This is a genomic window from Streptococcus moroccensis, from assembly GCF_030812835.1.
GTDB classification, from domain to species: domain Bacteria; phylum Bacillota; class Bacilli; order Lactobacillales; family Streptococcaceae; genus Streptococcus; species Streptococcus moroccensis.
The window spans coordinates 1-57671 of sequence record NZ_JAUSTM010000008.1 but is presented as its reverse complement, the minus strand read 5'-3'; the positions used below and the strand labels follow the sequence as shown (position 1 = coordinate 57671).

The 57671-nt window shown below is 44.3% G+C and carries 51 protein-coding genes and 1 pseudogene (1 of these 52 running past the window's edge); 48 read left to right on the top strand and 4 right to left on the bottom strand.

Annotated features, from left to right (window positions below; translation table 11 throughout):
* On the bottom strand, nt 1-295 hold the start of the coding sequence (locus J2S23_RS05255; RefSeq protein WP_307121701.1) for an Rqc2 family fibronectin-binding protein. 1355 nt of this gene lie to the left of the window's left edge; the window shows 295 of its 1650 coding nt (coding positions 1-295); its start codon is at nt 293-295; its stop codon lies off the left edge, out of view.
* Nucleotides 296-555: 260 nt separating this feature from the next.
* Between J2S23_RS05255 and J2S23_RS05250 the strand changes: the two genes are divergently transcribed.
* The 13 genes from J2S23_RS05250 to J2S23_RS05190 all read left to right on the top strand — a co-directional run bounded on the left by J2S23_RS05250 (nt 556) and on the right by J2S23_RS05190 (nt 20566).
* Nucleotides 556-792 carry a DUF1146 family protein gene (locus J2S23_RS05250; protein ID WP_307121700.1) on the top strand — a complete coding sequence of 79 codons (237 nt, stop codon included), beginning with the start codon at nt 556-558 and terminating at the stop codon, nt 790-792.
* 150 nt (nt 793-942) lie between these two features.
* On the top strand, nt 943-2223 hold the full coding sequence (gene murA / locus J2S23_RS05245) for a UDP-N-acetylglucosamine 1-carboxyvinyltransferase (RefSeq protein ID WP_307121699.1): 1281 nt from the start codon (nt 943-945) through the stop codon (nt 2221-2223).
* Nucleotides 2213-2434: a DNA-directed RNA polymerase subunit beta gene (locus J2S23_RS05240; RefSeq protein ID WP_307121698.1), complete on the top strand. Its 222-nt coding sequence runs from the start codon at nt 2213-2215 to the stop codon at nt 2432-2434. The genes murA and J2S23_RS05240 overlap by 11 nt, the downstream gene beginning before the upstream one ends.
* Nucleotides 2435-2457: 23 nt before the next feature.
* A complete protein-coding gene (locus J2S23_RS05235) occupies nt 2458-3333 on the top strand; it encodes a DNA/RNA non-specific endonuclease (RefSeq protein WP_370868694.1) in 876 nt (291 codons plus the stop codon).
* Nucleotides 3334-3684: 351 nt separating this feature from the next.
* Nucleotides 3685-4731 (top strand): phenylalanine--tRNA ligase subunit alpha, encoded by a 1047-nt coding sequence (pheS, locus tag J2S23_RS05230; protein ID WP_307121697.1) that lies wholly within the window; start codon nt 3685-3687, stop codon nt 4729-4731.
* Between the two features lie 70 nt (nt 4732-4801).
* Nucleotides 4802-5326, top strand: coding sequence for a GNAT family N-acetyltransferase (locus J2S23_RS05225; protein ID WP_307121696.1), 525 nt, complete (start codon nt 4802-4804; stop codon nt 5324-5326).
* Nucleotides 5327-5338: 12 nt separating this feature from the next.
* Nucleotides 5339-7726, top strand: a complete 2388-nt coding sequence (gene pheT / locus J2S23_RS05220) for a phenylalanine--tRNA ligase subunit beta (RefSeq protein WP_307121695.1) — start codon at nt 5339-5341, stop codon at nt 7724-7726.
* Between the two features lie 182 nt (nt 7727-7908).
* Complete coding sequence (locus tag J2S23_RS05215; protein ID WP_307121694.1) at nt 7909-9849, top strand: AAA family ATPase; 1941 nt, start codon at nt 7909-7911, stop codon at nt 9847-9849.
* A complete protein-coding gene (locus J2S23_RS05210) occupies nt 9839-11176 on the top strand; it encodes a 5-methylcytosine restriction system specificity protein McrC (RefSeq protein ID WP_307121693.1) in 1338 nt (445 codons plus the stop codon). The genes J2S23_RS05215 and J2S23_RS05210 overlap by 11 nt, the downstream gene beginning before the upstream one ends.
* A gap of 133 nt (nt 11177-11309) precedes the next feature.
* The gene (gene rexB, locus J2S23_RS05205; protein WP_307121692.1) at nt 11310-14546 is read left to right on the top strand and encodes an ATP-dependent nuclease subunit B; all 3237 of its coding nucleotides are present in this window, start codon (nt 11310-11312) and stop codon (nt 14544-14546) included.
* 1 nt (nt 14547) lies between these two features.
* Nucleotides 14548-18210: a helicase-exonuclease AddAB subunit AddA gene (addA, locus tag J2S23_RS05200; RefSeq protein WP_307121691.1), complete on the top strand. Its 3663-nt coding sequence runs from the start codon at nt 14548-14550 to the stop codon at nt 18208-18210.
* 39 nt (nt 18211-18249) lie between these two features.
* Nucleotides 18250-18948 carry an ATP-binding cassette domain-containing protein gene (locus tag J2S23_RS05195; protein WP_307121690.1) on the top strand — a complete coding sequence of 233 codons (699 nt, stop codon included), beginning with the start codon at nt 18250-18252 and terminating at the stop codon, nt 18946-18948.
* Nucleotides 18941-20566 (top strand): hypothetical protein, encoded by a 1626-nt coding sequence (locus J2S23_RS05190; RefSeq protein ID WP_307121689.1) that lies wholly within the window; start codon nt 18941-18943, stop codon nt 20564-20566. The genes J2S23_RS05195 and J2S23_RS05190 overlap by 8 nt, the downstream gene beginning before the upstream one ends.
* An 80-nt stretch (nt 20567-20646) precedes the next feature.
* Here J2S23_RS05190 and J2S23_RS05185 read toward each other — a convergent pair whose 3' ends face one another.
* On the bottom strand, nt 20647-20820 hold the full coding sequence (locus tag J2S23_RS05185; RefSeq protein WP_307121688.1) for a DUF3042 family protein: 174 nt from the start codon (nt 20818-20820) through the stop codon (nt 20647-20649).
* 128 nt (nt 20821-20948) lie between these two features.
* Here J2S23_RS05185 and miaA point away from each other — a divergent pair, with 128 nt between their 5' ends.
* From miaA to add, 10 genes are all read left to right on the top strand, one after another.
* Nucleotides 20949-21833: a tRNA (adenosine(37)-N6)-dimethylallyltransferase MiaA gene (miaA, locus tag J2S23_RS05180; RefSeq protein WP_307121687.1), complete on the top strand. Its 885-nt coding sequence runs from the start codon at nt 20949-20951 to the stop codon at nt 21831-21833.
* An 11-nt stretch (nt 21834-21844) separates the two neighbouring features.
* The gene (hflX, locus tag J2S23_RS05175) at nt 21845-23083 is read left to right on the top strand and encodes a GTPase HflX (protein WP_307121686.1); all 1239 of its coding nucleotides are present in this window, start codon (nt 21845-21847) and stop codon (nt 23081-23083) included.
* Nucleotides 23076-23711, top strand: coding sequence for a cystathionine beta-lyase (locus J2S23_RS05170; RefSeq protein ID WP_307121685.1), 636 nt, complete (start codon nt 23076-23078; stop codon nt 23709-23711). Before hflX ends, J2S23_RS05170 begins: the two co-directional genes overlap by 8 nt.
* 10 nt (nt 23712-23721) lie before the next feature.
* A complete protein-coding gene (gene rnz / locus J2S23_RS05165; RefSeq protein ID WP_307121684.1) occupies nt 23722-24651 on the top strand; it encodes a ribonuclease Z in 930 nt (309 codons plus the stop codon).
* Nucleotides 24648-25403, top strand: coding sequence for an SDR family NAD(P)-dependent oxidoreductase (locus tag J2S23_RS05160; protein WP_307121683.1), 756 nt, complete (start codon nt 24648-24650; stop codon nt 25401-25403). The genes rnz and J2S23_RS05160 overlap by 4 nt, the downstream gene beginning before the upstream one ends.
* Before the next feature lie 8 nt (nt 25404-25411).
* Nucleotides 25412-26728, top strand: coding sequence for an HdeD family acid-resistance protein (locus J2S23_RS05155; RefSeq protein WP_307121682.1), 1317 nt, complete (start codon nt 25412-25414; stop codon nt 26726-26728).
* 154 nt (nt 26729-26882) lie between these two features.
* The gene (locus tag J2S23_RS05150) at nt 26883-28625 is read left to right on the top strand and encodes an ABC transporter ATP-binding protein (RefSeq protein WP_307121681.1); all 1743 of its coding nucleotides are present in this window, start codon (nt 26883-26885) and stop codon (nt 28623-28625) included.
* A gap of 1 nt (nt 28626) precedes the next feature.
* Nucleotides 28627-30390, top strand: coding sequence for an ABC transporter ATP-binding protein (locus J2S23_RS05145; RefSeq protein ID WP_307121680.1), 1764 nt, complete (start codon nt 28627-28629; stop codon nt 30388-30390).
* Nucleotides 30391-30741: 351 nt separating this feature from the next.
* Nucleotides 30742-32286, top strand: a complete 1545-nt coding sequence (locus J2S23_RS05140) for a peptide chain release factor 3 (RefSeq protein ID WP_307121679.1) — start codon at nt 30742-30744, stop codon at nt 32284-32286.
* 159 nt (nt 32287-32445) lie between these two features.
* Nucleotides 32446-33444: an adenosine deaminase gene (gene add, locus J2S23_RS05135; RefSeq protein ID WP_307121678.1), complete on the top strand. Its 999-nt coding sequence runs from the start codon at nt 32446-32448 to the stop codon at nt 33442-33444.
* Between the two features lie 118 nt (nt 33445-33562).
* Here add and J2S23_RS05130 read toward each other — a convergent pair whose 3' ends face one another.
* Nucleotides 33563-34033, bottom strand: a complete 471-nt coding sequence (locus tag J2S23_RS05130; protein WP_307121677.1) for an LURP-one-related family protein — start codon at nt 34031-34033, stop codon at nt 33563-33565.
* A gap of 171 nt (nt 34034-34204) precedes the next feature.
* Complete coding sequence (locus tag J2S23_RS05125; RefSeq protein ID WP_307121676.1) at nt 34205-34798, bottom strand: TetR/AcrR family transcriptional regulator; 594 nt, start codon at nt 34796-34798, stop codon at nt 34205-34207.
* A gap of 126 nt (nt 34799-34924) precedes the next feature.
* Between J2S23_RS05125 and J2S23_RS05120 the strand changes: the two genes are divergently transcribed.
* The 25 genes and pseudogenes from J2S23_RS05120 (at nt 34925) to phoU (ending at nt 57526) form a co-directional block, all read left to right on the top strand.
* Nucleotides 34925-35767, top strand: coding sequence for a DegV family protein (locus tag J2S23_RS05120; protein ID WP_307121675.1), 843 nt, complete (start codon nt 34925-34927; stop codon nt 35765-35767).
* A 115-nt stretch (nt 35768-35882) separates the two neighbouring features.
* The gene (locus tag J2S23_RS05115; protein WP_307121674.1) at nt 35883-36587 is read left to right on the top strand and encodes an XRE family transcriptional regulator; all 705 of its coding nucleotides are present in this window, start codon (nt 35883-35885) and stop codon (nt 36585-36587) included.
* 16 nt (nt 36588-36603) lie between these two features.
* The gene (locus J2S23_RS05110) at nt 36604-38028 is read left to right on the top strand and encodes a Y-family DNA polymerase (RefSeq protein WP_307121673.1); all 1425 of its coding nucleotides are present in this window, start codon (nt 36604-36606) and stop codon (nt 38026-38028) included.
* Nucleotides 38025-38393 (top strand): hypothetical protein, encoded by a 369-nt coding sequence (locus J2S23_RS05105; protein WP_307121672.1) that lies wholly within the window; start codon nt 38025-38027, stop codon nt 38391-38393. Before J2S23_RS05110 ends, J2S23_RS05105 begins: the two co-directional genes overlap by 4 nt.
* A complete protein-coding gene (locus J2S23_RS05100; protein WP_307121671.1) occupies nt 38386-38697 on the top strand; it encodes a DUF5960 family protein in 312 nt (103 codons plus the stop codon). Before J2S23_RS05105 ends, J2S23_RS05100 begins: the two co-directional genes overlap by 8 nt.
* A gap of 61 nt (nt 38698-38758) precedes the next feature.
* Complete coding sequence (gene trkA, locus J2S23_RS05095; protein ID WP_307121670.1) at nt 38759-40114, top strand: Trk system potassium transporter TrkA; 1356 nt, start codon at nt 38759-38761, stop codon at nt 40112-40114.
* Nucleotides 40115-40116: 2 nt separating this feature from the next.
* A complete protein-coding gene (locus J2S23_RS05090; protein WP_307121669.1) occupies nt 40117-41583 on the top strand; it encodes a TrkH family potassium uptake protein in 1467 nt (488 codons plus the stop codon).
* 95 nt (nt 41584-41678) lie between these two features.
* Complete coding sequence (locus J2S23_RS05085; RefSeq protein WP_307121668.1) at nt 41679-42596, top strand: aldo/keto reductase; 918 nt, start codon at nt 41679-41681, stop codon at nt 42594-42596.
* 135 nt (nt 42597-42731) lie between these two features.
* Complete coding sequence (locus tag J2S23_RS05080; protein WP_307121667.1) at nt 42732-43133, top strand: hypothetical protein; 402 nt, start codon at nt 42732-42734, stop codon at nt 43131-43133.
* Nucleotides 43130-44164: pseudogene (locus tag J2S23_RS05075) on the top strand (M42 family metallopeptidase). The gene J2S23_RS05080 and the pseudogene J2S23_RS05075 overlap by 4 nt, the downstream one beginning before the upstream one ends.
* 154 nt (nt 44165-44318) lie before the next feature.
* The gene (nox, locus tag J2S23_RS05070) at nt 44319-45686 is read left to right on the top strand and encodes a H2O-forming NADH oxidase (protein ID WP_307121666.1); all 1368 of its coding nucleotides are present in this window, start codon (nt 44319-44321) and stop codon (nt 45684-45686) included.
* Between the two features lie 85 nt (nt 45687-45771).
* Nucleotides 45772-47049, top strand: a complete 1278-nt coding sequence (locus J2S23_RS05065) for a DUF2130 domain-containing protein (protein ID WP_307121665.1) — start codon at nt 45772-45774, stop codon at nt 47047-47049.
* A 183-nt stretch (nt 47050-47232) separates the two neighbouring features.
* Nucleotides 47233-47496 carry a GNAT family N-acetyltransferase gene (locus tag J2S23_RS05060; protein ID WP_307121740.1) on the top strand — a complete coding sequence of 88 codons (264 nt, stop codon included), beginning with the start codon at nt 47233-47235 and terminating at the stop codon, nt 47494-47496.
* Between the two features lie 93 nt (nt 47497-47589).
* Nucleotides 47590-48474: a tRNA pseudouridine(55) synthase TruB gene (truB, locus tag J2S23_RS05055; RefSeq protein WP_307121664.1), complete on the top strand. Its 885-nt coding sequence runs from the start codon at nt 47590-47592 to the stop codon at nt 48472-48474.
* Nucleotides 48475-48494: 20 nt separating this feature from the next.
* Nucleotides 48495-49412, top strand: a complete 918-nt coding sequence (locus tag J2S23_RS05050; RefSeq protein ID WP_307121663.1) for a bifunctional riboflavin kinase/FAD synthetase — start codon at nt 48495-48497, stop codon at nt 49410-49412.
* Nucleotides 49413-49483: 71 nt separating this feature from the next.
* Entirely contained in the window at nt 49484-49885 is a 402-nt protein-coding gene (locus J2S23_RS05045) for a Spx/MgsR family RNA polymerase-binding regulatory protein (RefSeq protein ID WP_307121662.1), read from the top strand.
* A 51-nt stretch (nt 49886-49936) separates the two neighbouring features.
* Nucleotides 49937-50215 carry a UPF0223 family protein gene (locus J2S23_RS05040; RefSeq protein ID WP_307121661.1) on the top strand — a complete coding sequence of 93 codons (279 nt, stop codon included), beginning with the start codon at nt 49937-49939 and terminating at the stop codon, nt 50213-50215.
* Nucleotides 50205-50966, top strand: a complete 762-nt coding sequence (locus J2S23_RS05035; protein WP_307121660.1) for an inositol monophosphatase family protein — start codon at nt 50205-50207, stop codon at nt 50964-50966. The genes J2S23_RS05040 and J2S23_RS05035 overlap by 11 nt, the downstream gene beginning before the upstream one ends.
* Entirely contained in the window at nt 50966-52279 is a 1314-nt protein-coding gene (locus tag J2S23_RS05030; RefSeq protein WP_307121659.1) for an RsmB/NOP family class I SAM-dependent RNA methyltransferase, read from the top strand. Before J2S23_RS05035 ends, J2S23_RS05030 begins: the two co-directional genes overlap by 1 nt.
* Before the next feature lie 136 nt (nt 52280-52415).
* Entirely contained in the window at nt 52416-53255 is an 840-nt protein-coding gene (locus tag J2S23_RS05025; RefSeq protein ID WP_307121739.1) for a phosphate ABC transporter substrate-binding protein PstS family protein, read from the top strand.
* Nucleotides 53256-53264: 9 nt separating this feature from the next.
* Nucleotides 53265-54200, top strand: a complete 936-nt coding sequence (gene pstC / locus J2S23_RS05020; protein ID WP_307121658.1) for a phosphate ABC transporter permease subunit PstC — start codon at nt 53265-53267, stop codon at nt 54198-54200.
* Nucleotides 54190-55077 carry a phosphate ABC transporter permease PstA gene (gene pstA, locus J2S23_RS05015; protein ID WP_307121657.1) on the top strand — a complete coding sequence of 296 codons (888 nt, stop codon included), beginning with the start codon at nt 54190-54192 and terminating at the stop codon, nt 55075-55077. Before pstC ends, pstA begins: the two co-directional genes overlap by 11 nt.
* Before the next feature lie 61 nt (nt 55078-55138).
* Nucleotides 55139-55942 (top strand): phosphate ABC transporter ATP-binding protein PstB, encoded by an 804-nt coding sequence (gene pstB / locus J2S23_RS05010; RefSeq protein WP_307121656.1) that lies wholly within the window; start codon nt 55139-55141, stop codon nt 55940-55942.
* A gap of 11 nt (nt 55943-55953) precedes the next feature.
* A complete protein-coding gene (pstB, locus tag J2S23_RS05005) occupies nt 55954-56712 on the top strand; it encodes a phosphate ABC transporter ATP-binding protein PstB (protein WP_307121738.1) in 759 nt (252 codons plus the stop codon).
* A gap of 160 nt (nt 56713-56872) precedes the next feature.
* Entirely contained in the window at nt 56873-57526 is a 654-nt protein-coding gene (gene phoU / locus J2S23_RS05000; RefSeq protein ID WP_307121655.1) for a phosphate signaling complex protein PhoU, read from the top strand.
* Nucleotides 57527-57671 lie beyond the last annotated feature (145 nt).

Sequence of the window (57671 nt, the reverse complement as noted above, 5' to 3'; positions counted from 1 at the left end):
TACGATCGTTTTCAATCTGTTCAATCCGCTCAATAGTTGCTCCCTGCAAGTATTTACGCATAATCATGGTAATGGTATTAGGAACCTGTGGATTGGTGAATTCTGTTGTTGTTAACTGCACTCTTGCAAAAACAGGATGGGCAGAGAGGAGCAGTTTGTGATTCTTTCGATTGCTCCGGACAGCTAAAACCAGTTCGTTGTCAAAAGGTTGATTAATTTTTTGGATACGTCCACCAAGAAGTTCCTGAGAAAGCTCCTCAGTTAAGTGGTGGAGTAAGAAACCGTCAAAGGACATAATATTCTCCTGCGTTTAGTCTTGTGTTCTATTATAGCATATCTGGCAAAAAGTAAGGAAAATCCTCTCTGTTAAAGAAAGTAGACCAGCAAAACATTAAATTTTGAGGGTGATATTAGATTTAGTCTAGTCATTTGTCTTAGTCAGCGGAGGTTATTATTAGAGTGATTTATCAAATGGTATTAGCAGTAATGGGCATATACCTTGTTGCGCTTCATCCTAATTCAGCAAATCTTCATCTTTTTTGTTATAATCAACTTATGACAACCTATACCTTACAACTTTGCAGTCATATGCTGTTTATTGGACTGTCTTATCACCTTTTGACAACAGTGGTTGACTGGCAAAAATTTACAAAAACACATCTTGATAATCTGAGCCGTTTGCGTCTGTTGGTTCTCTTGTTTAGTATCATTTTGGGCTTTTTATCGAGCCGATTTTTCCTAGAACTATTAGCGATTGGACGAGGAATGGCCTACGCCTTGTTTTTTGAATAAATACTTCTTGGTTGAGTACACTAGTAGTCTTCTGCTGAAAAAATAATAAACGATAACTTTGGGATCAGAAACGATAACATTCTCAAATAAAAGCATTATTTAGTGTCTTATGGTAAAATAAGAACACAGTAAGTAAGAAAAGGAACTTGTATGGAACAGATTATCATTAACGGTGGAAATACCCGCTTGACAGGTGAGGTAACGATTGAGGGAGCTAAAAATGCGGTTCTGCCAATTCTTGCAGCGACGATTTTAGCTAGTGATGGTCAAACAAAATTGACAAATGTCCCTATTTTATCAGATGTTTATACTATGAATAATGTGGTGCGAGGCCTTAATGCTGAGGTTTCTTTTGCTGAAGAAAACAATGAGATTATAGTGGATGCAACTCAGCCTCTTCATTTTGAAGCTCCTTACCGTTATGTTAGTAAGATGCGAGCTTCAATCGTTGTTTTAGGCCCTCTTTTAGCTCGAAACGGTTACGCTAAGGTTTCAATGCCTGGTGGCTGTACGATTGGTTCGCGTCCTATAGACCTTCATCTCAAAGGATTGGAAGCCATGGGAGCAGAGATTCATCAGACTCACGGATACATTGAGGCCAAGGCAGAACGTCTAAAAGGTGCTTATATCTATATGGACTTTCCAAGTGTTGGGGCAACTCAAAACCTGATGATGGCAGCGACTTTGGCTGATGGTCAAACGACGATTGAAAACGCAGCACGTGAACCGGAAATCGTCGATTTAGCGAATCTGCTTAATAAGATGGGCGCTAAGGTCCGTGGTGCTGGGACAGATACTATGACCATCACAGGTGTCGAGCGTCTCCATGGAACAGATCATGCGGTGGTGCAAGACCGGATCGAAGCAGGGACCTTTATGGTCGCAGCCGCTATGACTGGAGGCAACGTCCTTATCAAAGATGCGGTTTGGGAGCATAATCGTCCACTTCTGGCTAAGATGATTGAGATGGGTGTGACCATCACAGAAGAAGAGGATGGCATTCGTGTCCAATCCGATGTTGCTCGATTAAAACCGGTCACTGTCAAAACGCAGCCACATCCAGGATTTCCGACAGATATGCAGGCTCAGATGACTGCCTTAATGACGGTTGTTAAAGGGGAATCTACCATGATTGAAACAGTTTTTGAAAACCGTTTCCAACATCTGGAGGAACTTCGCCGGATGGGCCTACACTCTGAAATCTTACGGGATACGGCTTTGATTTTTGGTGGCGAGAAACTTCAAGGAGCCCCAGTACTTTCGACAGATTTAAGGGCATCAGCGGCCCTTATTTTAACAGGCTTGGTCGCAGAAGGAACAACTTGTGTGGGTCAATTGGATCATTTAGACCGAGGTTATTATCAATTCCATGAAAAGTTAGCAGCGCTAGGAGCTGACATCAAGCGGGTTAAGGAGGACGATGATGCGTAACGCCAGTAATAATTTGTCAAGAAAAAGAGATGGCGTCCAGTATGTGTGGCAGCAGTTATTGATTATTGGTCTTGTTGTATTAGTTGCTCTTTTGCTCTTTGTTCTTGGACTAATGCTTGGCTATGGGGTTATCGGTGATGGGGAGTCCATGTGGACGATTTTGTCACCTGATAAATGGCAGGAACTTATTGGAAAAATGACTGGGAAGTAGGCCTAGCCTACTTTTTCCATGTTATGAAAAGAGATATGATGCAATTAACGAAGAAACAAAAAAATTCTATTTTAACAGGGATTCTGGCTCTCATACTAGCGGTTACTGGTTATACGGTTACGGATAATCAAACAACTGAAATACAGGACGTTACGACTGGGCCAGCGCCCTATGATGTGGCTATTCCGCAATATGCCAGCAGCACTGTAGACATCACCCCAGACGAAGAGCTTGCCAGTTCAGTGCTGGTGGACGAAGTCAGGGCGCAGTTGCCAAAAAACATTGAATGGAATGGGGCGGGAGCCTTCATCCTTAATGGCAATAAGACCAGTCTAGATGCAGAGGTGGCCTCCCAGCCTTACATTGATTTAAAGACCAAGAAGATGGGCTCTTATAAGGTGCCGACAGTTGCCAATGCTCTTTTGGCTAAGTCAACCCGTCAATACAAAAACCGGGACCAGACGGGTCAAGGACAGACCTATTGGACACCAGCTGGCTGGGGGCAAGAACACGGTCTTTCTGGGGAGTATGACCATGCGGTGGACCGAGGGCATCTCATTGGTTATGCCATTGGTGGTGGGCTCAAAAGTTTTGATGCCTCGACCAGCAATTCGGATAACATAGCAACGCAGACAGCCTGGTCTAACCAAGCCTATGAGGAACATTCAACAGGTCAAAACTATTATGAAATCAAGATTCGCAATGCCCTTGATAAGAACAAGCGGGTGCGTTACCGGGTGAGGTTGATTTATGCGGATAACAATGATCTTGTAGCCGTTGGTCGCCAGCTTGAAGCCAAGTCAGATGATGGTAGTCTAGAGTTCAATGTTTTTGTCCCTAATGTTCAGACGGGACTTAGCCTAGATTATGAGACAGGTGAGGTCACGATTTTTGAGTAGACGATCCGCCTAATCCCTTGTCAAATGGGGGTAATTCTGCTAAACTAGTAGGTATATTACGGATTAGTAATAGGAATTAATTGAATAGTTGTCTATGAGACTAGTAGCAAGGTGGCAATTGAACAGGGAGTGTGGACCGTGACTGGAAGTCCACTCAAGGAAAGCGTTGTGAATTCACTCATGGCTAAAAGGTATCGAACTGTGTAACCTTTGGCAGGACAAGAAATTGAGGTTTACCACTTGGTAAATGAAAACGGATGGTACCGCGTGTCAACGCTCCGCTAAGGAGTATTGGCACGCTTTTTTTAGTTTTGAAAGGCTTGAAGAAGCTATTTTACAAATGGAGGAATTATGACAATTCAAGAGAAATTGGCGGAGCTTCGCCAAAGTACGCTAGAAAAGTTAAAGGACGTGAACCTCGAAGCGTCTAAAGAAGTTCAGGACCTGCGTGTCTCAGTCTTGGGGAAAAAAGGATCACTCACAGAAATTCTGAAAGGGTTAAAAGATCTGTCGCCGGAAGAGCGTCCTCAGGTAGGGAAATACGTCAATGAAGTGCGTGATGTCTTGACAGCTGCCTTTGATGAGGCCAATGCCTTGTTGGAGCAAGAAAAAATTGCGGCGCAACTGGCTAGCGAGTCAATCGATGTGACCTTGCCTGGCAAACCAGTTACCGTTGGGCAACGCCATGTTTTGACTCAGACCAGCCAAGAAATCGAAGATATCTTCCTTGGCATGGGCTTCCAAGTCGTAGATGGTTACGAGGTCGAGAAGGATTACTACAACTTTGAGCGCATGAATTTGCCAAAAGACCACCCAGCGCGTGATATGCAGGATACCTTCTACATTACAGAAGAGATCTTGCTCCGTACCCATACCAGTCCTGTTCAGGCCAGAACCATGGACCAGCACGATTTTGCTAAAGGTCCTCTCAAGATGATCTCGCCAGGACGCGTCTTCCGTCGGGATACGGATGATGCGACGCACTCGCACCAATTCCATCAGATAGAGGGCTTGGTTGTCGGTGAAAACATCTCTATGGGCGACCTCAAGGGAACCCTTCAGATGATCAGCCAGAAGATGTTTGGTGAGGACCGTAAGATTCGCCTGCGTCCGTCTTACTTCCCGTTCACGGAGCCTTCAGTTGAGGTTGACGTGTCGTGCTTCAAGTGTGGCGGTGACGGCTGTAATGTCTGCAAACAAACCGGCTGGATTGAGATTTTAGGGGCTGGGATGGTTCATCCAAGTGTCCTTGAGATGTCAGGTATTGATAGTGACAAGTATTCAGGATTTGCCTTTGGACTTGGTCAAGAACGGATTGCCATGCTTCGTTATGGCATCAATGACATCCGTGGGTTCTACCAAGGGGATGCCCGTTTTTCAGAACAATTCAAGGGTTAAGAAGCATTAAAAGTTTGCTGAGCTGTCCGTATAGAAGCTCTGCTATGGACCTAAGAAAAGAGGAAATAAGATGGTGACAACAAGAAGCATTAAGCCTGTAGCTGCTGAAGAGCTACCAATCTTGAGAGATCTGGCGATCCAAACCTTTCGTGAGACCTTTGGGCATGACAATAGCGAGGCTCAACTTCAGGAGTTTTTTGACAGGGATTACAGCTTGGAACAGCTCCAAAAGGAATTGGATGACCCTGAGACCAAAGTCGATTTCTTAATGGTTGATAACCAACCAGTGGGCTTCATTAAGCTCAATTGGGGTCAAGCTCAGACCGAGCAGGAGCTGGAAGATGGCTTTGAAATCCAGCGAATCTACGTTCTCAATGCCTATCAGGGACTAGGTCTGGGCAAGTTTCTCTTTGATTATGCCATGGAAGCTGCTGCCAACTCAGGAAAAACCTGGGCTTGGTTAGGGGTCTGGGAATACAATGTGAAGGCTCAGCGATTCTATGAAAAATATGGTTTTGAAAAATTTGGTGAGCATCATTTTGAAGTCGGTGATAAGGTAGATACGGACTGGCTCATGAAAAAAGCGCTCAAATAGGGAAGGATAAACATGTTAGTAAGTTATAAATGGTTAAAACAACTGGTTGATGTGACGGCGACAAGTCAGGACTTGTCAGAAACCATGTCAACCACGGGGATTGAGGTTGAAGGGGTGGAAACACCTGCAGAAGGCCTGTCTAAACTCGTCGTGGGTGAAGTGGTATCGGTTGAAGATATCCCAGAAACTCACTTGCACATCTGTGAAGTTAACATTGGTGAGGAAACCACTCAGATCGTTTGCGGGGCACCAAATGTTAAGCCTGGTATCAAGGTCATTGTGGCCCTTCCAGGTGCACGTATCGCAGGCAACCACAAGATTAAAAAAGGGAAAATCCGTGGTGTGGAATCGCTAGGGATGATCTGCTCATTGGCAGAGATCGGCTATCCTGATGCGGTCGTGCCAAAAGCCTATGCAGACGGCATTTACTACCTGCCTGAGGACGCGGTGGTTGGCGACAGCATCTTCCCGTATCTGGATATGGACGATGAGATTGTCGAGCTTTCGATCACGCCAAACCGCGCAGATGCTTTGTCTATGCGTGGGGTTGCCCATGAAGTGGCAGCAATCTATGACACGCCAGTTCACTTTGAAGATCCTGTCTTGACAGAGTCAAATCTAGCTGCTAGTGATGTCTTATCTGTCGAGATTTCTTCTGATAAGGTGGCTAGCTATCAGGCGCGTGTGGTGGAAAATGTGACCATCGCCCCAAGTCCCCAGTGGCTCCAAAATTTGCTTATGAATGCTGGTATTCGCCCACTCAACAACGTGGTCGACATTACTAACTACATCTTGCTTTACTTTGGGCAACCGATGCATGCCTTTGACCTAGATACCTTCAAGGACAACAAGATTGTCGCGCGTCAAGCTAAGGCCGGTGAAACCTTGGTGACACTGGATGAAGAAGAACGTGAATTGACAGTGGACGATATCGTTATCGCGGTTGGGGATGAGGCTGTGGCTCTTGGTGGGGTCATGGGTGGCTCAGCGACTGAAATCACAGATAAGACTAGCCGTATTGTCCTTGAAGCAGCCAGCTTTGATGGCAAGACCATTCGCAAAACCAGCGGTCGCCTTAACCTCCGCTCAGAATCATCTGCCCGCTTTGAAAAAGGAACAAATGTGGCAGAACTTGGCCTTGCCCTCGATGTGGCAGCTGCACTGGTGGCTGAATTAGCTGGAGGTGAGGTGCGTTCTGGTGTGGTCAAGGCTGGAGATTTGGATGTGTCTGATATTCCAGTCTCAGCTCGCCTTGATTATGTCAACAAGCGTCTCGGGACAACCCTTGACTACGCGACCATTGCAGATGTTTTCCGTCGTCTCGGTATGGCGGTGTCAGGAGACGAGGAAAGCTTTACGGTTCAGGTCCCTCGTCGCCGTTGGGACATCCGTATCCCGGCCGACATTGTAGAAGAAATCGCCCGTATCTATGGTTATGACAAGTTGCCAACTACACTGCCAAACGAAGCAGGAACAGCCGGCGAATTGACCCCTATGCAAAGCCTGCGCCGCAAAGTCCGTACCTTGGCTGAAGGAGCAGGGCTGACTGAGGTCATCTCTTATGCCCTCACAACCCCTGAAAAAGCAGTCGCCTTTACGGCTCAGCCAACCCAGGTGACAGAGCTTATGTGGCCGATGACCATCGATCGCTCTGTCCTTCGTCAGAATGTGACGGCTGGCTTACTTGAAATCGTCGCCTACAACGTGGCGCGTAAAAATCAAGACTTGGGCCTCTATGAAATTGGCAAGGTCTTTGAACAGTCTGGAGATGCCAAGACGGACCTCCCGCAGGAAATCGAAACCTTTGCCTTTGCCTTAACGGGTCTTGTTGCTGGTACTAAGGACAAGGTGGATTTCTTCAATGCCAAGGGTATCGTTGAAGCTATCTTTGACCAGTTGCGCTTAGCACCACGCTTTGTCGCTCAAGCTGACCTGCCAAATCTCCATCCTGGACGCGCAGCCAGCATTGAACTGGATGGGCAGACAGTCGGCTTTATCGGTCAAGTGCACCCTGGAACAGCTAAGGCTTACGGTGTGCCTGAGACCTACGTGGTAGAGCTCAACCTGACAGCGATTGAGGCAGCCCTCACGCCAGCTCAGCCATTTACCGACATCTCGAAATTCCCTGCAGTCAGCCGTGACATTTCCCTCCTCTTGAAGAATACTGTGAGTCATCAAGAGGTCTTGGATGCGATCGCAGCAGCAGGTGTGAAGCGCTTGACCAAGGTTGCCCTCTTTGACCTTTATGCAGGGCCTGGTATCGAGCCTGGCAAGAAGTCCATGGCCTACAACCTGACCTTCCAAAACCCGATCGATAGTTTGACCGATGAGGAAGTAGCGGGCTACATGGCCAAAATCACTAAGTCACTGACCGAAACCCTTGGTGCCGAAGTGCGCTAAGCCAATGTTTGATAAAAGGAAAACAACCATCAGAGCAGAACTCTGGTGGTTTTTAAGGTCTAAAAAGAAATCGCTTTATAGTGAGTACTCCGTTTTCTGAGTAAAATGGTATAATAAAAGATATAGTAACTTTTATTTAGAGATGATTAATAAAAAAGACAATCAAAAAAGAGGTTGAATTTATGGCAAATATCACACTGGATACATTTTACGAATGGTATGAAAATAATCAAGATAACATTATCCAAATGTCGTCAAGCTATATTAAAGAGAATGAGATATTGCGGTCTCAATTTTTAAAGGAGTGGCCTTTAGATAGACTTAAGACTATGACGATTGACGATTATGTTATTGGGAAAGGTGCTCAAAATGCCTCGTTATGCTATTTGATTGAACAAGGGAAATACAAGCATTTGTTTATGGGTATTGGAGGAGGTGGTGCATCTAAGTTTGGCATATACTGGAATAAAGGAAAGGGATCTTATGTGGATCAAGCCAATCAAATTATCAATGATGATGAGCTGGATGAACGATTCTCAAAACTAAAAAACGATTTATTTGATATCATTGTGTCCGGGGTCAAACTTGATTTTGAAAATCCAATATTTAATACGAAACATTCTCAAAATGAGTTTATAAATCGTTCCGCAGTAGTTACTAAACTACTCTGTATATATTCTGAAGGCAACCCGTATTTTGGAATTAATAATAATAGTCAAAAAATGTTTTGGAATCAGCTTGTTCCACAAATGATTCAAGGTGGACCGTATCGTCAGAATTATGAGATTGCTCAAAAGGTTAGAGAAAAATATCCTCATTTAGAGAATCAGAGTATAGGCGGTATTTTGCATGAATTCTTTCAGACGTATAAAGAAGAGAATGGAGATTCACCAAATCAAAATGTGTCTTTCCAAGATGCTATGGTATTTCAATATAGCAAACAGGTGAAAAATTCTAAAAATATCATTCTTCGCGGCGCTCCTGGTACTGGTAAGACTTTTCTAGCTAGACAGATTGCTGCTGAACTTGTTTCGAAAGGTAATAAGCATGATTATTCTGATTTGACAGATGCTGAGAAAGAGCGCATCGGTTTTGTTCAATTTCACCCTTCGTATGATTATACGGATTTTGTTGAAGGACTCAGGCCAATCTCAAATGATGATGGTCAAGTGAGTTTTGAATTAAAGGATGGCATTTTTAAGAGCTTTTGTGAAAGAGCGGCAAAAAAGAGTAAGGTTGGAGGTCATGACAATTTTGATGAGGCTTGGGATAGCTATCTAGAGTTTATAAACCAATCAGATCAAAAAGAATACGTGACAAAAACATCTTACCTTACTGTTAACAGCAGACAAAATTTATCTGTCAATTATGATAGTGGGACTTCTGGCTGGACTTTGCCTAGACCTTATGTTTATGAACTCTATAAAGATGAGACATACGACAAGCAAACCTATTACCGTTCTAGCGGACGCACGGTTTTAAAAACCTTAAAACAAAAATTTGGCTTATTAGACTATCAAATCCCTACGGATACAAATGCTAAAGATGCTCCACTATTTGTCTTCATCATCGATGAAATCAATCGTGGGGAAATTTCTAAAATTTTTGGAGAATTGTTTTACGCGATCGACCCTGGATACAGAGGGCCAGCGGGTGCGGTTTCTACCCAGTATGCCAATATGCACGAATCGGATGAAAAGTTCTACATTCCAGAGAATGTTTATATTATTGGTACCATGAATGATATTGATCGCTCTGTCGATACCTTTGATTTTGCTATGCGACGTCGTTTTCGATTTATCGAAATTAAGGCAGAAGATACCATAGATATGTGGGAAAAGACTGAGGGATTTGATGACAGTCAGATTGAAGAAGCTAAGCGTCGCTTGCTGTCTCTCAATCGAGCTATCGAAGAGATTCCGGAATTAAATACAAATTACCATGTGGGCCCTTCTTATTTCCTTAAACTACCAGAGCTTGATTATCAGTATGATACATTATGGACTGATTATCTGGAACCCCTTCTACAAGAGTACTTGCGAGGCACCTATCAGGAGATAGAACATCTTGAAACCTTAAAAAAAGCATATGATTATCTTGAGGAAGAAGCACATGTGGATTAAGGATAATCAACAGGATATTTCTAAGTCTGAATTTTTAGAGGCGTATCCAAATTTAGGAAATTACTTGCTCGATAAGAGCCTCAAGTATTTAAGTGAGCATGATAAGGTATTTGTGTTTCCGACGGATTTGTCAAAGATACCAGATTTAGATGAATCGGCTAAAATTTTCGAGTCAGTTGATGATAAAGTGAAATCCCAGAATGTGGCTGGTTTTATTGGTTATCGAGATGAACAATTAACCATCCATTCTCGTTTTGCTCAGGCGGATGACAAAGACTACTTTTTGCACTATATGTTACAAAAAGTTCTTCATATCAATCTGACCAATCTGGACACTGCACTCTCACAAGATCAGCAGTTTTATCAGCTTTTGGTTTATCTCTTTCCCAAATATCTGCAGGCAGCCTTACGAAAAGGTTTATACAAAGAATACCGCCGTTTTGATTATCATGATGCCAATATTAAAGGGAGTCTTGATGTTGCGAAGCATATCAAAGCGAGCACTCCTTTTACTGGGAAAATAGCTTATCGAACACGTGAATTTTCCTATGATAATCCTCTGTTACAGTTAGTTCGTCACACCATTGAATACATTAAAGTCAGTCAAAAAAATAGTTATTCTATTTTGGCTTCTAATCCAGAAACAAGGGAAAATGTTAAAGCTGTCGCTGAAGTGACAGCAAGCTACCAACTATCGGATAGGCAAACAGTTATCATGTCTAACCAGAAAGAGCGGCTCCGCCATGCTTATTTTAAGGAGTATACTGCTTTGCAACAACTGTGTTTGTTGCTTTTGACTGGTCAAAAGCAGGCAGTAGGTGGCAACAGAGACAACATACATGGTATCCTCTTTGATGTGGCATGGCTATGGGAGGAATATATAGCGACGCTTTTGGGAAAAGAGTTTGTGCATCCCAGAAATAAAGCGAGTCAAGATGGGATATCTGTTTTTTCCGACCGACAGCGGACGGTTTACCCCGATTTTTATAGTATAGAAAAGGGCGTTGTTTTAGATGCTAAATACAAACGCTTGGAATTAACAGAAAAAGGCATTGACAGATCGGATTTGTATCAATTAATATCCTATACTTATATTTTAAAGGCCAATCTGGCGGGGGTAGTCTTTCCCAGTCAGGATAATGTAGGTGATAACGAGATTGGAGAATTAGCTGGTTACGGCGCTATGCTAAAAAAATGGTCCATTAAAATCCCACAAGGTTGCACTAGCTATGACGCATTTGTAACAGAAATGGCTAAAAATGAAAAGAAGTTTCTTGAGACATTAAAACAATCATACGCCATCGCTGCTCAATCGCAAAATGGTTGAGGGTGGTTCACAGTTATCCACCGCCTTCTGGCGGTGTTTTTTCATGCTTGAATTTGGTATAATAGGAGCTAATGAATCGCGTGAAAAGTGGATAATCATAGGGACTGGCGAGTAATGTAGGAGGATATCAGAGATGCGACTGGTTTATACGGAAATTGGGCAGGACTTAACAAGCCTTCTGATCAAGGAGGCGCTAGCGATGACAGCAGAGGGGCGTCGGGTCTTTTACATTGCGCCCAACTCCCTGTCTTTTGAAAAGGAACGAGCGGTCTTGGAGTTGCTGCCAGAGGGCGCGTCTTTTGACGTACTGGTGACGCGGTTTGGTCAGATGGTGCGCTATGTGACCCTCAACCAGGTAGAAGTTAAGGAAAGCATAGACGAGACGGGGCTGGCCATGCTCTTTTACAGGGCCCTATCGAGCCTGTCTGAGGATGCCTTGACGGTTTATGGCCGGCTCAAGCAGAACATGGATTTTATCCAGCAGTTGGTAGCCCTTTACAAGGAGTTGCAAGGGTCTGGGTTGACCATAGCAGAGCTGACAAGGCTTGATTCGGCGGAAAAGCAGGCTGACTTGCAGGTCATCTTTCAGGCTTTTTACAGCCTGCTGGATCGGGAAAACTATGAATCACAGAGCAAGGTCCAAACCCTGACCAAGGAAGTGGAGGCAGGTCTTCTAAAGGCTGACTTTGACCAGATGGCCTTGGTCATCGATGGCTTTACCCGTTTTTCGGCAGAGGAAGAAAACTTGGTCAAGGTACTTGAGGCGCAGGGAGTACCGATTGTGATTGGGACCTATGCCAGCCAGGCAGCCTATCAGGCCAATTATATCTCTGGCAATCTTTATCAGGCTGGGGTGGATTTTCTCCGTCATTTGGCCCAAACCTTTGCCGTTAAGCCTGACTATATCTCAGGTGACGAGGAGATCGACAGCTCTCTGCACCGCATTTCCCAAAAGTTCGCCAGTCACTATGATTATAGCGAGGACGAATTAACCTTGACCGAAGCGGACAAGGAGCGGGTGACCCTTTGGGAGGTGGTCAGTCAGAAGGAGGAGGTTGTCCATGTGGCCAAGGCCATCCGGAGGCACCTGCATGAGGGCTATCGCTATAAGGATATTTTGGTCCTGCTGGGAGATGTGGACAGTTATCGCCTGCAGATTGGCAAGATTTTTGACCAGTACGAGATTCCCTATTACCTGGCCAAGACTGAGTCCATGAGCCAGCACCCGCTGGTGACGTTGGTGGATAGCCTGCTTAGGCTCAAGCGCTACCGCTGCCAAGGCGAGGATTTGCTTAATCTCCTTAAGACCGGGCTCTATGGGGATATGACGCAAGACGAGCTGGACCACTTTGAGCAGTATGTCCAGTTTGCCCAAGTTAAGGGCTGGACACGCTTTTCTCGGGCCTTTCAGGCCAATAGCGGTGCTAAGTTTGATCTGACTCAGCTCAACCGATTGCGTGAGGAGATCCTGCCGCCGCTCGTGGGGCTCTTGCAGGCCAAGCCTCAGACGGGACGGCAGTTCTTGGAGAGCTTGTCACAATTTCTGACGGCGGTGCAGTTGCCGAAGAATTTAGCCCGTCTGGTGCAGACAGGGTCGGAGCAAGACCGCGAGCAGGCGCAGCAGGTCTGGGAGACCTTCAGTCGGATTTTAGGTCAGTTTGAGGCCATCTTTGGCACCGAGACCATCTCGGTGGAAGAAGGGTTGAGTTTGGTATTGTCTGGCATGCTGTCGGCCAACTATCGGACGGTGCCTGCCACCGTCGATGTGGTCAATATCAAGTCCTATGACCTCATTACCCCTAGGGCTAACAAGCTGGTCTTTGCGATCGGGCTCAGCCAGAGTAACTTTCCAAAGCTGGGCAAGAATACCAGCCTGATTTCAGATGAGGAGCGTCAAGCCAACAATGAGGTGGCTGGAGAAACAGTCTTAGAAGTTCTTGCTCGAGAACAGGGCAAACGCAATCACTTCACCGCCTTGTCGCTCCTCAATGCGGCGACTGAGCACCTGGTGCTCTCGACGCCTCAGCTCTTCAAGGAGACAGAGGAGCAGGTGTCGCCCTACCTGAGTCAATTGGAGGCCATGGGACTTCCCAAGGTTGAAAAAGGGCGAGCTAGCCTTGAAGCCAGTCCAGCAGATGTCGGCAACTACAAGGGCCTCCTGTCTCAGGTAGTCGAGCTGAATCGGGCGGACTGGGCAGAGGAGATGAGTGCAGACGACCAGACCTTCTGGTCAGTGGCAGTGCGTTACCTGAGAAAGAAATTGGCCGATTCAGGGTTGGCCCTGCCGGAGGCAGGGGCGACACCAAGCTTAGCGACTCAGCCGCTGGCCAAGGACACGCTCAGCCGCCTCTTCCCAGAGGACAAGCCTCTGCGCTTGTCGGCTTCGAGTTTGACCGATTTTTACAATTCAGAATACAAGTATTTCCTGCGTCACATTTTACGCCTGGAAGAAGTCCGCTCAATCGTGCCGGATGCCAGAATCCACGGGAACTACCTCCACAAGGTTTTTGAGGAGGTCTTATCGGATACTGGGACAGGCGACTTTGACCGCAAGGTCAGTCGGGCCCTAGAGAAGACCAGTCAGCTGGCGGAGTTTAGGGATGTCTACCAAGAATCCAGCGAAACGGCTTATTCCCATGAGGTATTGGCTGCTATCGCTCAGGCGACAGCGACGGCTCTAAGAGACGATAGCTTGGTGACGACAGTCGGTGAGGAAAGCTCCTTTGAGAAACATCTGCTCTTGCCGCAAGGCAAGCCACTCAACATTGTCGGTAAGATCGACCGCATCGACCAATTAAAAACAACCGCAGCACTGGGCGTGGTGGACTATAAGTCTAGTCCGCAGTCCTTTAAGATGGCCAACTTTTACAATGGCCTGAGCCCGCAGCTCATGACCTATGTCATGGCCATGCGGGACAATCCGCATTTGGGACTTGAGGAGAAGGTTTTTGGGGCCATGTACCTACACATGACTGACCCAGTGGTGCAGCTCAGCAAGGTCAAGGATTTGGATGCGATTTTGAAGGCCAGTGAGACCAGCCTGCAGTTTAAGGGACTCTTTGACGCGGAGGCTAGCCAGGGTTTGACTGGCCAGTACGGCAAGACGGCGAGTACGACCTTTAGCCCTGAGGAGATGGGGATTTTAACCCAGCATACGGAGCATCTCTATCGTCAGGCAGGTAGTTGGATTTTAAAGGGGCATTTTGCCATCAACCCATATAGCGCTGATGGGCGCTCGGTGGCGGGTGATCAGTACAATAGCATCACGCACTTTGAGGCGGACCAGCACCTAGGTCAGGCGCGGTTTTTGGCCAAATTGGGCCGGAAGAAAGAAGACTGGCTGAGCCAGATGAAAGGAGGAGAAGACTGATATGGGATTTGAACCATTTTTAAGCCCAGTGGAGATTGAGGCCTTGCAGCTAGCAGAAGCCCAGTCGGACAAGGTCCAAAAGCGGACTGCTGAGCAGATTGAGGCTATCTATACTCATGGTAACAATGTCCTGGTATCGGCATCAGCGGGTTCGGGCAAGACCTTTGTCATGGTCGAGCGCATCATTGACAAGATCAAGCGAGGCGTCAAAGTCAACGAGCTTTTCATTTCGACCTTTACGGTTAAGGCGGCTGGAGAGCTTAAGGAACGCTTGGAGAAGAAGCTCTCGGCTGAAATTGGCCAAACCACGGATCCTGACCTCCTCCAACACTTGTCCGCCCAGCTGGCGGATGTCCAGACGGCTGATATCGGGACCATGGATGCCTTTACCCAGAAATTGGTCAATCAGTACGGTTACCTGATTGGGATTGCCCCGCAATTTCGGATTCTGACCGACAAGAGTGAGCAAGACCTGCTCAAGCAAGAAGTCTTTAGCCAGCTGTTTGAGACCTATTATCAGGGGGAAGACAGGGTTGTCTTTTCCCGTCTGGTTCAGAATTTCTCTGGCAGCAGCAAATCGACCAAGGCCTTTCAGGCCATCGTAGATAAGGTCTACAGCTTTACCCAGTCGACGGCAGACCCAGCTGGCTGGTTGCAGGAGACCTTTTTGAAAGGCTATGAAGATTTCCAGACGGAGGCGGATTTGCCAGCCTATGTCAAAGATAATCTGGTCAACAAAATGCGTCAGGCGGCCCAAAACTTGGAAGACTTGACCAATTTGCCAGACTACAAGCAGGTGACAGCCAAGGGAACGCCGACAGCGACCTACCAGAAGCACGAAATCATCTTCACGCAGCTCTATGAGTGGAGTGCAGCGCCAGATGTCTTTCCGAGTCTGAGTGACCTGGCCCAGGCCGTTAAGGCCGTTATCCCCGCAGGGGATGACGTCACCGTCAGCAAGGTAAAGTACCCGATTTTCAAAGCCCTGCATGCAGACCTGATCGATCTCCAGCACTTGACGACCATCCTGGCATATCAAGGCCAGGCCTTGCCAATGCTCCGTTGTCTGCGAGACTTTGTGGCGGATTTTTCAGCGGCTTATCTGGAACGCAAGATTCAGGAGGGGACCTTTGAGTTTTCAGACATCAGCCATTTTGCCATTCGGATTTTAAGGGAATTTGGTGAGGTCAGAGACCTTTATCAGGCGCGTTACCACGAGGTCATGGTCGATGAGTATCAAGATAACAACCATACCCAAGAAGCCATGCTCGATTTGCTCTCGAATGGCTCCAATCGCTTCATGGTGGGCGACATTAAGCAGTCTATCTACCGTTTCCGTCAGGCGGATCCACAGATTTTCAACCAAAAATTCAAGCTCTATCAAGACAATCCAGCTGACGGCAAGCTCATCCTGCTCAAGGAAAACTTCCGCAGTCAAGGAGAGGTCTTAGACAGTACCAATGGGCTCTTTAGCCACCTCATGGATGAGGAAGTCGGGGATATTCGCTACGATGGCACCCACATGCTGGTAGCGGGTAGCGACCGGCAAAAAGTGGCTAATCCTGACCATGTGACCGAGTTGCTTATCTACGACACGGACAGCGAAGAGGAGAGCCTTCTCAGTGAGAGCGATACAGATGAGACTGACTTTGGCCTAGGCCTCAACGAGGTCAATCTGGTTATCAAGGAAATCATCCGCCTCCACAATGAAGAGCAGGTCGCCTTTGAAGACATCACGCTACTCGTGCCTTCGAGGACACGCAACAACGGGATTTTAGCGGCCTTTGCCCAGCATGGGATTCCCCTTGTCGCAGACGGGGGCGAGCAACACTACCTCAAATCCTTAGAAGTTCAGGTCATGCTGGATACCCTGCGGGTCATCAATAATCCGCTTAATGACTATGCTCTCGTGGCGCTCTTGCGCTCGCCCATGTTTGGCTTCAACGAAGACGAGCTGGCCCGCCTGGCCCTCCAAATCCGTGAAGGGCAACAGGCAGCCAACCTTTATGAAAAACTACAGGCAACTCTTGCCAAGCGAGGGGAAGCCCAAGACCTGATCCGTCCAAGTCTTTTGGCTAAACTACAGGGCTTTGACGATACCTTGCAATCTTGGCGCCAGGCCGCTCGCCTGCGCAGTCTTCATGACCTCATTTGGCAGATCTACAATGACAAGTTTTACTACGACTATGTCGGTGCCCTGGTCAATGGCGAACAGCGCCAGGCCAACCTCTATGCTCTGGCTCTGCGGGCTGACAGCTATGAGCGAACAGGTTTCAAGGGCTTGTCACGCTTTGTGACCATGATTGACAAGGTCCTTGCCAGCGACAATGACCTAGCCGATGTCCCAGTTAGCCTCCCTAAAAATGCGGTCCAACTCATGACCATCCATAAGAGTAAGGGATTGGAGTTTAAGTACGTCTTTCTCCTCAATATGGACAAGTCCTTCTTTAGCAATAGGCGTGAGCAAGCCTCACCCCTCCTTATCAGTCGAGACAAGGGGGTCGGCATCAAGCTGATTGCGGACATGAAGGACCAGTTTGGTGATGCGACCAAGCTCCCTCGGGTTCGTGTCAGCATGGATACCCTGCCTTATCAAGTGAATCGCCGTGAAGAGCGGATCAATGCCCTGTCTGAAAGCATGCGCCTCCTCTATGTGGCCATGACCCGGGCCGAAACCAAGCTCTATCTGGTCAGCAAGGGCAGTCAAGAGAAGTTAGCTAACCTATACGACAGCAAGTCGGACCGTGGCTTTCTGCCCGTCGCAACCAGAGAATCTCTGGAGTCCTTCCAAGCCTGGTTCTTGGCTGTTCAGGAAGCATTCGGCGCCAAAGACAACCTCCACTACAAGGTTCGTTACGTCGGAGCTGACGAGCTGACTGCAGCAGCTATCGGCAGGCTGACGCAAGCGCAGGCTATTACACCTGACCAGATGGCCGATAACCGCCAATCCACGGACATAGCTGCCATGCTGGACCAGCTAGAAGCCGTGGACAAGCTCAATCAGCGCTACCAAGCAGCCATTACCCTGCCGAGTGTGCGGACCCCCAGCCAGATCAAGGCCTTCTACAAACCTGTCCTTGACGAGGAAGGCTTGGATATCATGGAAGAACTCACAGCAGACAAGGACCTAGAGCTGGCCTTTGACCTGCCGACCTTCGGTACGGACGCCCCTGTCACAGGGGCAACTGTCGGATCCGCCCTCCATGGCTTCATGCAGCAGGTCCCATTGGACAAGCCAGTTAGCCTAGCAGATCTTGAAGGTCTGGCCGACCAGCTCCGCTTGCCTGAAGCCATCCGCGCTCGACTGGATTTCCAGAAAATCCTTGATTTCTTAGAGACGGATCTCGGACAACTCCTCAAGATGCATGCTGCTCAGGTCAAGCGCGAAGCGCCCTTTGCTATGCTGGTCAAGGATTCAGCCAGTCAAGAGGATTTTGTGGTTCGTGGGATTGTGGACGGTTATCTGGTCCTTGATGACCGCATTGTCCTCTTTGACTATAAGACCGATCGCTACCAGCAATCACAGGTAGTGATTGAGCGGTACCGTGACCAGATGGCTCTCTACGGGCAAGCCCTGTCACGCGCCTACGGAATTAGCCAGGTGGACAAGTATCTGGTCTTGCTCGGAGGGGCTAAGCTTGAAGTGGCTACCGTAAAGTCATAGTAACATTTGTTCAAGGAAAAAACCGATAAAGGAGACCCTATGTTACACCTATCCAATATTCAAAAAGCCTTTCAAGACACGGAGGTCTTAAAAGGCTGTGATTACCAGTTTGAAGCTGGCAAGATTACAGGGATTCTGGGGCGTAATGGTGCCGGAAAGACGACTCTTTTTAACATCGTCAACCAAGAACTCGATGCGGATCAAGGGCAGGTCAGCTGGGTTCAAGAAGGAGCCACACGTTCATTGACCTCCAAAGACGTCGGTATGGTTTTTGCGGAAAACTACCTACCTGATTTCTTGACAGGCTACGAGTTTGTCCAATTTTTCTTAGATTTACATGGAACTGAGGAGAGTTTGAGCCCAGATGAGTGTTTGGATATGGTGGCTATTGGTCAGGAAGACCGCCACCGGATTATAAAGGGGTACTCGTCAGGCATGCAGAGCAAGCTGTCCATCTTAGCAGTGGTCATCATGCAGCCTCCTGTTATTTTACTAGACGAACCGTTGACATCAGTAGATGTAGTGATCGGTATTCAGCTTAAAAAATTACTGAAGACCTTAAAGCCTGGGCGCGTGATTTTGCTGTCGACACACATCTTGCAATTGGCTACAGACCTCTGTGACCAAGTGGTTCTCCTAAAAAATGGGAAGCTCCATCCCCTTGATTTGGATACGCATGATCCTGAATTTGAAGCGCGTCTCCTAGAAGAATTAGAGGACGGGGACAGCCATGACTAATCTGAAACTCTTTCGATTTATCTGGAAACTGAGTGTTGTCCAAGGGTATAACCAATTGATTTATTGGCTCCAAAAGCTACCGATTCTTGGAAAGTATGTTCCCAATTCTGCCTACAGAGGGCAATCGGTCAAGTGGTTTTTACAGCTGATTGGAGCAGTTCACCTCGTTACGAAGTCTATTTTGCAAACACTCATCTACCTATTGATTTTGAGTGGTCTAGCCTTATGGCTTAGCGAGTTACCGTTCAATAGCTTAGAGCATTCCCATCTATTTTGGCTTTTGTTGATGGTCGCTAGTCTCTTTTGGGGTTCAGCGATTCAAGGACTTTTAGTCGACAGTAACGACCAAGAAAGTTTGTTGGCCATCAGGGTTTTCCGGCTACCTGTGAAACGCTATTATTTATTAAAACTGGGATTGGATAATCTTCTCCATCTCTTGATATTTGCAGGCATTTTATCTTGGTTTGGGGTACAAACTATCGGCACTGCCCTATCTGCTTGGAGCTTCACCCTGTTTAGCCTAGGCACACGACTGGCCTTGCAAACAGGCCTCCTCTTTCTTTATCAGTTAGGCCACCCTTTTCCAACGAGACGGCCAGTTCTGTACAGCTTAATGTGGGTCTTGTTTGGGCTTATCTTAGGCGGCTTGCTCTATTTTTTGGAGTTAGCTGAGGTGATTAGGGCCTTATACAGCCCTTGGGCGGCGGTTATTGGCGTGGTATTGACCTTAGGTGCTCTCTTTGTTTTAAAGAAAACGCCCCAATTGGAAAAGGTTTGTCGACGCCTGGTTACCTTATCCAATTTGCAAGCTGGTGACAAAGAAGCCCTTGGGGCAGTTGATTTAGAGGTGACAGACAAAGATTATCATGTCGATATATCGGTTACATCGGGAGATCAGAGAAGAAGCAGTCAAGGGATTGTTTATCTCAATGCCCTTTTTTATGACCGATTAGGGCCTCACTTGAAAAAACGGGTCCTATTAAAGTGCCTTTTTGTTAGTCTGCATTTGCTTGTTGCTATCATTCTTCTTTTAATCTTTAAGCCACAGCCAGTGCAATCTTTAAAGAACTTACTTTCTTTTATTCTTCCCTTAAGTCTGATGATAGATTATTTTATCTATTCCAGTGAGTATTTTACACGCTTTTGCTTTTACCATTTAGACCGAAAACTCTTGAAATATTCGTTCTACCGCCAACCCGATATGGTCATCTCGTCCTTAAAGATTCGGTTTAAAAAGGTAGTAAGGCTTCATCTGCCTATTTTGCTGATTGTTTTCGTCGGCATGATTGTTATTTACGTTTTAGTTGGTGGTCGTTCACTCGTTGATTTGGTGTTCATCTTACTGATAGAGACTGTTATCATGCTGTTTTTCAGCTTTCATCATTTGATCTTGTACTACCTCATTCAGCCCTTTACCGAGTCCATGAAAACCAAAAGTCCTGCCTACAATATCATTAATGGAGTCACATACTTTTTATTCTTTCAGTTTCACCGTGTAACACAGGGAGTGCCAATGCTTTTTGTCTGGATCCTACTAGGCATCATTATTCTCTACATACCATTTGGGTTATGGGCTGTGATGACCTTTGCTTCCAAGCGTTTCCGGTTAAGAAATTAATAGCATTCGCCCAGAATAGAACCGATAGGAACAATCAAAAATACCTTGAGCAAAATTGCTCAAGGTATTTTCTTACTCTGTTAGCGCGATACGCGACGACGAGCTGCTTTCTTGCGATTTTCCTCGATGAAAGCTTCTTTTTCTTCTTCAGGTTTAATCACTTTTTTGTTGAAGGTATAAACTGCACCAGCTACGGCTGCAACTGTTCCTACGATACCTGCTGTGATTCCTTTTGCAAAACTATTTTTGGCCATGATAGTCTCCTTTCCGCTGTAAGGTGTTGTGGTGAAATCATCTCTAATGATCACTGACTTTTTGTCTGCCTCACATCTTGTGTTATAATAAATAATAGCGAAAAATACGAGAATTTTCAAGGAAAAAGATGAAAAAAAAGGTAATAACGGTCTTAGGACCGACAGCGGTCGGAAAGACAGCTTTAGGGATTGAGTTGGCTCAGCTATTTAATGGTGAAATTATCTCAGGCGATAGCCAGCAGGTCTATAAAAACCTAGACATTGGGACAGCCAAAGCTACGCCAGAGGAACAAGCTGCTGCCCGTCACCACCTGATCGATGTCAGAGAGGTGACCGAAGGTTACTCTGCCTTTGACTTTGTTCAAGAAGCTCAACTGGCCATTGAGAAAATTACAGGGCGAGGGAAATTACCCATCATTGTCGGAGGGACTGGTCTTTACTTACAAAGTCTTTTAGAAGGCTACCATCTAGGCGGGCAACTGGATCAGGAACAGGTGCTTGTCTATCGAGCAGAATTGGAACTCTTGTCCGATCAGGAACTGATTGAACAGCTAGAAACTGCTGCCATTACCTTGGAGCAGTTTACGCGACGCCGGGCCATTCGGGCCTTGGAATTACAGCGTTTTGGAGAGGAGTTGACCAATACAGAGCCCCCTTATGAGGTGCTTCTGATTGGTCTCAGCGATGCGCGTGATTTGTTGTATGAGCGAATCAATCAGCGCGTGGATCGGATGGTGGAAGCAGGGCTTTTGGAAGAAGCCAGATGGCTCTATGACAACCATCCTGAGGTCCAGGCGACACGTGGTATTGGCTACAAGGAACTCTTTCCCTACTTTGCTGGTGAAGCAGCCTTGGACGTATGTTTGGAACAACTCAAGCAAAATAGTCGTCGCTTTGCCAAGCGTCAGCTAACCTGGTTTCGTAACCGCATGGCTGTTGACTTTTATCAAGCCTCTGAGCCAGATACCAAGGAAAATATTCTCCGAGCCGTGCGAGATTTTTTGGAGTCCTAGAAAGAAAACCTATGATAGAAACTGAGAAAAAAACAGAACGTGTAATCTTGGTCGGCGTAGCCCTTCAAGATTCTGAAAACTTTGACATGTCCATGCAGGAGTTGGAAAACCTTGCCCAGACTGCCGGTGCAGAGGTTCAGGGCGTTTATGTCCAAAACCGTGATCGTTATGACAGCAAGACCTTTATCGGATCAGGCAAGTTGGATGAGATTGCCCAAATGGTAGAAGCTGATGAGATCGATACTGTCATTGTGAACAACAGGTTGACGCCTCGTCAAAACATCAACCTTGAAACCATCTTAGGCGTTAAGGTCATCGACCGGATGCAGTTAATTTTAGATATCTTTGCCATGCGAGCCAGGAGCCATGAAGGAAAACTTCAGGTTCATTTAGCTCAGCTCAAGTATATGTTGCCCCGTTTGGTCGGCCAAGGCATCATGCTCAGCCGTCAGGCGGGTGGTATAGGGAGTCGTGGTCCAGGTGAAAGCCAGTTGGAGCTCAATCGTCGCTCCATCCGCAATCAAATCCATGACATTGAACGCCAGCTGAAGCTGGTGGAGAAGACCCGATCGACGGTCCGAGAAAAACGTCTGGAGTCAGGTGTCTTCAAACTGGGGCTTATTGGGTATACCAATGCTGGAAAATCCACCATTATGAATACCCTCAGCAAGAAAGACCAGTATGAGGCAAATGAACTCTTTGCGACCTTGGATGCCACGACCAAGCAAATTCAGCTCAAAGACCATTTTCAGGTTACTTTGACGGATACGGTTGGCTTTATTCAGGATCTACCGACAGAGCTGGTTTCAAGCTTTAAGTCGACCTTGGAAGAAAGCCGTCATGTGGACCTGTTGCTCCATGTTATTGACGCGTCTGATCCAGACCATGCTACGCAGGAAGAAGTCGTCCTTGGAATCCTCAACGATTTGGACATGCTGGACATCCCACGCTTGACCATCTACAACAAGGCTGACCTGACAGAAGACTTTTTACCTACCTTATCCCCGCATGTTCTCTTATCCGCCAAGGCGCCAGACGCCAAGGAAAGGCTCCAAGAGATGATTTTGGCTAAAATTCGAGAAATGGCCGAGCCCTTTAGTCTGACGGTGCCCTTTGCCAAGTCTTACCTCCTTCACGACTTGTCCCAATTTGCTATTATTGACCAACGTGAGGTGACTGAGACAGGAGAAGTAGTCTCAGGACTCATCATGGCCGCTAATCGCTGGCGCTTGGAGGTTTTCTATGACTGATTACCTGGCTCTTGCCATGACTTACGGGGGCTTTACCAGCTTAGACAAGGTTTATTTAGGGGGTCTTTTAAAGAACAAGTCGCCTGAGGACAGGATGAAAGCCATCACACCTCCGCCCAGTGTCTTAAATGCTTATTTTACTGAGATATATGATAAGCAAGGCCCTCAAGCAGCAACCAACTATTATTGGGAGCTGTCTAGAGCATTAGATCTATTCCCTTCTCATCCGTCTTTTGCAGAAGAATTTCCCTTTGTCCGTCTGAATCTAGAAGGTAAGGCCTACGGCTTTGCCTATCTGTCTAGGGATTCAGAAAAAGCACTGGTTTTTGCTGAGCAGGCAGAATCAATCACAGAAGCCTTACTGATCCAGCTAGCGCAACTCTTTCCCCATTACCAGATCTTTGAAGAGGCTGGTCAGATTTGGATGATGCCTGCTGAGGAAGATCATTTTGACTGGGTTTATCAAGACGGAGCCAGTAGTCTGCTGGTCGATCTCTGGATAGCAGATAAGGCGGTTAAGCTGTCAGGCTATAATACCGAGGATTTGCTCCAACTCGCCCAAAACTACCAGGGGATGAGGCGCTATCAATTCACGGACAATCAACTCATTATATACATTACCCATTAGAAAGTAACACATGCACATTCAATTTTTAGGCACATCGGCAGGTCAACCCTCCAAGATGCGCAATGTTTCCAGTCTCGCTCTTAAACTGCTCGATGAAATCAATGAAATCTGGCTGTTCGACTGTGGGGAAGGCACACAAAACCGTATTTTAGAGACGACCATTCGTCCCAGAAAAATCTCAAAAATCTTTATCACCCATCTCCACGGAGACCATATTTTTGGTTTGCCAGGCTTTCTATCCAGCCGTTCTTTTCAGGCCAATGAAGAACAAACGGATTTGGATATTTATGGACCAGTCGGTATAAAAAGTTTTGTCTTGACCAGTCTTAAAGTAACAGGCACTCGACTACCTTACAAATTGACCTTTCATGAATTAGAGGCTGACCAGCTCGGACTGATTATAGAGACCGATAAGTTTAAGGTTTATGCAGAAAAACTGGACCATTCGGTTTTTTGTATCGGATACCGTATTATCCAAAAGGACTTAGAAGGCACCTTGGATGCCGAAGCTTTGAAAGCAGCAGGTGTCCCTTTTGGGCCCCTTTTTGGTCAGGTAAAAAATGGCCACAATGTCACGCTGCCAGATGGCCGTGAGATTATCGCATCAGATTATCTGTCGCCTCCGCGTCCTGGAAAGGTTGTCACCATTTTAGGAGATACCCGCCTTACAGATGCCAGTGTCCGTTTAGCGGTCAATGCCGATGTCTTGGTCCATGAGTCCACCTATGGTAAGGGAGACGAGAAGATTGCTCGAAAGCATGGGCACTCTACTAACATGCAGGCAGCAGAAGTAGCTCGCGCAGCTGGCGCTAAGCGTCTCCTTTTAAACCATGTGTCAGCTCGTTTTCTCTCTCGGGACATCAAGCAGCTCCGTCAGGATGCGGCCACCCTTTTTTCGAATGTCTATGTGGTTAATGACCTGGAGGAATTTGACGTATGAGGACCATTATCATCACTGGGGCAACCGGTGGGCTGGCTCAAGAAATCATCAAGCAATTGCCAGAGGAACAGTTAATTCTAACAGGACGCAGTCTTGAGAAATTGACCGCCCTCTACCAAAACAGACCGCGGACCCAATTGGTCCAGCTGGACTTGACTGATAATGCTGCACTTGAGCAGTTCGTGGTAGACGTGTATCAGACTTATGGGCACATTGATGTCCTCATTAACAATGCTGGGTTTGGTGACTTTAAAGTCTTTGACCAAGTAACAGACAGCGAAATCAGAGCCATGTTTGACATTGATGTCTTTGCCCTCATGGCCTTGTCACGTCTCGTCGGCAAAGAGATGAAGCAACAGAGACATGGGCAGATAATCAATGTTTCTAGTGTCTTGGGGCTCATGGCAACCAGTAAGTCCACAGTCTATGCAGCAGCCAAGTTTGCTGTGACAGGATTTTCCAATGCCTTGCGGTTCGAACTGGTAGACCATGGCGTGACGGTCACGACGGTTAATCCTGGTCCTATTCGCACAGGCTTTTTTGACCTGGCAGATCCATCTGGAGATTACCTCAAGCGGGTTGACCGCTATGCCCTCAATCCAGACCAGGTGGCTCGGCGAATTGTTAAAACGATCGGGACAAGGAAAGGCGAGGTGACTCTGCCATTTATTCTGAAGGCTGCCCATCGTCTCTATACCTTATTTCCAACCATCGGGGACTATCTCGCTCGTAAAGCCTTTAATTATAAGTAGGTTCAGGTATGAAAAAAGATATTTCTTATGTTTTATGGGGGCTGTTTTGGATAGCAATTGGCCTGGGATTGATGGTTCGACGGGAGCCTTTTGTCGATAGCATGGTCTATATAACAGGTGTCAGTATTTTTTTACTGGGTCTCTTTAAGTTTCCAGAAGCTCTGTTTGCGACCAAAAAATTTCCCCAATTAAAGCATAAGCTCTTTCATTGGGGTGAAGGGCTTCTTCACCTTTTGATCGCCAGTTTAATCGTCTTTATTAGTCCTTACTCAGCGGTTTGGCTGGCAAGATTGGTAGGGCTCTATCAAATGGTTTTAGGCTTGATAGCACTGGTTAATTATTTGATTTTGCGAAGCGATAGGGTTCCTCGTCGTTTAAACCAGTTGATGATTGCCTTTTATAACCTCTTTTTTGGCCTGCTCAGCCTTTTTAACCAATACGATGTGCAAGGGACCTTGTTTCGCTTGGGAATCTATTTGATTTTTGTAGGGCTGACCTCGATTAATGATGGCCGTCGGATTTTGATCTCGCAAGAGAGAGAAACTCGGTTTAATCGGAAGATTCGTATCAGTGTCCCAGTTATTTTTACCATGTTCTTGCCGCATGGGATGATGACCAAGATAAATGCCTTTATCAATGATGAGTTAGACCTGACTCCTCAAATAGAGGCGGATGAAGCCTTAAAGGCTCGTAAAAATGTGCCGGGCATACCAGATTTAAAGGTTTTTATTCATACCGCTAAAACAGGTTTTAATACGGTGGGACACTGCGATATCAGTTATCAAGGCCGAATCTACACCTTTGGGAATTATGATGTGGACTCGGAAAGGTTGTTTGGAACCATGGGAGATGGGGTCTTAGTCGAAACAAATGAGACGTCCTATATTGATTATTGCTTAAGAGAGGCCGACAAGACTCTTTTTGAATACCAGTTGGTGCTAGATCCTCAGCAACGCCAAGCTTTCGAGGCTAAATTAGCAGACATCAAACAGCTTACTGTTCCTTGGGAGCCAACCTCTGAGACACAAAAGGCTAGCTATATGGGACAATTACAGGTGATTCATGGGGCTAGTTTTTCAAAATTTAAAACAAGTCGCTTCAAGACCTACTTTGTTTTAGGAACTAATTGTGTGCTCTTAGCGGATGAATTGATTGGGACAGCAGGTTTGGATTTGATCCGGATGGCTGGTATCATAGCCCCTGGGTCCTATTTTGACTATCTCGAAAAGGAATACGAAAACCCCAATTCCATCGTGGTTGGGATGGCCGTTCATAGCTCAGAAATACGGGCTTTGCAAGAAAAAACAAGAAAAACGTTTACATAAAAAGCTCTATTTCAATAGCTTGCCAAAGCATTGGATTTTGTGTAAACTAGATTAATGAATCACCCTTTCGGTCACGAAAGGAACACGTCGGGAGCGAGATAAGCTGGAAAGATCCAGCTTATTGCGCTCCTCTATCTTTGTCTTAGGAGGTATTATGCGCTTTATTTGGTCTTACTTGAAAAAACATCCCAAGCTCCTCGCTCTTGATATTTTTGGAGCTTTTATGTTTGTTCTCGTCAACTTGGGTTTACCAACAATCTTGGCCCGAATGATTGATGAAGGGTTGATTGATAATAGGCCTGATCGTTTGTATTATTGGGCAGTCGTCATGTTAGGTGTCATTATTGTCGGTGGCTTAGGCCGGGTTGTGTTAACCTATGCTTCTAGTAAAATGACCACAACAATGATTAAGGATATGCGGGCAGACCTTTATGAAAAAATGCAAGCCTACTCCCACCATGAATATGAGCAGATTGGGGTGTCTTCTCTGGTAACACGGATTACCAGCGATGCCTTTGTCCTCATGACTTTCGCAGAGCAGGGACTTCGTATGGGGGTTATCACCCCCTTGATGATGGTCTTTTCTATGGTTATGATCATTCTTTCAAGTCCATCTTTAGGCTGGGTTGTTGCGCTTTGCATTCCTTTCTTAGCAGCGACTGTATGGTATGTGGCTTCTAAAACAGGACCCTTATCGGAAAAGCAACAAACCACACTTGATCGGATTAACCAATATGTTCGTGAAAATCTAACCGGTTTGCGGGTCATTCGTGCCTTTGCCCGTGAAGAGTTTCAAGAAGAACGGTTTGGTGAAGCTAATGAGACTTATACATACACTTCGAGCAGTCTTTTTCGCTTGACGGGTTTGACAGAGCCCCTCTTTGTTCAAATCATTATTGTGATGATTGTCCTCATTGTCTGGTTTGCCTTACCTCCGATTAGTCGCGGAACCTTGCAAGTTGGTAATTTGGTAGCCTTTATCGAATATGCCTTTCATGCCTTGTTTTCTTTCCTCATGTTTGCGAATCTCTTTACCATGTACCCACGGATGGCTGTATCTGCTAAACGTCTCAAAGAAGTGATGGATATGCCAATATCGATTGATCCTAATGAAGGTGGTGTCACTGAAACGGAAACCAAGGGGTATCTGGAGTTTGACAATGTTACCTTTGCCTATCCTGGTGAGACAGAAAGTCCCGTCTTACAAAACATTAGCTTTAAAACCAAGCCTGGTGAGACCATTGCCTTTATTGGATCAACTGGCTCAGGGAAGTCTTCCTTGGTTCATCTGATTCCACGCTTTTACGATATCACGTTTGGCCGTATTTTAGTGGACGGGGTAGATGTTAGGGACTACAACCTCAAGGCGCTCCGCCAAAAGATTGGGTTTATTCCCCAAAAAGCTCTGCTCTTTACAGGCACAATCGGGACGAATCTGCGTTACGGAAAAGAAGATGCTACTCTTAATGAGCTCGATCAAGCGGTCGATGTCTCTCAGGCAGAGAACTTTGTCAAATCGACTGAAAAAGGCTATGACCACCATCTGGCAGAAGGAGGTAGCAACCTCTCAGGTGGGCAAAAACAACGCCTGGCTATCGCCCGTGCGGTCGTTAAAAAGCCTGATATCTATATCTTTGATGATAGTTTCTCAGCGCTTGACTACAAGACAGATGCTGAATTGCGACGCCGGCTCAAAGAAGTGACTGGCGATGCGACTGTGCTTATTGTGGCTCAACGCGTTGGGACCATTATGAATGCGGATCAGATCATCGTTCTTAATGAAGGTGAAATAGTTGGTCGTGGGACCCATGAGGAACTGATGGTCTCAAATGACATCTACCGTGAAATTGCCGAAAGCCAACTCAACAATCAAAGTTTAACGGAAGGAGATGCCTAGTATGAAAACAGAAAATGCCTTTAAACGCCTTTGGCACTATTTAAAAAATTACCGTGGTTCTCTCTTTCTTGCCATCTTTTTCAAGGTTTTAAGTGCTGCAATGAATGCCCTTGAGCCACTTATCTTTGGTTTGATCATCACTGAGATTACCTTTAATGTCAGAGACATGCTTGCTGGTGTAGACGGTGCAGCAATCAATTACCGTTATATCATCATGGTTTTAGTGGTTTATTTTATCCGTGGAGGCCTTTATTCTCTGGGTTCTTGGTTTGCTAATGTCTTTATCACAAAAGCAGTACAATCAACCATACGAGATCTCCGTAATGAGATGAGCCACAAGATTAACAGCATCCCAACCTCTTACTTTGACCGTCATCAGTTTGGGGATATGCTTGGACGGTTCACTTCAGATATAGAAACGGTATCTAACGCTCTGCAACAGTCCTTTTTACAAATCGTTAATGCCATTTTGACAGTAGTTCTTGCAGTCTCCATGGCGGTTTATATCAATCCAGGTCTTTCCCTTATTGTCATTTTGAGCATTCCCTTGACCTACTTTTCAGCCCGTTTTATCATGGGCAAATCCCAGCCATATTTCAAACGTCAGGCCAAAATTTTAGGAGACATGAACGGCTTTGTTCAGGAAAACTTGACCGGTTTTAATGTTATTAAACTGTATGGCCGTGAAGACCATTCAGAAAATGAGTTTGGCGATATTCTAGATGATTTACAGGCGACGGGTTTCAAAGCTAGCTTTACCTCAGGAATCATGATGCCAGTTCTTTCAACCATCTCAAACCTAGCCTACCTTGCTGTAGCTCTTCTTGGTGGTTTCCAAGTTCTGGCAGGAACCTTGACGGTCGGTAATCTTCAAGCCATGGTCCAATACGTTTGGCAGGTCAACCAACCCATTCAGACCATCACTCAGCTAGCGGGTATTTTACAGTCTGCCCAGTCTTCCTTGGAACGTATTTTTGCCGTTCTAGACGAACCAGGTGAAGCTTCAGTTGTGACTGAGACCCTTGAGGCCCCTTTAACCGGACAGGTTTCCTTCGAGCAGGTGGATTTCCAATACTTGCCAGACAAGCCCTTAATCCGTGATTTCAACCTTGAGGTCAAACCAGGTGAGATGGTCGCTATTGTTGGCCCAACTGGAGCAGGTAAGACGACCTTGATCAACCTTCTCATGCGTTTCTACGATGTGACATCAGGTGCCATCAAGGTTGATGGCCATGACATCCGTAACTTGTCCCGTCAAGAATACCGTAAGAACTTTGGCATGGTCTTGCAGGACGCTTGGTTGTATGAAGGGACCATCAAGGAAAACCTGCGCTTTGGTAATTTGGAAGCGACGGATGAAGACATCATTGCTGCTGCAAAAGCTGCCAATGTCGATCACTTTATCCGAACACTACCAGGTGGTTACAACATGGAAATGAACCAAGAATCCAGCAACATTTCCCTAGGACAAAAGCAACTCTTGACCATTGCGCGTGCCTTGCTGTCTGACCCTAAAATCTTGATTCTGGACGAAGCGACGTCTTCTGTCGACACCCGTCTGGAACTCTTGATTCAAAAGGCCATGAAGCGCCTCATGGAAGGCAGAACCAGCTTTGTCATTGCCCATCGCTTGTCAACCATCCAAGAAGCAGATAAGATTTTGGTGTTAAAAGATGGTCAAATCATCGAGCAGGGAACCCACACCAGTCTCCTTGAAGACAAAGGGTTCTACCATGATCTCTATTACAGCCAATTCGCTAAATAGTGCTCAAGGGAGTGGGACAAAATCGGTAACCGAATAGATTCGATTTTGTCGTCCCACCCCCGCACAGTTGAGTAGGGCTGTAAAAGCTGATAAAATCAGCGAATTAGGGGCCACTCAACCACTGCGTCTTGTTTAACTGATAATAAATTATTAAGAGGCTAGGACTTTTGTCCCAGCCTCTTTTTGCATGCTTACTTTTTCTCTCAAAAGCGGTCAGCATTGCATTAGACAGGCTTTTTCGCTATAATAGAAAGGATGAAAATAGAGATTGCCCTTAGAGGAGAAAATCCAATGTAGAACAATGAGTTCACCATTGAAACCGACCACGCTATTAACAGAAATGAGACACAGATGAACTTACAAGACGAAATTAAAAAACGCCGCACCTTTGCGATTATCTCTCACCCGGACGCGGGTAAGACAACTATGACTGAGCAACTCCTCTATTTTGGGGGTGAAATCCGTGAAGCGGGTACTGTTAAGGGGAAAAAAACCGGAAACTTTGCCAAGTCTGACTGGATGGATATCGAGAAACAACGGGGAATCTCAGTAACCTCATCCGTCATGCAGTTTGACTATGACGGCAAGCGGGTCAATATCCTGGATACCCCAGGGCACGAAGACTTCTCAGAAGATACCTATCGGACCTTGATGGCGGTGGATGCTGCGGTCATGATTGTCGATTCGGCGAAGGGTATTGAAGCCCAGACCAAAAAACTCTTTGAGGTTGTTCGCCACCGCAACATTCCAGTCTTCACCTTTATCAACAAGTTGGACCGTGATGGCCGTGAACCCCTTGATCTCTTAGAAGAGCTTGAAGAAGTCCTAGGTATTGCCAGCTATCCCATGAACTGGCCTATTGGTATGGGGAAATCCTTTGAAGGCCTTTATGACCTTTTCAACAAACGCTTAGAACTCTACAAGGGTGAGGAGCGCTTTGCCAGCTTTGAAGATGGCGACAAGCTCTTTGGTAACAACCCATTTTATGCCCAAGTTCTCGAAGACATCGAACTCCTCTCGGAAGCCGGTAATGACTTTTCAGAAGAAGCTATCTTGGATGGCAAACTGACGCCGGTTTTCTTTGGATCTGCCTTGACCAATTTTGGGGTGCAGACTTTCCTTGAAACCTTCCTTAAATTTGCCCCAGAACCGCATGGTCATAAAACAACCGATGACCAGGTCATCGACCCACTCAATCCGGATTTTTCAGGTTTTGTCTTTAAAATCCAGGCCAACATGGACCCTCGTCACCGTGACCGGATTGCCTTTGTCCGTGTGGTCTCAGGCCAGTTCGAACGCGGTATGGCAGTCAATATACCACGGACAGGTAAGGGTGCTAAGCTGTCTAATGTGACCCAGTTTATGGCGGAAAGCCGTGAAAATGTGGAAAATGCGGTCGCTGGCGACATCATTGGGGTATACGATACAGGTACCTACCAGGTAGGGGATACCCTGACCGTTGGCAAGAACAAGTTTGAGTTTGAACCCCTACCAACCTTCACTCCTGAAATCTTTATGAAGGTGGCAGCCAAGAACGTCATGAAGCAAAAATCCTTCCACAAGGGCATTGAGCAACTGGTGCAAGAAGGGGCTATCCAGCTCTATAAAAACTACCAGACTGGCGAGTACATGCTAGGTGCTGTCGGCCAGCTCCAGTTTGAAGTTTTCAAACACCGCATGGAAGGCGAGTACAATGCTGAAGTTGTCATGACACCGATGGGCAATAAAACGGTTCGTTGGATCAAGCCTGAGGACTTGGACGAGCGGATGAGCTCTAGCCGTAACATTTTGGCCAAAGACCGCTTTGACCAGCCTGTCTTCCTTTTTGAGAATGACTTTGCCTTGCGCTGGTTTGCGGATAAGTACCCGGATGTTGTTTTAGAAGAGAAGATGTAAGCTTTAAATCCACACGCTAAAGAATGTTCCTAGGAATTCACTCCCAAAGGAGCATTCTTTTTTAAAAAGCCCTCTGCTCGAGCAATCAAGAAATGAGAAGAGCTTGCTCATTTTTTGAAAGAGGGTATAATAGCAACCATTAAGAAAAAGGAGACTTTTATGGATCGCAACTGGATCGACAATTTGCCCAAAGTAGACTTACACTGCCATCTGGATGGCTCAATACCACTAGCAACTCTTGAGGCAATAGCTGAAAAGGATAGTCTCGTTTTTGACGCTAACAAGGCTGTGGCTCCAGATAAATGCACCGATTTGGCAGACTATCTGACCTGTTTTGATGCCATTTTGCCTTTGCTGCAAACAGCTGAGAATCTGGAACTGGGTACTTATGCTCTAGTAGAAAGCTTAGCAGCAGAACAGGTGCAATACGCTGAAATCCGTTTCGCCCCATTATTGCATCGGCACCAAGGCTTGACCATCGCCCAAGTGATATTAGCCGTTTGTCAGGGAATTTCCCGGGCTCGTCAAGAGTTTGACATCCAAGTGAACCTCATAATTTCTGGCATGCGCCACCATAGCGAGGAGCAAAATCTAAGCTTGGTCCAGGAGGCTATCCAGCAATCCTTTCCTTATCTGGTCGCCTTTGATGCAGCCGGAGATGAGGCTTCTTATGATAATCAAGTCGTGGCCAACTATATTAAAGCAGCCAAGGAGGCAGGATTTGCTATTTCCCTCCATTCAGGCGAATGTGGATGTGCCCACAATGTCTATGAGGCTATGCAGTTAGGAGCATCTAGGATAGGACACGGGGTTGCCATCGCAGATAATCCTAAGATTTTAAATCACGTCGTTCAAGAGGGAATTGTTCTAGAACTCTGTCCGATCAGCAACCTTCAAACCAATGCGATCCCCTCATGGTCTACCTATCCCTTGCAGTTTTTCTTAGATCAGGGTGTCAAGTGTACAATTAATACGGACAATCGTACGGTGTCGCAGACTACATTGACTAGAGAATTTCTAACCTTAAGTAAGCAGTGCGGGCTCACAAGAAAGCAAGTGGAGAAGTTGTCTTATATTGCTATTGAGGCTAGCTTTGCAGACGAAGTTACCAAAAGTCATCTAAGGGATAGACTTGATAGTTATTTGAGAAACGAATAAAGGGTATGCTATCTTAAAAAGGTTGTGGGACAGCTTTTCTTAAGGATACCACTAAAAAACGTCGATTCCATAAATAATGGAGTCAACGTCTTTTGGTATTTTCTGTTTTAGGGGACTGTTATTTTTGCATGGCTGCTATGTCAATTGCACTGACTAAGGCAACAACGATGAGAGGATCGGCTGTCGGGTCAACGATATCGCATTCATAGCCACCACCTTGTAATAAGCCCTGTTTGCCGATTTCGGCAATCATTTGCCCAGCTTCGCCTTTTATCGTGTACTGACGCGTCAGGAATTTACCCTCTAATTTCCAATCAAGACCTGAAATCGTAAACTTCGGTGTTACGGAGACAGTCTTTTTCTTGATATTGGCTATTTTATCATCACCTTTAAAGATATCATAGTTATAGGTTAAGCCAACTCTTTGCTTAATTTGGGCTAACTCATTATCAGAAGCGTCTGTAATACTGCTTTTAGCTCCAAACATCAGGTTTTTACTACGAACTTTATAGACCAAGGTCTCGGCCTCATCATAAATATCTAACGCATGTTTTACCAAAGAACCTGTTAATTGAAAAACTAACTTCATGTTAATCTCCTAAATGAATAATGTTTTAAATCACTATAGCATAGGTTTCTGAAGACTGGCAAATGATTTGATTTTCAAACGATTTAAAAGTAAGCTACTGTTAGAGTTTTAAGAGAAGATCTTGGACATTAAAACTCCAAACGTAAGCGTAGCTCACGTTTGGAGTCTCAGTTAGTCAGTAGAGTTGTTTTTCTTTCGGTTAAATAAGGGTAGATCCATATTAGCCATCTTTTCTTCGGAGATTTTCATACCGTCAGACACCCATTTGACCAAGGTCGAAACAATGGCTGAACTCCAAAAGGAATTGAGATAAGACTCTGTTTCAGTTGCTTCATTGGATCGCGTTCCCTTATCTGGTTTACTGAGAAAGTCAGATACCATGGAGCTCATTTTTTTCTCTAGATTATGCTGAAAGGCAACACGGAGGAGACGGGCCTCTTTTTTAGCTTCTTGAAAGAGGGTTAGCCAAGAAAACGGAGCGTTTGGTTTCTTAGCAGAAGCTTTCACTTCCTTGAACATGCGTCTCACCACTTTATCTAGCATTTCTTCTAGCATCTGTTCTTTCGATTGATAGTTGCGGTAAAAAGCATTTCGAGAAACACCAGCCTTCTCAACAAGTTCAGAAATCGAAATTTTGGCGAGCTCTTTTTTTTCCAATAGAAATAGCAGAGCTGTTTCTAACGATTCTCTGGTAATTTGATTGGCTTCTTTGTTATGTTCTTGGAGGTGTTGTGTCGACTTTTTTTTAGTTTGCGTATCGGGCATGACACTTCCCTTTCTTTTGTGACATCATAGGGTATTCCCTCTATATAAAATCGGGAGGCCATGATATAATTTTAATGAGAAATGCTATAAATGTCAAATCAAAATTGAAGTGATAAAGGGAAAATTATGACCTGGAAAATTATTGCGGATTCCTCAAGTGAATTCAAGACACTAGATCAGTTACCAAATGCTACACAATACGAGCGTGTTCCTTTGACAATTTCTGTTGGAGACCAGACCTTTGTGGATGATGCGCAACTCGATATCGACCATATGATGGAAGTGATGTATGCCTCCTCGACAGCAGCCAGCTCAGCCTGTCCTAATACCGAGGATTACCTCCAGTCCTATCAAGGATCTGATAAGATTTTTGTCGTCACTATTACTGGAACACTTTCTGGGAGTTTCAATGCTGCCCGTGTTGCAGCAGAAATGTACAAGGAAGACCACCCAGACGCTCAAATTCATCTTATTGACTCAAAATCTGCGGGTGGTGAAGTGGATTTGATTGTCTTAGAGTTGAGACGCTTGATTAGTGAAGGCTTATCTTTCGATGAAATTGTTCAAAAGATTACGGACTATCAAAACAAAACGAAGCTTATCTTTGTTCTAGCTAAGGTAGATAACCTGGTTAAAAATGGCCGTCTCAGCAAGGTTGTGGGAGCAGTTGTTGGTCTTCTTAATATTCGCTTGGTCGGTGAAGCAAGCGCTGAGGGCACCTTAGAAATGCTTCAAAAAGCGCGTGGCCATAAAAAATCTGTGGCAGCTGCTTACGATGAAATGATTAAATCAGGTTATAAGGGTGGTAAAGTGATTATTGCTCATCGAAACAATGTCAAATTTGTGGACCAAATCTCTGAGTTGATTACATCTAACTTTGCTCAAGCAGATATTCAGGCTTATCCTACCTCAGGTCTTTGCTCCTTCTATGCGGAAGAAGGCGGTCTTTTGATGGGCTATGAAATTTAAGGTAAGTCCCGTAAGAAAATTTAACATTTAAGAAAGTGTCAGTTTAATAATTGACACTTTTTGTGTTCTGTGATAAACTGATGTTAGCTTTAAAACTAACAAAAAGGAGAATGCTATGTTTCAAGGAGAACGTCTCAAGAACTTACGGCAAGAACGCCAACTCAAACAAACAGACATGGCTAGACGTTTAGGGATCAGTCGCGCCTCATATTTTAATTGGGAATCGGGCAAGACAAGGCCAAACCAAGCCAATTTGAAACGCCTGAGTGAGATCTTAGGTGTAGCAGAGACCTATTTTTTCTACGATGATGCGATTACTGAGATTTATGCTCAGCTGACTCCTACCAATCAGGAGAAAACAGTGACATATGCTAGTGATTTACTAGTTGCACAGAAGGTTACGCCTCTTATCGAGCCGACAACTGACGTAGAAAAACCAAGATACGCCTACAAGGTCTATGAAAAAATGTCTGCTGGTACAGGATTTAGCTATTTTGGCGATGGCAATTATGATACGGTATACCATGATGAAGAAATCCCACATGACTTTGCCTCTTATGTTTTTGGGGATTCCATGCTACCGCAATTTTTAAATGGTGAAGTCGCTTTAATTCGTCAAGGATCCTTTGATTATGATGGAGCTATTTATGCTCTTGAATGGGATGGTCAAACCTATATTAAAAAGGTTTATCGAGAAGAAGATGGTCTTCGACTGGTTTCTCTCAATAAAAAATATGCGGATAAATTTGCCCCCTATGATGAAGACCCGCGTATAATTGGCAAGATTGTTGGTCATTTTATGCCGATGGAGTTTCAATAATTTAGGAGAGTAGAAGATGGGTTACATCGATTATAGCCTTGAACCCAGATCAGACATAGCCTTTATTGACATGAAATCCTTTTACGCCAGCGTAGAATGCGTGGCAAGAGGTTTGAACCCCTTAACGACCTCTCTTTGTGTGATGAGTCGTACCGATACTTCTAAAGGATTAATTTTAGCGTCATCACCGACCTTTAAGGCTGTTTTTGGTAAGTCCAATGTAGGAAGGGCCTATGACCTTCCTTTTGATGTTGTGACGCGAAAATTTAATCCCCAAAAAGCCCGCCAAGAAGGAATTCCTATCACTCGGGAGTATGTCGAATTTATTGAAAAATGGGCTCAGAGAACCTTTATTGTTCCACCTAGGATGGATGAGTATATTGCTCAAAATATGCGAATTCAGAAAATTTTTCAAGATTTTGCCAGTCCCAGTGATATATTGCCTTATTCTATTGATGAGGCTTTTATCGATTTAACCGGTTCGCTGAACTACTTTATTCCAGAAAAGCAGTTATCGAGGCGTCAAAAATTAGATTTGGTCTCAGACCAGATTCAATACAAAATTTGGAAGGAAACAGGCGTGTATGCAACAGTTGGGATGAGCAATGCTAACCCGCTATTGGCCAAACTTGCCTTAGATAATGAGGCTAAAAAAACTCGCACGATGAGGGCTAATTGGTCTTACGAGGATGTTGAAACCAAGGTTTGGGCCCTGCCCAATCTAACAGATTTCTGGGGAATTGGGCATCGAACAGCTAAGCGCTTAAATCGTCTGGGAATCTCTACTGTCAAAGAACTAGCCAATGCTAACCCAGATAGGCTTAAAGAAGAATTTGGGGTTGTAGGGGTTCAACTCTGGTTTCATGCGAACGGTGTAGATGAGAGCAATGTTCATGAGGTCTATAAGCCAAAATCGTCTGGTTTAGGAAATGCTCAAATACTGCCCAGAGATTATACAAATCAGGCTGAAATTGAGTTGGTCCTAAAAGAAATGGCAGAGCAGGTTGCTGTTCGTTTACGAAAAAAAGGAAAAAAAACAAGCCGGGTTTCGATCTATGTAGGGTATTCCAAAATAGACAGACAACAATCGATTCAGGCGCAAACTACCCTTGATCCGACAGCCTCGACCAGGATTTTGGCAGAAACAGTTGTTCAATTATTTCGGTCTAAGTATAAGGGAGGAGCTGTTCGAAGAATTGGTGTTCGCTATTCTCGTTTTGTAGAAGACTCAGTGACAGTTCTCTCTCTATTTGATGATTTGGATGCCTTAGATAAAGAAGAGGATCTGCAGGAAACGATTGACGGTATCCGGGAGAAATTTGGGTTTACGTCGCTACAAAGGGCTAACATTCTGACGAGTGGTTCGCGTGTTAAAGCACGTAGCCTCCTAACAGGAGGGCACGCTTCGGGTGCGGCAGGAGGATTGGATGGTTTAAAATGATAGGAAATAGAGATCGCCAGTATTTACCCTTTGAATCTGCCAAAGGGTATTACGATAGAGGGATGTTGAAATGGATGGGATTCTTTTTGTCAGAATTTAACACAGCCATGGATCATTTTTCGAATCAAATGACTTTACCAGAAGCGATGCCTCTTTCTGAAAGAATGAGGGTCTTAGGGCAGTTATACCTTCAAGGGGTTGAGAGTGTTCTTATTTGTCAGAAAAACCAACAGGTCATCAAATATCAGGGGATTATCAAGGATATGAACAGCTATTATGTTCTTTTTGAGAGTTCAGAAGGGTATGTGCAGGTTCCTTATCAAGATATTTTAGGCATAGAATTAGCCGAGGAAAACCATGAATGAACAGCGATACATGCAAAACCAACTTCAGATAGATATACGCTCGGAATCGTTTTACCAACTGCAGGAAGATTTTTACCGATACTCTACCTTAGACACCCCACTGACTTTTTTGATTGATGATATCTTAGCAAGTATGGCCAAACGGCAAAAAAATTATTTCAAGCTATCAGCTCAAAAAAGTCAAGATGGGTATGAGCATCGTTTTTATTTCAAGATATCTAGCTACCCAGAAAATCGTTTGGTTAGACTCTATACTTATACAGGGATGGATACCAAATGGAGTAGAGATGCAAAGACAGGTTAAATTGGTTATATTTTAAGGCTTGTGCTATAATAAGTCTATTATATTGCGTGGAGGCATAAGAGTGAAAATAGTCATTGCCGGTGGCGGTAAGGTTGGAGAAGTACTTTGCACAGAACTGGCTAATCAACACAATGATATTGTTCTCATTGAGAAGAATCCTGATGTTTTAGATTATATGATTGATAACTACGATATCACCGGTTTAGTTGGAAATGGTGCGGCCTATGACATTCAAGTTGAGGCAGGCGTTGAGGACGCGGATGTCTTTATTGCAACAAGTCAATCAGATGAAATTAATATCATTTCTGCCATCATGGCCCGCAAAATTGGCGCTAAACACACCGTAGCTAGAATTCGAAATCCTGAATATGCTACCCAAGTGGACTTTGTCCGTGATAGTTTAGGGATTGATATGTTGATTAATCCGGATTTCTCTGCTGCAAGGGATATTGCCGCTATTATCAAGTACCCGTCCTCCCTAAGTGTTGAAACCTTTATGGGCGGTCGAATCAATTTAGTGGAATTTGAAATTTCTCCTCAGTCTTCTCTAGTTGGGATGCCTCTATCAGACTACAAGGCTAAATTTGGCAGTGTTCGGGTTTGTATTATTCATCGCGGGGATCAAATCATGATTCCAAGGGCTGATAGTAAGCTACAAGTAGGCGACCGTGTCCATGTTGCGGGACTTATGAAAGACCTTGGAAAGTTCCGTCAATGTCTTTTGGATAAAGAACGCCAAAATAGAAGTGTCATGATTGTTGGCGGTGGGCGGATTACTCACTACCTTCTAAAATTTCTATCGAAAGACCGTATAGATACTAAGGTCATTGAGGTCAATCAAGAAAGATGTGAAGTGCTGAGTGCAGAATGGCCATCAGCAACCATTGTCCAGGGGGATGGAACCGATCCGTCACTTCTAGATGATGAAGGGATTAGAGATTATGATGCTTTTGTTTCTTTGACAGGGATCGATGAAGAGAATCTCATCACATCGGTTTATGCTAAACACGCTGGTGTCAAAAAAGTAATCACCAAAATGAATCGTACTAAAATTCTTAAAATTTTAGGGGATATCAGCATCAAGTCTATCATTACCCCTAAGCAATTGATCGCTAACGATATTGTAAGATTTATCAGATCTCGTGCCAATGCTCAGGGTTCTAATGTAGAAGCATTATACCGATTGGCAGATAATCAGGTAGAGGCCTTACAGTTTCGAGTTACTAGAGATTCGAGGGTATGTGGGATTCCGTTACAAAGCTTAAAACTTCGAAAGGATTTATTGATTGTCAATATCATGCGCGATGAGGAATTAATCTTTCCGAATGGGTCAACCATGCTTCAACCCCATGACCGTGTTATTCTTGTAACGACAGATAATCAGCTGACAGATATCAATGATATTTTGGAGGCATAGGGATGAAGCATTCACTTATTCGTTATTTTATTGGAAAACTATTGCAAGTTGAAGCGGTCTTGCTGAGTCTTCCCCTGGTGGTTAGTTTTATCTATCAAGAGAGTACTCGTCAAAAATTAGCTTATGCTACTGTCATTTTAGGGCTTGTGGTTTTGGGAAGTTTCTTATCCTTTAAAAAACCTCCACAGCTACGCTTAAATGCAAGAGAAGGGATTTTTACAGTGGCCTTGTCATGGATCTGTCTGTCTATGTTTGGAGCACTGCCTTTAGTCTTTTCAGGGGAAATCCCTAATTTCTTCAATGCTTTTTTTGAAATTGCTAGTGGTTTTACTACTACGGGCTCAAGTGTCCTATCTGATTTATCAATATTAGCAAAATCCTCTTTATTTTGGCGAAGTTTTACCCACCTAATTGGAGGAATGGGGATTCTGGTTTTTACCTTGGCCATTCTTCCAAATTCAGGATCAGATACCGTACAACTGATGCGGGCAGAAGTTCCTGGCCCAGTTTTTGGTAAAATCGTTTCAAAATTAAGCCAAACGGCTCGTATTTTATACACGATTTATATTTCATTAACGGCTATTCTCGTTCTTGTTCTGTGTTTGGCTGGTGTTCCTCTTTTTGATAGCTTATTGCTTTCGTTTGGGACAGCAGGTACGGGAGGTTTCGGGGTAAGCAATGCTGGGTTTTCAATCTATCCGCATCCTCAGTTAGTCGAATGGATTATTGGTTTTGGGATGCTCTTATTTGGGGTTAACTTTAACCTCTATTATTACATGCTCATTGGATATGGCCTTTCGGCCTTTAAAGATGAAGAATTTAAAACCTATCTAGCCATTGTCGGAGCTGCCACCCTAGCGGTAACGGTTGGTATAGCTGGTTTTTATTCTAGCAACTCTGATGCTCTTCGGACAGCATTCTTTAATGTGGCTTCGATTATGACAACGACGGGATTTGCAACAGCGGACTTTAATCAATGGCATTTAATAACTCAGATGATTCTTATCCTATTGATGTTTATTGGAGGGAGTGCTGGTTCAACTGCTGGAGGACTTAAGGTCACTCGAATTATCATTTATGCTAAGATGGCACTAGCCGAGTTACGCCGGGTTGGTCAACCTCGTCGTGTTGTGTCTCTGCGATTTAACCAAAAAGTTATCGAAAAATCTACTCAGGTGAATCTTAGCCACTATCTACTTATCTATATTGTTGTCTTTATATTAATATTATTTAGCGTTGCCTTGGAGTCTAAGGACTTTACAACAGCTTTTACAGCTGTAGCTACAACTTTTAATAATATTGGACCGGGTTTGGGAGAAGTTGGCCCAATGGCTAATTTTTCTAGTTACTCCAATTGGAATAAGCTGGTCCTAACCTTTTCTATGTTAGCAGGTCGTTTAGAAATCTATCCTATTTTGATTCTTTTTGCTCCAGCAACGATAAAGGGATTATTTAAGCAAAAAAATTAAACTCTTTTCAGTGGTTGCCTAGTGTTTATTGGCAATCACTTTTTAGTTTATGGTACAATACTATTAATAGTTCTATCATCAAAAGGAGATTTAAGATGGAAAAAATAAAACTCGGACAATCCGATTTAGAAGTGTCACGTTTGGCGTTAGGTTGTATGCGACTGGCAGGCGTGGATTTGGAAAAAGCCAAGGAAGTGATCAAAACCAGTCTTGACTTAGGCATTAACTTTTTTGACCATGCCGATATTTATGGTGGTGGGCAGTCAGAAGTTCTCTTTGGGCAAGCCATCAAGGAATTAGGCGTTAAACGCGAAGACATCATCATTCAGTCAAAATGTGGGATTCGCCGAGGCTTCTTTGACTTCTCAAAAGACTATATCTTGGAATCTGTTGATGGCATTTTAGAACGCCTTCAGACAGACTACTTGGATGTCTTAGTCTTGCACCGCCCAGATGCTCTTTTAGAGCCTGAGGAAGTAGCAGAAGCTTTCAACGTTTTAAAAGCTAGTGGCAAGGTCCGTCATTTCGGGCTTAGCAATGTCAATAGTTACCAAATTGAACTGCTTCAAAGCTATCTGGAAGAGCCTCTCCTAGTTAACCAATTGCAACTAAGCATTGCGCACACTCCGATGATTGATGCCGGGCTTCAAGTCAATATGCTCACAGATGGTGGGGTTAACCGTGATGGCAGTGTGCTGGATTACTGTCGCCTTAAAAAGATTACCATTCAGACATGGTCACCGTTTTTAATTGCTCTTGATAAAGGAACCTTCTTTGGTCATCCTGACTATGCTGAGCTAAACGCTGAGTTGGAAGCATTAGCCACTGAAAAAGGCGTTGCGCCTGAAACCATTGCCATTGCCTGGATTCTGCGCCATCCTGCTAAAATGCAAGCTATTATTGGTTCAATGACACCAGAACGTCTTGAAAATGTGGCCAAGGCCTGTGACGTTATACTAACACGTCAAGAATGGTATAAGCTTTACCTCTCTGCTGGAAATATCTTGCCATAAAACGCGTCGAAATGGCATGACTGTTTATCAGGATAGACTCTTACCTTTAAGCAATCTTTTGGATTTTTATGTTTTAACGACGAAGAGTTGTGATTGCTTTAGATAAAAATACAGTTATCAAAAGTTAAGTGAATTATGATAAAAGAATTTTCAATTTTAAACCTGCAACCCAGTCAGTTTTACCTATCTGAGGCAAAACTTGAAACCATTCGTACCTGGTTTCAAGCAGATGATTTAAACCAATTCGAACCTATTTCTATTAAACAAATAGATGACCAGTGGATTATTGTCGATGGGCATTCACGGCTTTTTGTGGCATATCAACAAGGTTTGGAAATGATACCTGTTCAACTTGAGCAGGAAGACTGGAACTGGGACTTTTATCGTATTTGTATCCAAGCTACAAAGGATAAAGGAATAACCTCTATTGCAGACTTAGGAACAGAGATTCTAACTGCAGTGGATTACGACACACTATGGATAAACTGGTGTGATAAACTATATGACCGTTATTTCTCGAAAGGAAACCACAAGTGAATACCATTGATTACATTACAAAACTGACCAATACCCCATCTCCAACAGGCTACACTAAGGAAATCATGGCTTTCATTATGGCTGAAACTCAAGATTTTGGCTATGAACCAATTTTGACACCTAAAGGTGGGGTCTTGGTCACAGTTGCTGGGGCAAATGATGCCGAGCACCGCTTTATCACAGCCCACTTGGATACCTTAGGAGCTATGGTGCGGGCCATTAAGCCAGATGGGCGTCTCTAGATGGACTTGGTTGGAGGTTTTGTCTACAACGCCATCGAGGGTGAAAACTGCACCATACATATCAGCAAGACCGGCAAAACTGTATCAGGAACCATGCTGATGCACCAAACCAGTGTTCATGTCTATCGTGATGCAGGTACAGCAGAGCGCAATCAAGCCAATATGGAAGTGCGTCTAGACGAAAAAGTGACGTCCGCTGAGGAAACACGTGCCTTGGGCATTGAAGTCGGGGATTTCATCTCCTTTGATCCAAGAACTATCGTGACAGATAACGGCTTCATCAAGAGCCGCCACCTGGACGACAAGGTCAGTGCAGCTATCATGTTGCATCTTTTGAAGCAATACAAGGAAGAAGGCATCACCTTACCTTACACCACGCACTTTTATTTCTCAAACAATGAAGAAATCGGCTATGGTGGCAATTCCAATATTGATCCCAAGGTGGTTGAATACCTGGCGGTTGACATGGGCGCCATGGGGGATGACCAGCAGACCGATGAGTACACGGTGTCTATCTGTGTCAAGGACGGATCAGGCCCCTATCATTTTGAACTGCGTCAGCACCTGGTGAGCCTCTGTGAGGAAAATGACATCCCCTATAAGTTAGACATCTATCCTTACTACGGCAGTGATGCGTCTGCAGCTATGCGAGCAGGGGCAGACGTTCGTCATGCCCTTTTAGGGGCAGGGATTGAGTCCAGCCATTCTTATGAGCGGACCCATGAAGATTCTGTAAAAGCAACAGAAGCCTTGGTAGATGCCTATCTCCGAAGTGATATGATTGGTTAAAAATTGAAAAGAAGGCTCTCCATAACACTTTTAAAAAATGGAGAGCTTTTTTATAACGATTTGTTAATTTCTGAGCATAAACATTGTAAGCGGTAACTGCTTATAGTATAATAGAGACTGTAAAATTATATTTTATGAAAGTAGGAACTTTTTAATGAGTAAAATCGTTGTTGTTGGTGCTAACCACGCTGGTACAGCATGTATCAAAACTATGTTGACAAACTACGGTGACGCTAACGAAATCGTCGTATTTGACCAAAACTCAAACATTTCATTCTTGGGCTGTGGTATGGCTCTTTGGATCGGTGAGCAAATCGCCGGTGCTGATGGCTTGTTCTACTCAGACAAAGAAGAATTGGAATCACTTGGTGCAACAGTTTACATGGAGTCTCCAGTTCAACACATCGACTACGATGCTAAAACTGTTACAGCTCTTGTAGATGGTAAAGAGCACGTTGAATCATACGAAAAATTGATTTTCGCAACTGGTTCACAACCAATCCTGCCTCCAATTAAAGGAGCTGAGTTCAAGAAAGACTCTCTTGAATTTGAAGCAACACTTGAAAACCTTCAATTTGTTAAATTGTACCAAAACTCTGCAGATGTTATTGAAAAATTAAAAGACAAAGATATCAACAAAGTTGCAGTAGTTGGTGCTGGTTACATCGGTGTAGAGCTTGCTGAAGCTTTCCAACGTAAAGGCAAAGAAGTTATCCTTATTGATGTTGTCGATACCTGTCTTGCTGGCTACTATGACCGTGACTTGACTGATTTGATGTCTAAAAACTTAGAAGACAACGGCATTCAATTGGCCTTCGGTGAAACAGTTAAAGAAGTTGCCGGAGATGGCAAAGTTGAGAAAATTATCACTGACAAGAATGAATATGACGTTGATATGGTCATCCTTGCAGTCGGTTTCCGTCCAAACACAGCCTTTGCTGGAGAAAACATTGAACGTTTCCGTAACGGTGCCTTCCTTGTAAACAAAAAACAAGAAACATCAATCCCTGATATATACGCTATCGGTGACTGTGCAACAATCTATGACAACGCAACTCGCGACACCAACTATATCGCGCTTGCTTCAAACGCCGTTCGTACAGGTATCGTAGCAGCACACAACGCTTGTGGTACTGATCTTGAAGGTATCGGTGTTCAAGGTTCAAATGGTATCTCTATCTACGGCCTTAACATGGTGTCTACTGGTTTGACACTTGAAAAAGCAAAACGTCTTGGTTTCGATGCTGCAGTGACTGAGTACACAGATAACCAAAAACCTGAATTTATGGAACACGGCAACTTCCCAGTAACGCTTAAGATTGTATACGACAAGGATTCTCGTCGTATCCTTGGTGCCCAAATGGTTGCTCGTGAGGATATCTCTTTAGGTATTCACATGTTCTCATTAGCTGTACAAGAAGGTGTAACTATCGAAAAATTAGCTTTGACAGATATCTTCTTCTTGCCACACTTTAACAAGCCATATAACTACATTACAATGGCAGCCTTAAACGCTGAGTAATCTTAAAAAACCTGATTCGTCAGGTTTTTTTCTTTTGAACATGATTTTGATATAATAGAAAAAGAAATAGCAGAAGGATAAGAATATGAATCAGATCAAATGCCCCCACTGTGGGACCAGTTTTACCATCAACGAGACTGAATATAGCCAGCTCTTAGCGCAGGTCAGAGGGAGTGAGTTTGACAAGGAATTGCACGAGCGTTTGGAACGTGAAGTTGCTCTTTTAGCGGAAAAGGCCAAGAGCGAGCAGCAACTCCGTCTTTCTGAAAAGGACCAAGAAATCGCCACCCTTCAAAATCAACTGACCCAGTTTGAGGCGGAGAAGTCTCTAGCCATTAAGGATACCGAGCAGTCCCTAGCTGAGCGATTGACCCAAAAAGATCAGGAGCTCTTAATGCTCCAAAACCAACTGGATCAGCTCAAACTCTCACACCAACACGAGCTACAGCAAGCTCTGACAGAAGTCGCTAGAGAGCGAGACGGGGTCAAAAACCAGCTCCTCCTCCAGGAGAAGGAAAGTGAGCTATCTTTGGCAACAGTCAAGACTAACTACGAAGCCCAGCTCAAGGCAGCTAATGAGCAGGTAGAATTTTACAAGAACTTCAAGGCTCAGCAGTCCACCAAGGCCATCGGTGAAAGTTTGGAAGCCTATGCCGAAAGTGAGTTTAACAAGGTGCGCTCTTATGCATTTCCAAAAGCTTCCTTTGGCAAGGATAACCTGGTATCAGACAGCACCGGCTCTAAGGGTGACTTTATATTCCGAGAGTCAGATGATAATGGGGTCGAGATTCTCTCCATCATGTTTGAGATGAAAAACGAAGCCGATACGACCAAGACCAAGCACAAAAATGCAGATTTCTTCAAGGAGTTGGACAAGGACCGTAGGGAGAAAAACTGTGAGTATGCAGTCCTTGTGACCATGCTAGAGGCCGATAATGACTACTACAACACAGGGATTGTCGATGTCAGCCACGAATACCCTAAGATGTATGTGGTGCGCCCGCAGTTCTTTATCCAGCTGATTGGCCTTTTACGAAATGCTGCGCTCAATAGCCTAGCCTACAAGCAAGAGTTAGCCTTGGTCAAGGCCCAAAATATTGACATCACCAACTTTGAAGATGACCTTGAAACCTTCAAAAATGCTTTTGCTAAAAATTACCAGTCCGCCAGCAGTAATTTCCAAAAAGCTATCGATGAAATCGACAAGGCCATTAAGCGTATGGAAGCTGTTAAAGCAGCCCTGACTACCTCAGAAAACCAACTTCGCCTTGCCAATAACAAACTCGATGACGTTTCCGTTAAAAAGTTAACCCGTAAAAATCCAACCATGAAGGCCAAGTTTGATGCCTTGAAAGAAGAATAATTTATGAAAACAGTTGCCATTAAACCCTATACTGAGGAGTATATAAGGGACTGTGTCACTTTGTTTGAAGTACTAGGTTACCCTACTCATGAAGATAAACTTAGAAAAAGGTTGTCAAAGATTCTTAAGGATACTCATTTCCATCTGGATTTAGCGATTCTAGAGAATTGAGCAGTTGGTTTAATCGGTCACGCAGAAATGTCATTTTTTGAATATGATGGGGACTATATACGTATTTTAGCTTTGGCAGTAGATAATGATTTTCAAAGGTTAGGGATTGGAAGTCGTCTGATTAATCATGTCAAAACCCTAGCGCTGGAGAAGGGATGTCAGGCAATAGCCCTTAATAGCGGTCTGACTGACGAGCGTCATAAGGCACACGCTTTTTATGAAAAAAATGGTTTTCAAGAAAAATCGAAAGGCTTTGTCTGGAGATTATTAGAATAGGTATCCGTTAGGGAATAGGTAGCTGAACTGATTGTTCAAGACCTGTTAGATTTCATGTTTGGTTAGGTGGACAGGGTGTGATATAATACATTTATGATTTCAGGTATTATTAATCTAAAAAAAGAGGCTGGCATGACCAGCCATGATGCGGTTTTTAAGCTCCGCAAGATTTTACAAGAAAAGAAAATTGGCCACGGTGGTACGCTGGACCCTGATGTAACAGGTGTTTTGCCTATTGCCGTCGGTAAAGCGACCCGCATGATTGAGTTTATGCAAGAAGAAGGTAAGGTTTATGAGGGGGAAGTGACCCTTGGCTTTTCAACGACGACTGAGGATGCTTCAGGAGAGGTTGTGGAGCGGTCTGTCTTACCGGATACCCTGTCAGAAGAGGTTATTGACCAGATGATGGCGACTTTTGAGGGGGAAATTTCACAAATTCCACCCATGTATTCAGCTGTGAAGGTAGATGGCCGTAAGCTCTACGAATACGCCCGTGCGGGGGAGACGGTTAAGCGTCCCGTCCGCCAGGTGACTATTTATGAATTTACCCGTACCAGTCCGCTTAGAATTGAGGAGGGGTTAACTCGCTTTGATTTTCGGGTTAAGTGCAGTAAAGGGACCTATGTCCGGACCTTGGCGGTTGATTTGGGAGCGAAACTAGGCATCGCTAGTCACATGTCCCGTCTGGTCAGAACATCGGCTTCCGGCATGACCATCGAAAGGGCTATGACCATTAATGAGATTGAAGAGGCAGTGGCCCGAGACGATTGGTCTTTTCTCCTTCCCATAGAAGCTGCTGTCGGCGATTTGCCAAAAATTAGTTTATCCCAGGAGCAAATCGAAGATGTTAGTCACGGCCGCTTTATTACCATACCTTCAGAAGAGCCTGTTCTAGCAGCTTTTGCTGGAGAGAAATTACTGGCTATTATGGAAAAACGTGAGGACAGTTACAAGCCTCGAAAAGTCTTCAAAGACTAAGTTATGGTAGAATAGAAGTTATGAAAGTTTTCAACATTAACGATTATAAAGATATCCACCAAGAGCAAGACACCGTACTTGTTCTTGGTTATTTTGACGGGCTGCATTTAGGCCATCAGGCCCTGTTTAAAGAAGCGAGAAAGATAGCTGAAAAAGAGGGCTTGCGCGTGGCGGTCCTCACTTTTCCGGAATCTCCAAAGTTGGCTTTCACTCGTTTTGAGCCTGACTTGCTCCTTCATTTAAATAGCCCGTCAGAAAGACTAACGCGCTTTGAGGCAGCTGGTGTAGATGATCTCTATTTGATTGATTTTACAGGGGAGTTTGCTAGAACCAACTCAACTGATTTTATTGACCAGTATATTCATAGTCTTAGAGCTAAGGCTATTGTGACAGGTTTTGACTATCGGTTTGCTAGCGATCAAAAGGATGGGCACTACCTCAAAGAAGTTTTCGATGGGCAGGTGATTGTGGTTCCTGAATTGGACATGGATGGGAAAAAAATCTCATCGACACGTATCCGGCAAGCTATTTTATCAGGTAATATGCTTGAAGCCAATAGGTTACTTGGATATCCATATGATACCCATGGCATTGTGGTCCATGGAGACGCTCGGGGTCGAACAATCGGCTATCCAACAGCTAATCTAGCTCTTTTAGACCGGGTGTATATCCCTGCAGATGGGGTTTATGTCGCGGATGTGGTTATCGGTCACCAAACCTATCGGGCCATGGCAAGCATTGGCAAGAACGTGACGTTTGATGGGACAGAGCTAAGAATAGAGGCCCATATCTTTGAATTTGATGGCAACCTATATGGTCAGAAAATCAGTATTCAATGGCTCGATAAGATTCGTGAGATGGTCAAGTTTGAAAATATTGAAGCCTTAAGTCAACAATTGGAAGATGACGCCAAAATCGCCAGAGAATGGCAGGCATAAATTCACAAAAAAGTCTAGCAAAATGCTCGTAATTATTGTATAATAAAAGTAGTAAGTATGAGGATGAAGCTATGATTACCCTATTTTTATCACCGAGTTGTACCTCTTGTCGCAAGGCAAGAGCTTGGTTGACGAAACATAATGTCCCTTTTAGGGAACATAATATTATGACAAGCCCTTTAACGGCTGATGAATTGAGACATATCCTTTCCTTAACGGAAAATGGTACGGATGATTTGATTTCAACACGGTCGAAAATTTTTCAAAAATTAAATGTCGATGTTGACGATTTATCCATATCAGAGTTAATTAGTCTGATTGAAGAATACCCAAGTCTTCTGCGTCGTCCTATTTTGTTAGACCAAAAACGGATGCAAATTGGCTTCAATGAAGATGAAATCAGAGCCTTCTTGTCGAGAGATTACCGTAAGCAAGAGCTTAAAAACGCTACCTTAAAGGCAGAAATCGGTTAAGTTTCTGTCGTAAATCGTGTAAGAGTATTGGAAAGTAAGAGATAAAAACGTATGGACAAACAGTATTCATACCCTTTGGATTTGTCGTGGAGCACTGACGAAATAGCGGCAGTGCTTTCTTTTTTGAATCAAGTGGAGCTTGCTTATGAAGGTGGGGTAGACCGCCAAGCAATTCTTTCGGCCTATCAGCAGTTTAAAACAGTCGTTCCTAGCAAGGGGCAGGAACGCCAAATTGATCGTGACTTTGAAGCAGTCAGCGGCTATTCAACCTATAAAGTGGTGCAGGCTGCAAAAAACCTTGGGAAAGGAAAAGTGAGCCTTGGAAACTAAGTTTGATTTTGCAAAATCATTGGTTTGGTCTGCCGGTGCCTTTTTAAAGGCGCAGATGGACCAACCTTTTGAAATCAAGGAAAAAACAGATTTTACAGATCTGGTCACTGATATGGATCAAAAAGTTCAGGACTTCTTGATGGAAGCGATTACTGAAGCCTATCCCTCTGACTGTTTTTTAGCAGAAGAAGGCGATGTCTTTCAAGACATTCATGAAGGTAATATCTGGGTGATTGATCCCATTGATGGTACAGCTAACTTTGTTGCTCAAAAAACAGATTTTGCCATCTCAGTGGGGTATTACGAAAATGGTGTAGGACAGTTTGGCTTGATCTATGATGTGATGGCTGAGGAGATGTTCTACGGGGGCGGTGCTTTTGAAGTGTTCTGCAACGAAACCCCTTTGCCAGCTTTTGAAGAGCGGCCTTACAGCCAGAGTTTATTAGCTATTAATCCTGGGATGTATCGCCATAATGTGGCTGGCGTTGGAGATTTGGCTAGCCAATTTTTGGGAGTTAGAACCTATGGTTCGGCAGCACTAAGCGCGTCTAAAGTCCTAGCAGGTCAGCTTTATGGCTATATTTCCAATATCAGTCCCTGGGATTACGGGGCGTCAAAGATTATGGGAGACCGCTTGGGTTATGCCACGGTGACCTTATCAGGGGAAGAGCCGTCTTTTAAAGAGCGTGAGTTTATCATGATGGTCCCTAAAACACGTTTAGCAGATATTCAAAAAGTATTGGAGATTTAATGCAGTTACCAGAATCCTTTCGGTTGAGATATGAAAAATGGCTTGGCACAGAAGAGGCCCAAGCTTTTTTTCAAACATTTCAGCAACCCGCAGTAACAGGTTTTCGAACCAATCCTTTGAAGGAGAATCAGAGATCTTTTGACGCGCCAATTCCCAGTATGCCTTGGTCCTATTACGGCAAGGTATCAGGGAAATCCTTGGAGCATGTAACAGGGCTTGTTTATTCACAAGAACCAGCTGCTCAGGTTGTTGGTCAAATAGCCCAGCCAGAACCTGGCATGAAGGTGCTGGACCTCTGTGCTGCTCCCGGTGGTAAGTCAACACATCTATTGAGTTATCTCAATAATCAAGGGATCTTAGTATCTAATGAGATAAACAAAAAACGCAGTAAAATTCTTGTCGAAAATATCGAACGTTTTGGGGCCCGAAATGTTATTGTGACCAATGAATCTGCAGAGCGTCTCGCTAAGGTGTTCAAAGCGTATTTTGATCTTATTGTCCTTGATGCCCCTTGCTCGGGAGAAGGGATGTTTCGAAAAGACCCTGATGCCATCAATTATTGGTCAGAAGATTACCCAGCTAGCTGTGCCAGGTTACAAAGGAAAATCATTCAAGATGCTATGATTATGTTAAAACCCGGCGGACGCCTCGTGTATTCGACCTGCACATGGGCACCTGAGGAAAATGAAGACATTGTGAATTGGGTATTAGAGGAATTTCCAGATTTTAACCTTATTCCTGTGGCTAAAATCAATGGTATGGTTGAGGGACTTGGTCAGCCTGAGACGGCTCGGATGTATCCCCATCATTTTAAAGGGGAAGGGCAGTTTGTGGCGCATTTCCAGGACAAAAAGCAAGGGATATCAGATAAACCTGTAAAATCAGGCAAGTCAAATCTGACTAAGGATCAGTTGCATTATTGGAGGGAGTTTGAAAGCAAGCACTTGAACGTGAAACTAGAGGGTATCTTGCAAACCTTTGGCGATGAACTGTATCTGGTTCCTCAAGGATTACCTGATTTGAGTAAGATGCGATTAGCCAGAAATGGCCTCCATTTGGGAACCTATAAGACCAAACGGTTTGAACCTAGCTTTGCTTTGGGAGTCGCTCTCAAACCAAAAGAAGTTATGCAATCCCTGACATTATGTGACGAAGAGGCTGAACGCTACATCAGAGGAGAGGCTTTAGCGCTGAATAGTTCACTTCCTAACGGATGGTATCAAGTTTTGGTCGCAGGCAATGGTTTAGGCTTTGCCAAATGGGTCAATGGAACCCTAAAAAATTACTATCCTAAAGGCCTTAGAATGAAGTAAACTGCTTTTCAAATAGATTCAACTATGTTATAGTTGAAAGAGGGAAATTCTGTAAAATTTTTGTGAAGTTAAGGTAAATTTCCCTCTTTTAAGAATAAAGGAGACATCCGTGAAAATAAAACGCAAATGGAGCCGAATGCTCGTGGTGGCTTTAGCTGCCGTAAACCTCTCAGCTTGTGCCAGTTGGATCGACAAAGGTGAATCGATTACTGCGGTTGGATCAACGGCATTGCAACCACTTGTTGAGGCTGCAGCCCATGAATTTGGTCAAGAGAACCTCGGTAAAACGGTTAACGTCCAAGGTGGTGGTTCCGGTACAGGTCTTTCTCAAGTCCAATCTGGTGCCGTCCAGATAGGAAATAGTGACCTCTTTGCTGAAGAAAAAGATGGTATTGATGCCAGTGTTCTTGTCGATCACCAAGTAGCGGTTGCAGGCTTAGCAGTAATTGTCAACAGCAAAGTCACTGTTGATGATGTGACGACAGAAGAACTTCGACAGATTTTCATTGGAGAAATCTCAAACTGGAAGGAACTAGGCGGTGCAGACTTAGAAATTTCCATCATTAATCGCGCAGCCAGCTCAGGGTCCCGTGCGACTTTTGATAGTATTATTATGGATGGTGTTGCTGCCAAACAGAGCCAAGAACAAGATTCCAACGGGATGGTTAAATCCATTGTCTCTCAGACACCAGGTGCCATTTCTTACCTTGCTTTTGCTTATGTTGATGATTCCGTGAAAAAATTAAAACTCAATGGTTTTGAAGCAACTGCTGAAAATGTAGCTACCAATGATTGGCCAATCTGGGCTTATGAGCACATGTATACCAAGGGTGAGCCTACTGAGTTGACCAAAGAGTTTATGGATTATATGATGAGTGACGAAGTGCAAACGGGTATTGTGCCGACTATTGGTTATATCTCTATCAATGAGATGAAAGTAACCAAAGACGCTCAGGGCAATGTGACAACAAAATAAGGAGGAACCATGAAAAATGAAGAATTGGCGAAAAAATTGACCACACCGTCAAAAAATTCTCGCCTTGAAAAATTTGGAAAAACGATTACCTTTTTATGTCTAGCCCTCATTGTCTTTGTTGTTGCTATGATTCTCATTTTTGTGGCTCAAAAAGGTTTGTCCACCTTCTTTGTGGATAAGGTTAATCCCTTAGATTTTCTATTTGGAAAAGTATGGCAACCAAGTGTTAAAGATGCTGATGGAAATCCCTATCTTGGTGCTTTACCTATGATTATGGGTTCCTTTATTGTAACGATTTTATCGGCCTTGATTGCAACACCTTTTGCTATTGGAGCAGCTGTCTTTATGACCGAGGTCTCTCCTAAGTATGGTAAAAAAATTCTCCAACCGGTTATCGAACTACTCGTTGGTATCCCATCAGTTGTTTATGGGTTTATCGGTCTTCAAGTGGTTGTACCATTTGTACGTTCTATTTTTGGAGGAACCGGTTTTGGGATCTTATCAGGGGTATTCGTCCTCTTTGTTATGATTTTACCGACAGTAACCTTTATGACAGTTGATAGCTTGCGAGCTGTTCCACGTCACTATAAGGAAGCCAGTCTGGCCATGGGAGCGACAAGATGGCAAACGATCTGGCGTGTGATCTTAAATGCGGCCCGTCCTGGGATCTTCACGGCAGTCATCTTCGGGATGGCTCGTGCTTTTGGTGAAGCCCTAGCGATTCAGATGGTCGTTGGTAACTCGGCTGTTATTCCAACCTCGTTAACGACACCAGCAGCGACCCTAACCTCAGTCTTGACTATGGGAATTGGAAATACTGTTATGGGAACTGTTCAAAATAACGTTCTCTGGTCATTGGCTTTGGTCTTACTCTTTATGAGCTTGGCCTTCAATATGCTGATGAAGTTCATCACTCGAGAAAGGAAGAAGAACTATGCACGCTAAAAAAGTTGATAAATTAGCAACAGGCATTTTATATACAATTGCTGTTATTATCGTTACCATTTTGGCATCCTTAATACTCTTCATTCTTTTTAGAGGTCTGCCACATATCAGTTGGTCCTTTCTGACCAGTCCATCATCATCTTACCAAGCCGGTGGTGGTATCGGGATACAGCTTTACAATTCCTTCTTCCTTTTGGTGGTTACACTGATTATCTCTATTCCAATTTCAATGGGAGCGGGAATCTATCTTTCTGAATATGCTAAAAAAGGACCGTTGACAAGCTTTATCCGGACTTGTATTGAGATTCTTTCCTCTCTGCCATCGGTAGTTGTCGGTCTCTTTGGTTACTTGATTTTCGTTGTTCAATTCCAATACGGCTTTTCTATTATTTCAGGTGCCTTGGCGCTAACTGTCTTTAACTTGCCTCAGATGACACGTACAGTAGAAGATAGCCTGCGAAATGTTCACCACACGCAACGGGAAGCTGGATTAGCTTTAGGCCTTTCGCGATGGGAAACGATTGTCCATGTTGTTATTCCTGAGGCACTGCCAGGGATTGTTACTGGGATTGTGTTAGCTTCTGGACGTATTTTTGGTGAAGCTGCAGCCCTCATCTACACGGCTGGTCAATCAGCACCAGCTCTTGATTGGTCTAACTGGAACATTTTTAGTGTAACCAGTCCGATTTCGATTTTCCGTCAAGCAGAAACCCTTGCCGTCCACATTTGGAAGGTTAACAGTGAAGGCACCATTCCTGATGCTGTCCAAGTTTCTGCTGGTAGTGCAGCGGTACTGTTAATCTTTATCTTGATTTTCAATCTTTCTGCGCGTCGCTTAGGTCAGACGTTGTATAAGAGATTAACTTCTGCAGAATAATACCTGTTTGGTTGGTTTTTAACCAAGAATTTCTTGTTTTTAAAATTAAGAAGGAGTCTTAATGGCCGAATATAATTGGAATGAACGCCATATCATCACCTTTCCTCAAGAGACAATCGCCCTCGAAACAAAGGATCTTCATGTTTATTATGGGTCGAATGAGGCTATCAAAGGAATTGATATGCAGTTTGAAAAAAATAAAATCACAGCCTTAATTGGTCCATCAGGCTGTGGGAAATCAACTTATTTACGCAGTCTTAACCGCATGAATGATACGATTGATGTCGCTAAAGTTACAGGTGAAATTTTGTATGAAGGGATTGACGTCAACCGTGCTGATATGAACGTTTACGAAATCCGTAAACATATTGGAATGGTTTTCCAACGTCCGAATCCTTTTGCAAAATCCATTTATAATAACATCACGTTTGCCCATGAGCGTGCTGGAATTAAGGATAAAAAAATCCTGGATGAGATTGTCGAAACGTCTCTGAAACAAGCGGCGCTTTGGGATCAGGTTAAAGATGACCTTCACAAATCTGCCTTCACACTTTCAGGTGGACAACAACAACGTCTTTGTATTGCTCGGGCGATTTCTGTAAAGCCTGATATCTTGCTCATGGATGAACCAGCTTCAGCTTTAGATCCGATTGCAACCATGCAACTTGAAGAAACCATGATGGAACTCAAGAAAAACTATACGATCATCATTGTGACTCACAATATGCAACAGGCAGCGCGTTCTAGCGATTTTACAGCCTTTTTCTATCTGGGCGATCTCATTGAATATGATAAAACCAAAAAAATCTTCCAGGATGCTCAATGTCAGTCGACGATGGACTATGTTACTGGTCGATTCGGATAGAAAGGGAAATGATGACAGAACCAATTTTAAGTGTTAAAGACCTATCGGTCTATTATAAAAAGAAAAAAGCCTTGGATAGTGTTTCCGTTGACTTTTTACCTCACGAAATCACAGCTCTGATTGGTCCATCTGGATCTGGAAAATCGACGCTTTTGCGTTCCATCAATAGGATGAATGATTTAAATCCAGAAGTTACTTTGACTGGAACGGTGACTTATAATGGACATAATATTTATAGTCCTAGAACAGATACCGTTGACCTCCGTAAAGAAATCGGCATGGTTTTCCAGCAACCCAATCCTTTCTTAATGTCCATTTATGAAAATGTCGTCTACGGACTGCGCATCAAGGGGATTAAAGACAAGGCTGTCCTGGATGAAGCTGTTGAAAAAGCACTTCGAGGGGCATCGATTTGGGATGAGGTCAAAGACCGTTTAGATGACTCTGCTGTTGGACTCTCTGGTGGACAGCAGCAACGGGTGTGCGTTGCTCGTGTGTTAGCTACTAGTCCTAAAATCATCCTTTTAGACGAGCCAACTTCTGCCCTTGATCCGATTTCTGCAGGAAAAATTGAAGAGACGCTATTTGATCTCAAAAAAGATTACACGCTTTTGTTGGTAACTCGTTCCATGCAACAAGCGTCTCGGATTTCAGAGCGAACCGGTTTTTTCCTAGATGGGAAACTGATTGAATTTGGGAAAACCAAAGAAATGTTCTTAAATCCGAAACATAAGGAAACAGAAGATTACATTACCGGTAAATTTGGTTAGTCATGCTAAGGATGATATCGATTAAACCTTATAGGCGACGATTAATATGACCCTAGCTATTCTGTTAGATTTACGAGCTTTTGATGAGTTTCCTGGACTAAAGCATGGTCCTATGTTCAGGAGAGTTATCAACCTTGATGAAATTCAAAAGGAGATCAAGATGCTGAGAGCACAATTTGAAGAAGAATTAGAGAAATTGCACAATCAATTTTATGCTATGGGAACAGAGGTTCTGGCACAAATCAATAAGACTGTGCGAGCCTTTGTTAGCCACGATCGTGAGTTGGCCCAGGAAGTTATTATAGGCGACGAAGAGGTTAATAACTACGAATTAAAACTGGAGAAAAAATCTCTAGAAATTATTGCCCTACAACAACCTGTTGCAAATGATTTGCGGACCGTTATTACAGTATTAAAAGCTTCAAGTGATGTGGAGCGAATGGGTGACCACGCCTTATCCATTGCAGAAGCAACTATCCGTATGAAGGGTGAAACACGACTCAAAGAAGTTGAAGAAGAAATCAGCAAAATGGGTCGTGCGGTTAAGTTAATGGTTGAAGAGACAATGCATGCCTATATCAAGGGAGACGACGAGAAAGCAAGGGAAATTGCAGCTTCAGACATCGCTATTGATAATATGTATAATGCTATTCAAGCTTTAACCATTGAATTAATCAAGGAAAACCCAGAGGCTGTTGTTGCCGGGAAGGACTATTTCCAAGTTCTGACATATTTGGAGCGTATTGGAGATTATGCAACCAACATCTGTGAATGGGTAGTTTTCCTTAAAACAGGTAAAATTATTGAATTGTAATTGCAAAAAGAGAGACACAACTAGCCATAATAGTTGTGTCTCTCTTTTTAGTTATGTGACTTTAAGTCCGTTTCGCTCCGCAGGTGCGAAACAAATAAACCACCCGCTATGCGGGTGCGCATCGCTGGTTATACCAAAAAACTCC

Coding starts and splice junctions, on each gene's coding strand:
- J2S23_RS05250 (WP_307121700.1), top strand. CDS start 556: ATGACAACCTATACCTTACAACTTTGCAGTCATATGCTGTTTATTGGA.
- murA (WP_307121699.1), top strand. CDS start 943: ATGGAACAGATTATCATTAACGGTGGAAATACCCGCTTGACAGGTGAG.
- J2S23_RS05240 (WP_307121698.1), top strand. CDS start 2,213: ATGATGCGTAACGCCAGTAATAATTTGTCAAGAAAAAGAGATGGCGTC.
- J2S23_RS05235 (WP_370868694.1), top strand. CDS start 2,458: ATGAAAAGAGATATGATGCAATTAACGAAGAAACAAAAAAATTCTATT.
- pheS (WP_307121697.1), top strand. CDS start 3,685: ATGACAATTCAAGAGAAATTGGCGGAGCTTCGCCAAAGTACGCTAGAA.
- J2S23_RS05225 (WP_307121696.1), top strand. CDS start 4,802: ATGGTGACAACAAGAAGCATTAAGCCTGTAGCTGCTGAAGAGCTACCA.
- pheT (WP_307121695.1), top strand. CDS start 5,339: ATGTTAGTAAGTTATAAATGGTTAAAACAACTGGTTGATGTGACGGCG.
- J2S23_RS05215 (WP_307121694.1), top strand. CDS start 7,909: ATGGCAAATATCACACTGGATACATTTTACGAATGGTATGAAAATAAT.
- J2S23_RS05210 (WP_307121693.1), top strand. CDS start 9,839: ATGTGGATTAAGGATAATCAACAGGATATTTCTAAGTCTGAATTTTTA.
- rexB (WP_307121692.1), top strand. CDS start 11,310: ATGCGACTGGTTTATACGGAAATTGGGCAGGACTTAACAAGCCTTCTG.
- addA (WP_307121691.1), top strand. CDS start 14,548: ATGGGATTTGAACCATTTTTAAGCCCAGTGGAGATTGAGGCCTTGCAG.
- J2S23_RS05195 (WP_307121690.1), top strand. CDS start 18,250: ATGTTACACCTATCCAATATTCAAAAAGCCTTTCAAGACACGGAGGTC.
- J2S23_RS05190 (WP_307121689.1), top strand. CDS start 18,941: ATGACTAATCTGAAACTCTTTCGATTTATCTGGAAACTGAGTGTTGTC.
- J2S23_RS05185 (WP_307121688.1), bottom strand. CDS start 20,820: ATGGCCAAAAATAGTTTTGCAAAAGGAATCACAGCAGGTATCGTAGGA.
- miaA (WP_307121687.1), top strand. CDS start 20,949: ATGAAAAAAAAGGTAATAACGGTCTTAGGACCGACAGCGGTCGGAAAG.
- hflX (WP_307121686.1), top strand. CDS start 21,845: ATGATAGAAACTGAGAAAAAAACAGAACGTGTAATCTTGGTCGGCGTA.
- J2S23_RS05170 (WP_307121685.1), top strand. CDS start 23,076: ATGACTGATTACCTGGCTCTTGCCATGACTTACGGGGGCTTTACCAGC.
- rnz (WP_307121684.1), top strand. CDS start 23,722: ATGCACATTCAATTTTTAGGCACATCGGCAGGTCAACCCTCCAAGATG.
- J2S23_RS05160 (WP_307121683.1), top strand. CDS start 24,648: ATGAGGACCATTATCATCACTGGGGCAACCGGTGGGCTGGCTCAAGAA.
- J2S23_RS05155 (WP_307121682.1), top strand. CDS start 25,412: ATGAAAAAAGATATTTCTTATGTTTTATGGGGGCTGTTTTGGATAGCA.
- J2S23_RS05150 (WP_307121681.1), top strand. CDS start 26,883: ATGCGCTTTATTTGGTCTTACTTGAAAAAACATCCCAAGCTCCTCGCT.
- J2S23_RS05145 (WP_307121680.1), top strand. CDS start 28,627: ATGAAAACAGAAAATGCCTTTAAACGCCTTTGGCACTATTTAAAAAAT.
- J2S23_RS05140 (WP_307121679.1), top strand. CDS start 30,742: ATGAACTTACAAGACGAAATTAAAAAACGCCGCACCTTTGCGATTATC.
- add (WP_307121678.1), top strand. CDS start 32,446: ATGGATCGCAACTGGATCGACAATTTGCCCAAAGTAGACTTACACTGC.
- J2S23_RS05130 (WP_307121677.1), bottom strand. CDS start 34,033: ATGAAGTTAGTTTTTCAATTAACAGGTTCTTTGGTAAAACATGCGTTA.
- J2S23_RS05125 (WP_307121676.1), bottom strand. CDS start 34,798: ATGCCCGATACGCAAACTAAAAAAAAGTCGACACAACACCTCCAAGAA.
- J2S23_RS05120 (WP_307121675.1), top strand. CDS start 34,925: ATGACCTGGAAAATTATTGCGGATTCCTCAAGTGAATTCAAGACACTA.
- J2S23_RS05115 (WP_307121674.1), top strand. CDS start 35,883: ATGTTTCAAGGAGAACGTCTCAAGAACTTACGGCAAGAACGCCAACTC.
- J2S23_RS05110 (WP_307121673.1), top strand. CDS start 36,604: ATGGGTTACATCGATTATAGCCTTGAACCCAGATCAGACATAGCCTTT.
- J2S23_RS05105 (WP_307121672.1), top strand. CDS start 38,025: ATGATAGGAAATAGAGATCGCCAGTATTTACCCTTTGAATCTGCCAAA.
- J2S23_RS05100 (WP_307121671.1), top strand. CDS start 38,386: ATGAATGAACAGCGATACATGCAAAACCAACTTCAGATAGATATACGC.
- J2S23_RS05090 (WP_307121669.1), top strand. CDS start 40,117: ATGAAGCATTCACTTATTCGTTATTTTATTGGAAAACTATTGCAAGTT.
- J2S23_RS05085 (WP_307121668.1), top strand. CDS start 41,679: ATGGAAAAAATAAAACTCGGACAATCCGATTTAGAAGTGTCACGTTTG.
- J2S23_RS05080 (WP_307121667.1), top strand. CDS start 42,732: ATGATAAAAGAATTTTCAATTTTAAACCTGCAACCCAGTCAGTTTTAC.
- nox (WP_307121666.1), top strand. CDS start 44,319: ATGAGTAAAATCGTTGTTGTTGGTGCTAACCACGCTGGTACAGCATGT.
- J2S23_RS05065 (WP_307121665.1), top strand. CDS start 45,772: ATGAATCAGATCAAATGCCCCCACTGTGGGACCAGTTTTACCATCAAC.
- truB (WP_307121664.1), top strand. CDS start 47,590: ATGATTTCAGGTATTATTAATCTAAAAAAAGAGGCTGGCATGACCAGC.
- J2S23_RS05050 (WP_307121663.1), top strand. CDS start 48,495: ATGAAAGTTTTCAACATTAACGATTATAAAGATATCCACCAAGAGCAA.
- J2S23_RS05045 (WP_307121662.1), top strand. CDS start 49,484: ATGATTACCCTATTTTTATCACCGAGTTGTACCTCTTGTCGCAAGGCA.
- J2S23_RS05040 (WP_307121661.1), top strand. CDS start 49,937: ATGGACAAACAGTATTCATACCCTTTGGATTTGTCGTGGAGCACTGAC.
- J2S23_RS05030 (WP_307121659.1), top strand. CDS start 50,966: ATGCAGTTACCAGAATCCTTTCGGTTGAGATATGAAAAATGGCTTGGC.
- J2S23_RS05025 (WP_307121739.1), top strand. CDS start 52,416: ATGCTCGTGGTGGCTTTAGCTGCCGTAAACCTCTCAGCTTGTGCCAGT.
- pstC (WP_307121658.1), top strand. CDS start 53,265: ATGAAAAATGAAGAATTGGCGAAAAAATTGACCACACCGTCAAAAAAT.
- pstA (WP_307121657.1), top strand. CDS start 54,190: ATGCACGCTAAAAAAGTTGATAAATTAGCAACAGGCATTTTATATACA.
- pstB (WP_307121656.1), top strand. CDS start 55,139: ATGGCCGAATATAATTGGAATGAACGCCATATCATCACCTTTCCTCAA.
- pstB (WP_307121738.1), top strand. CDS start 55,954: ATGACAGAACCAATTTTAAGTGTTAAAGACCTATCGGTCTATTATAAA.
- phoU (WP_307121655.1), top strand. CDS start 56,873: ATGCTGAGAGCACAATTTGAAGAAGAATTAGAGAAATTGCACAATCAA.